Here is a 57,671-nt window from a genome sequence, read left to right as displayed (position 1 = left end):
TCCGGACATTTCCAACAGCTACTTTGCGAGCCTTGCGCGTGGGATCGACGACATTGCAACCATGTACAAATACAATATCGTCATCGCAAACTCTGATGGCGACGATGATAAAGAGATCAATGTGGTCAATACCTTGCTTGCAAAGCAGGTTGATGGCCTTGTTTTTCTGGCGCATGACCTTTCTGATAAGATTCGTGCTGAGTTTTCACGTACCCGTACGCCGATTGTACTTGCGGGTACTGTTGACCACGAAAATCAGATTCCAACAGTCAACATTGACTATGCGCTTGCGGCTAAAGACGCAACACTTGAACTTGCTAAAAATAGCCAAAAAATTGCGCTCGTATCAGGTCCTATGATCAATGCCATCAATGGGAAAGAACGCCTGTCAGGCTACCAAGAAGCGCTCCGTGAAAGTAATCAGACTTTTTCCGAAGGCCTTGTTTTTGAGACAAAATACAGCTATAATGACGGCTTGAAATTGGCAGAACGTGTCAGAGCATCTGGTGCGACAGCAGCCGTTGTAACAGATGACGAAGTAGCAGTTGGCTTATTAAATGGCCTAGTCGGTCTTGGCGTTGATGTACCAAATGACTTTGCCATCATCTCAGCCAACAACTCAGTTATCACGGAGTTCACACGCCCTGCTCTCTCATCTATTGAGCAACCACTTTATGACTTGGGTGCCGTGTCAATGCGACTTCTGACCAAAATGATGAACAAAGAAACAATTGACGAAAAACGTGTGATCTTGCCCCACGGCTTTGTTAAGCGTGGCTCAAGCAAATAAGCCGATTTACTTTGTTGTATTGCCTGCTACGGCAATGCCAATCGGACTAATCGTGGGCGTTTGCTCACGATTTTTTGATAGGAAATAGTGCTAAGCATGTCTAAGAAAACAAAAATAACAGCACTTGTCGTGCTGAACTTTATCATTTACATTTCACTAGGTCTACCCGACTCTATCCTAGGTAGCGCCTGGCCTAGCATGCGTACAAATTATAATATGGGCGCAGAACAAGTCAGTTATCTGACAACTGCCATGCTCTTGTTTTCATTTTTATCCAGCATGGCTTATAGTCAAATCGCACGAAAATGGCAAGATGCGCAGATTATTTTTATCAGCATGTGGCTAGTTATCATCGGTCTTGCGCTTATGATAGTGACAGATAATCCCTATGTCTTGTTCTTATCCACACCATTTATGGGACTAGGGCAGGGCGCGATAGACGTCACGGTCAATCACTTTGCAGCAAAACATCTGCCCAGCTCTCTGATGAGTCTGCTGCACGGTTTTTACGGTGTTGGTGTCAGTCTGAGCGCTGGAATTCTGACCGTCTTTCTGACGATATTTGCAAGCTGGCGTATGGCAATTGGTTTTATCGGTATGATTGAGCTTGCGATTTTAGCCCTAATCTGGTTCAATCGTGGTCATTTTTCTGATGATAAAACCGTGCCAAATACGACTTCTGACGAAGAGAATCAGGCAGAAGAAAAGCCGTCAGAACCCTTTTATCTCAGATATCTGCTCATCCCGACTTTCTATTTTTTCTATGCCATTGAGCCTGTTTTGGGCATTTTCATCGCAAGCTACTATGTCGAGGTTTTCCATGTGAGTGATAGCCTTGCTGCACTTTATACGACGCTATTTTGGCTGGGGCTGACCATTGGTCGTTTTCTGACGGGCGCTCTGACCAGATTTTTCAGAGATAAAGCTTTGATTTTCGGACATTTAGTACTACTTATAGTCTTGTCAGGCACGTTGCTATTGCCGCCAAAATCCTATACTTTGCTGCTGATAGTCGCCGTAGGCTTATCGCTAGCGCCACTCTACCCGCTCATGATGATGCTGCCAAACAGACGCCACTCTAATGGCATCGCAAAACGCATCATCTCCTACAACGTCGCAGCCACGCTACTTGGCATTCTCGTCTTTCCCTTAATCCTCGGCTTTTTATTTAAACAATTTGGTTTTGACTTGTTTCCAATCGTGATCTTGTTCATGGCTGTGATCTTGTGCTGTCTTGCGGGGATTATTTATCAGAAAAAGGCTTAAAAAGTCTTTTATTTCAATCATGCTAGTTGGTATTGTTGGTTTCAGTGTTTTTTAGTGTATAATGGATAAAAAGGAGTCAGCGTGAAAAAGTCAGTCAAAATTGGTGTCGGCGTCGTAGTTGCGGCGATTATCTTAGTGGTCGTTTATCAGCTATCAGTTGATATTTTGCCGATTATCAAGCAAATTATCAAAAATCCAAAGGATATGTCGTCTTTGACTGCTTATTTGCGTGAATTTGGCTTTCGGGCGATTCCGATGATTTTATTTTTGCAAGTGGTGACGCTGTTTATTCCGGGGTTGCCGCCGAGTTCGGTCAGTATTCTGAGTGGTCTCTGCTATGGCTTGATTTTCGGCTCCATGATTAGTATTTTAGGGATTGCCTTGAGTAATAGCCTGCTGTTTATCTTTAGTCGTAAGCTTGAGGGCGTTTTTTTCAAGGATCGCAAAAACAGTGACTGGCTGGATAAATTCATCGACAAGGCAAAAAATCCCGGTCAGGCAATCTTTGTTTTATTTTTGTTGCCAATCGTGCCAAATCTGTTGATTCCGTTTTTATTTGCCAATCGCGGCGTCAGATTTCAGACATTTGTCCTTGCCATGTTGGCAGCAATTGTGCCATCGACTGTGATTTATTGCTTGGTTGGCGCACGAGCGCAGGCTGGAGATTTTACAACGGCTTTGACTTTATTAGGTATTGTGGCTGTGATTTTGCTTGCGACATGGTTTGTTGTGACCATAGTCAAGCGAAAACGCGCGTGATTTTGGAGATTGGGTAGATAAAGTGAAGAAGAATTTATTAGCGAAGTATTTAAGTTTGCGTGTCGCGACAACTGCGGCCAATCAAATGTTGACGGTAGCAGTAGGTTATCAAGTGTATCAGCTAACAGGCAGCAAGTTTTTACTTGGTGTGATAGGCTTGATTCAGTTTTTGCCAAAGATTATCTTTATTTTTAATGCAGGCACGATTAGCGATCGCTATGACCGCAGGCGGATTATTACCGTGACGCAAACGGCTATTTTGCTGATTTCCTTGGTATTGGGATTTGGGTCGTATTTGCAGCTCTTGCATCCCTATATTTTGCTGATAGCCGTCTTTATCTACGGGACTGCCTTTGCGATAGAAGGACCAGCGATTGTGTCACTTTTGCCCAATCTGGTTGAACGTACTGAGTTTCCGCGCGTAAACGCGATTTCGTCAAGTTTTAATCAGGCAGCGTCAATCATTGGACCAGCGCTTGCGGGGCTGCTCTATATCTTGGGAGCGGACTTTGTTTACTGGTCAATCGTTGTTTTCAACGTGATTGCGATTGTTGCGACATTTGCCATTAAGTCAACAGACGTCCGGCATAGCGAGGCCAAAAGGCAGATCCACACGTCAAATGTCAAGGCAACTCTGGAAGGTTTTCGCTATATTTGGCAAAATAAAGGCATCCTTGGTGCGCTGTCGCTGGATATGTTTGCGGTGCTTTTTGGTGGTGTAACGGCACTCTTGCCTGTCTTTGCAACAGATATTCTGCATGTCGGCTCGACCGGTTTTGGCATTTTACGGGCGGCACCAAGTATCGGTGCGGTGCTCATGGCAGTCTATCTGGCGAAAAATCCCTTGCGTCGCAAGGCAGGTAAGAAAATGTTTGCGGCCGTTGCAATTTTCGGGATCATCACGATTTTGTTTGGCCTGTCGCGAGAATTCTATCTCTCACTTGGACTCCTGATTCTTTTGGGTGCGGCAGATCAGATCTCGATGATCGTCCGCTCAACCTTTGTTCAGCTCAAAACGCCTGATGAGATCCGTGGTCGTGTAAGTTCGGTCAATCTGATCTTTATCGGTGCAAGTAATCAGCTGGGTGAGTTTGAAAGTGGGACAACAGCAGCCTTTATGGGCTTGATTCCTGCGACAATCTTTGGTGGTATCATGACACTCGTCGTTGCAAGTCTCTGGTTTGTGAAATTTGACGAATTGCGTGAGCTTGATGAGATTTGATGAGGAAATGGATAAACTATCCAGGGTGAAAAATGTGAAAATAAGTCGTGTACTCGGCATCCTAGCTATTACTTTCGCAGTGATAACCTTATCAGGCTGTCAGACGCAAGACGGATGATGCAAGTAGTGGTCAGAGGCAATTTCACTTAGTTGATAAGACAAAGGCAGTCAAGTCAACGATTGACTTTGAAACGCAAGAAACTGATAAATCACTTGTTCTGACAAAAGTGATGATAAAGAACGTCAGAACAGATGCTGCGTCAAGCATAAAAATCAGATCTGGCAAGTTGATGATTTATGTCAATCATGAGCTGGTCAGAACCATTGACGTGGCATCTGATAAGTCTGCTCAAAAAAGACTCAAAATCACTGAAAATAAAGTCAAAACTGATCAGCTGAGTTTTGTTTACGAGCTTAATCTAGAAAGTCCGACTAAAAAATGGACAGAAAAATTTACCGAAGAAAGTATAAAAATAGCACCTGCCAGTCTAGGCAAGTGCTGTTTTTATACTTATTTTTTACCAGAGATGTCTTTGACGAGTTGGTCAAGTTTTGCTTGGTACTGATCTGCTGGGATTTTACCATTATATGTGTCGCTGATGACAGCTTTTGCTGCCGGCCAGAAGCTGACCATTTCTGGAATTTTTGGCATTATGACTGAATAGTCAGGGGCACTCATTTGAACGACGGCACTTGCAAGGGCATCATTTTTAACGTAATCTTTGTTTTGGATCGCTTTGTTTGCTGGGATGATGTTACGGTTTTGATCTTTAAATTGATTTTCCTGTGACGCGGCGCTTGAGATATAGTCAGCAAGCTTGTAGGCTGCAGCGATTTGAGCTGTGTTGCCGTTTGCTGCTGCTTGGTTGACAGCATAGAGACGCACGCCTAAGAAGGCTTTTTGCTGAACTTCAGTGCCACCGATGTTCATTTTTGGATAAACTGCGATGCCAAGTTTATCTTTGCCGATAGCCTCAGCAGCTTTTGCCTTATCCCAAGGACCAGATTCAAATGCTGTGATTTTACCTTCGCCAAATTTAGAGATCAAATCATCTCCAGCTTGGACAAATCCTGGGTTTGTTTTTTGTGCTGCGACCCATTTGAGGACATTGACGCCGGCTTCATTGTTCCAGTTGGTGCCATTTAGATCTTCACCACTGTCGCCGTAGAGTTTGTCGCCTACTGACATGAAGAGTGAGCCAAATTTGTATGAATCGACATCTTTCAAGTTGGCACCGAATTTACCTTTTTCAGTGATGCTTTCGTAGGTTTTGACATCATCAGCTGTGAGCTTTGTTTTGTTATAGTAGAGGACTTGAGTCTCAATACCATAAGGAAAGGCGTAAGATTTCCCTTTGTATTGCGCACCTGAAACGGCATTTTCAGAGTCGTCAGCTGCGATTTTATCAGCGTATTTTGCTGGGATTTCTTGGATGACACCGGCATCAACTAATTGTCCAAGCTGGTCATGTGGCAGGGCAAAGACGTCAGCTGCTTTTGAGGGGTCTTTTTTGACATTTTCCTGTGCCTTAGCGGCTTCAAGTTCTTTGATTTCTACTTTGACACCTTTGTTTGCCTTTTCAAAATCTTTGACAGTTTGTGTGTAAGATTTCTTAGCGTCTGTATCTACCCAAAGTTTGACTGTCGTTTTAGCAGATGACGAAGCAGATGAGCTATCTTTTTTGTCTGAACCACACGCTGCAAGTGTTAAGGCAGCAGCACCGAGAGTGGCGCTAGTTAGCAATGCTTTTTTCCAAGTTTTCATGAAGTTCCTCCTGCGCTTAGGAAATAATTTAGCTAAAGTGTAAGCGCTTTCTTTTGTTGTAATTATATTATGCAATCGTTTTCCAAAAATGTCAAGACTTTTTGGAAATTTTTTTCTAAAAAAAATAAAGTTCTCTTAAAAACAGTTAAAATCACCATGAAACAGAAAATAATTCACAAAATACAATGCAAACGGTTGCAATATTGAGTCAATATGGTAAAATGACCTTATATCAAAAATGTAAACGATTACATCTGGATGTTTTCTAAAAATAAACAGAGTTTAAATAAGGAGAAATTTATGAATAAAGCAGCCATTTACCACCGTCCGGAATCAGAATATGCCTTTTTATATACTGCAAACGAGTTGCGTGTGCGTGTGCGCACAGCGCTTGATGATATTGCACAGATTATGGTCGTCTCAGGTGATCCTTATGATGCGCCAAATGGCGTCTGGAACAAGCAAGAAGACCTTGTGATGACGCGTGGTCTCACCACAGACACCCATCAATACTGGGAAGCCAGCTTGAATGCACCTTACAACCGTCTAAACTATGGCTTTATCATCACTGGACTTGATGGTGAGGAAACTTTTTATGGAGACCAAGGTTTTGAGGCAGTCCTTGAGGATGACGCCGCAGAATACGACAATCTCATGGGTTCAAATAGTTATTTTAAGATGCCGTATTTCCAAGAAATTGACCGTTTTAAAGCACCAGAATGGGTCAAAGAAACAGTCTGGTACCAAATCTTTCCAGAACGGTTTGCAAACGGCGATCCGTCAAATGATAATGAGGGAACTTTGCCATGGCAACCTGAGGATCATCCGACACGTGATGCCTTTTATGGCGGGGATTTACGCGGTGTGATTGACCATTTGGACCATTTAGTAGATTTGGGTGTCAATGGTATTTATTTTAATCCGATATTTGAGGCACCAACAAATCATAAATATGACACACGTGATTATTTGGCCATTGATCCGCATTTTGGTACCAAAGAAGACTTCAAAGAGTTGGTTGATAAAGCGCATGATCTTGGCATCAAAGTCATGCTTGATGCTGTTTTTAACCATATCGGTGATGAGAGTCCTGAGTGGTTAGATGTTCTTAAAAATGGTGCAGCATCACGTTATGCTGATTGGTTTCACATTCACTCATTTCCAGCGCGCTACACAGCGACTGACGATTTTGAAACGGCGCGAGATGCGACTTATGAAACCTTTGCTTTCACACCTCACATGCCTAAACTCAACACTGCAAACCCTGAGGTTCAGGACTATTTGCTCAATATTGCAACCTACTGGATTCGTGAGTTTAACATTGATGCTTGGCGCATCGACGTGGCAAATGAAGTCGACCACCATTTTTGGAAACGTTTTTACAAGGCGGTGACTGCGCTCAATCCTGACTTTTATGTTTTGGGTGAGATTTGGACGAGCGCCCAATCGTGGCTGCGTGGGGATGAGTTTAACGGCGTCATGAACTATGCTTTTACAGGCTCTATCGTGGACTATTTTGCGAGACGCAAGATTTCTGCTGAAAAAATGGTCAGCAACCTCTCAACACAGCTTATGCTCAACCGGGATCAAACGAATCAGATGATGTATAACCTGCTAGATTCTCACGATGCGCCACGGATCTTGAGCGTTGCACAGGGCAATAAAGACGTGGTCAAGCAGATGTACGCCTTCATGCTTTTGCAGCAGGGGACGCCAGATATTTACTACGGCAGCGAGTACGCCATGGCTGGCGAGCAGGACCCTGACAACCGCAAACCGATGGAGTGGCGCAAGGAAAAGCAGGACCACGACATGTACCAGTTTATGAAGAATCTGATAGCACTGCGTCGTAGTCATGTTGGCCTTTTGGTCAATGGTAATCTGACTTTTGACGTCGAGGTTGAATCCGACATCGTAAGCTTTACACGAGCGCTTGGAGAAGACTATATCACTGCAGTTTTTAACGCGGGAGAGAGAGCGTTTAGTCTGCCAGCTTCGCTTGAACTCACAGAAAATCAGATTCTTTTGAGCAATGGTTATGCAGATCAGAGTATCCGTTCTGACGGATTTGTCGTGTTTGCCTCAAAATGACAGACTAAAAGGAGTAGCTAAATGACATTTGAAAAAAAGTGGTGGCAGACTGCTGTTGTGTATCAAGTCTATCCCAGAAGTTTTATGGATTCTGACGGGGACGGGATTGGTGACATCAAAGGCATCACAAGTAAGCTTGACTATCTGGAAAAGCTTGGTATCACAGCAATCTGGCTGAGTCCGGTCTATGCAAGTCCTATGGCTGATAATGGTTATGATATTTCAGATTATGAGGCGATTGCTGGCATTTTTGGCGATATGGTAGACATGGATGAGCTCTTAAAGTCAGCTGAAAAACGAGGTATCAAGATCATCATGGACCTGGTTGTCAATCATACGTCTGACGAACATGCCTGGTTCATCGAAGCACGCAAGTCGCAGGATAATCCGTATCGGGATTATTATATTTGGCGTGATGAGCCCAATCAACTAACATCAGCCTTTTCTGGCTCTGCTTGGACGCTTGATCCGGCAACAAACCAGTACTATCTGCATCTATTTGCAGATAAGCAGCCTGATCTCAACTGGGAAAACGAAAAAGTCCGCAGGGCAGTCTATGACATGATGAATTTCTGGATTGACAAAGGCGTGGGCGGTTTTCGCATGGACGTGATTGATTTGATTGGTAAGCAACCTGATCAGGAAATTACGGCAAATGGCCCGCAGCTTCATCCTTATCTAAAGGAGATGAACCGCGAGACTTTTGGAGATAAAAACTTGCTGACTGTCGGGGAAACATGGGGTGCGACGCCAGAAATCGCAAAGCTTTACTCAGCGCCAGAACGCAATGAACTGTCAATGGTTTTTCAGTTTGAACATGTCAGCTTGTCACATGCGCCTAATGCACCTAAATGGGACGTCATCGAGCTAGATCGAAAAAGGCTCAAAACGATTCTCTCGAAATGGCAAACTGAATTACCACTAGGCTCCGGCTGGAATTCACTATTTTGGAATAATCATGATCTGCCACGTGCCATCTCGATCTGGGGAAATGACGGTAAATACCGTGTTCAGTCAGCAAAGGCTTTTGCAATCTTACTGCATCTCATGCGAGGTACGCCGTTTATCTATCAGGGCGAAGAAATCGGCATGACGAATTTTGACTTTACTGATATCTCGCAAGTTGCGGACATTGAGTCGCAAAATATGTATGCTGAGCGGCTTGCTGCGGGATATGAGCCAAGTGACATCATGGCGAGTATTCGTGCGGTTGGTCGTGACAATGCGCGCACGCCGATGCAGTGGGAAAATGCTGAAAACGCAGGTTTCACGTCAGGGAAACCTTGGCTTGCACCCAATCCAAACTCTGCTAACATCAATGTCAAAGACACACTTTCTGACAAAGATTCGATTTTTTATACTTATCAAAAATTGATTGCTTTGCGAAAAAGTGCAGAATGGGTGGTTTATGGTGATTATGAATTGCTTGAGACGTCTGACAATGTCTTTGCTTACCTCAGAAAATATGAGGGTAGAAAATACCTTGTCGTTGTCAACTTTTCTGACGAAATTGAAAGGTTCACGAGTCAATTGACACCTGGAAAAGGCGTCATTGCCAACCGTCAAATCCCGTCAGAATTGCGTGATGTCGTGCTCAAACCATGGGATGCGTTTTCAGTCGAAGTCGTGTGACAATGACATATATCAGAACAACTGGTCGTTTGTCAGACCAGTTTTTTTGTATCAAAACTGGGACGTTTTTGTCAGAGCTGTGATGATTGTTGTACCATGGAAATAGAAACAAATCAAGATTGGATTTGATAGCTAAGGAGAGAACTATGGCAATGACACAAGTACGAGAATCAATTCCGCTTGATATGGGAGTTAAGATGACAAAAACAGATAAGATTTTGCTGCAACGTGAGATTGAAAAGCTTATCGTTCTTGTAAACAAGGAACGTGTGAGTTAGCCTTTTAAAACATCCTACACTTTAAATGTGTGGGTATTTTTATTTTCTAGAACCAGCAAGCTATGTTCCCGCTATATCCTTAAAAATAAGACTAAAATTGCCATGATTCGGCAAGAAATAAGCTTTTATGGTATAATATTCCTATGATTATCACGATTTTAATTCTCGCTTTATTAGTCTGGGCTTTTTTGATTGGCTACTCGCGAGGCCTTGCCCTGCAAGGATTTTACACGGTAGGCTCGATTGTTGCCATTATGATTGCAAGTGCCGGCTACCAAGCGCTCGGCAAAAAAATAACGCTCTGGGTGCCATTTTCCTCAGCAACGCCTGATAGTAAGCTTGCTTTTTATCCGGCTAAATTACTTTTTGAGATTGATCACGTCTTTTATGCGGCGCTTGCTTTTTTGATGATTTATGCCCTGACTTACGCTATTGTGCGCGTGATTGGCATCTTTTTGACCACACTTGACAGCATGATTATCCTTGACAAGAAAGGCAATATTATCGCAGGTTTTTTGTCAGTTTGCTCGGTCTATTTTGGTGTGTCGCTCGTCATGATGACGTTGTCTACCATCCCTGTGATCACGGTGCAGGACCATTTATATGCAAGCGGACTCGTCCGCTTTATGATAGGACAAACCCCCATTTTCTCAGGCTGGTTGAAGGATATCTTCATCTCTAAAATCACGCAGATAACAGTTTAACGATATAAAAATGAATAAAAAAATACTGGAAATACTCGAATTTGACAAGGTCAAATCGCAAGTCTCACAAGAGTTGAGTACGTCTCAAGGTTCTGATGAACTTGAAAATCTTACACCAATCACGGACAAAGTCCGCATACAACGATGGTTTGATGAACTCTCAGAGTTCGCCCTAGTTGTCCAAGAAAATGGTGCTGTGCCACTGTCAAATACAGCAGATCTGACGGAAATTCTTCGTCGCATTGAGCTCGACGCAAGTCTTGCCAGTCAAGAATTTGCCAAAATCAAAAAAGTACTGCGTCTGGCAAATGAAACACGACGCTTTTTTGAGCAGGCGGTCAACGTCAGTTTTCCGGTTTTGGCGCAGACTTTGGATAAATTTGTCGATGTGGCCTATCTTTTGGGGCTTCTCCAGGTCATTGACTCAGCGGGAGCGCTTGTTGATACGGCGTCTGACAAGCTTTTTAGCTTACGAGAGTCCATCAAAAAAAGTGATGCAGATGTCAGAAAAATCTTGTCAGAAATCCTGTCCAAATCCCAGTCTAGCTTGACTGAGAGCATTATCACCATGCGCCAAGGTAGACCAGTACTTGCCGTTAGAAGTGACAGCAAAAATAAGATTCCAGGCGTCGTGCATGATATGAGTGCATCAGGTCAAACCTTTTATATCGAGCCAAATCGCGTAGTTGCGCTCAATAATGACGTTGCGCAAAAAAGAATCGAAGAAAAAAATGAAGTGGCACGGATTTTGCGTGAGCTTGCGGAGCGCATCAAGCCACACGTGCCAGATATTCGTCAGAACACTTGGCTGATTGGTCAGATTGATCTGATCAATGCCAAATATCGCTATCAGTTAGCGACAAAGTCAAGTGTGCCAAGCATTTCTGAGCACAAGGCAATCAAACTTTACGCCGCACGTCATCCGCTAATAGATCCCAAAAAGGTCGTTGCAAATGATCTGATTTTTGATCAGAATCTAGACACCATTGTCATCACCGGGCCAAATACGGGTGGTAAGACGATTACACTAAAAACGCTAGGACTAGCTCAGCTTATGGCGCAGTCTGGTCTGCCAATCTTGGCTGAAATCGGCAGCCAAGTCGGCATTTTTAACGAGATTTTTGCAGATATTGGTGATGAGCAGTCGATTGAGCAGAGTCTGTCGACATTTTCTAGTCACATGACGAATATCGTCAAGATTTTGGATGCTGTTGACACGCACAGCCTCGTGCTTTTTGACGAACTTGGCGCGGGGACAGATCCCAAAGAAGGTGCTGCGCTTGCGATTTCAATCCTTGATTATCTCAAGTCAAAACAGGCGAAAACGATGGCCACGACCCACTATCCTGAGCTCAAGGCTTATGGTGTAGAGTCTGAGCGTGTTGAAAATGCTTCTATGGCTTTTGATTTGGCGCATTTTAGACCGACTTATCAGTTGGTTCAAGGTGTGCCAGGACGCTCAAGTGCACTCGAGATTTCACGACGTTTGGGCTTGCAAGCTCAGATCTTGGAGGAAGCGTCAGGCTTTCTGACAGAAGATGAGCATGATGTCAACGTCATGATTGCCTCGCTTGAAGCCAAAAATCGTGACATGACAGCGTCTGTTAATAAGATCAGAACACTCGAAAAAGACAACTATCTACTCTATAAAGAACTTTCAAAGTCCCTCGAAACATTTACCCGCGACCGTGAAAAAGAGCTCAATAAAGCAAGAATTGAAGCACAAGATATTGTCAAGGTCGCAGTTGACGAGGCAGATAGCATTCTTAAAAATCTCAAAGATAAATCTTTGTTAAAACCACATGAAATCATTGATGCCAAGCATCAGTTGGGTGAGCTTGCGCCAAACCTTGTTGACTTATCTCAAAATAAAGTACTGAAAAAAGCCAAGGCAAAACGTGGTCTCAAACCGGGTGCAGAAGTGCTCGTACTGTCTTACAATCAGCGAGGGAACCTGATCAGACTAGCCAAGGACGGTCGCTGGGAGGTGCAAATGGGCTTGATTTCAACCAAACTATCAGAAGATGAATTTGAGCCGATTGAACCCGAAGAAGAAACGAAAAAAACAAAAACAAAAGCCGTGAAAAAGACGGTTTCGACAGGTATTCGTGCGCAGCTTGATTTGCGTGGCACGCGTTATGAAGAAGCTAAAAAAATGCTTGATGACTATATAGACCAAGCTTTGCTAGCCAATCTGCATCAGATTACCATTGTCCATGGCATCGGGACAGGCGTTATTCGTGAAATGGTCCGTGATTATCTGCAACGCTCACGGCACGTTAAATCCTATGAATACGCGCCACAAAACGCCGGTGGTAGCGGTGCAACGATTGCGACCTTGCGGTAAATAATGAGATGGAAAACGCTGACTTGGCGTTTTTTCGTGTCAGAAAAGGCCTGTTATTTTGGTATAATAGAGCTATTATGATGATATATGATGAGATGCAGTTTGAGCAACCTGTTGCGACTTTGATTGCTTTTGACAGCACTGGTGTGATTTCGGCTCTGGCTGAAATGGCAACTTGGCAGAAAACGCATTATTTGCTTGGCTACATGCGCTATGAGGCACGGCACGTTTTTCAGGGTGAAGAGTTTGTGTCAAAGCTGCCCTTGCTCTATTTTCAGGTGTTTGAAAGCTACCGACCTTATGCTCGCAATCCTCACAGCAATCCTTTAACTATTGACTTGCAACCACGGGCTCAGCTGACTTTTTCAGACTATTCGTCGGCTTTTGATGCTATCAAGGCCGAGCAGCGCGGGGGTAATACCTATGAGGTCAACTATAGCTATGACTATGCGGTTGATTATGAGGAGGGCGATGAGCTGGCGCTTTACGAACAGTTGCTGATGCGTCAGAAAACGTCTTATACGGCGTTTATCCAGAACGGCTACGAGACTATGCTGTCTTTTTCGCCTGAGTTATTTTTTGAGATTTCAGATCGGCACATCACGACACGGCCAATGAAGGGGACAGTTAAGCGTGGCAAATCTCTTGAAGAAGATGCGCAGTTGATTGATTTTCTGAAAACAGACGAGAAAAATCGAGCGGAAAATGTCATGATCGTTGATCTCATGCGAAATGATCTAGGTAGAATCGCTGAAACTGGCACGGTTAAAGTTACAAAGCTTTTTGATGTTGAAACACATCCGACGGTGCATCAGATGACCTCACAAATAGAAGCTGATCTAAAAGAGAATACTAGTCTATTTGACATCTGTCAGGCGCTCTTTCCCAATGGCTCTGTGACAGGTGCACCAAAGCTTTCAACCATGGCAATCATTGATAAACTAGAACGTGGGAGTCGCGATATTTACTGTGGTGCGATAGGGTTTCTAAGCCCCGAGCAGACGATTTTTAGTGTGCCAATACGCATTTTGCAGCGGAAAAAGGGACAAAAAAGTTTCAAATATCGAGTTGGTGGTGCGATTGTTTGGGATTCTGAGGTCAAAGATGAATGGCTGGAAACGCAAAATAAAACGGCTTTTTTAGAAAATGACTTGCAGATTATCGAAACGTTCAAACTAGAAAATGGCAAAGCCTTGATGAAAAATGAGCATCTGGCACGTTTGAAAAAATCAGCTGAGTACTATGGTTTTGCCTATCATCCTGAACGAGTTGAGGCAGCTATTACAAAACCAGAGAAAAGCTCTGAAATTATGCGGCTGGCACTGAATCATGACGGGACTTTTGAGCTGACTTATCGTGCGGCAAAATCATTTTCAACTGTCACGATTTCAGAGCATATTGTCGACAGTCAGGCGGACTTTCTCTATCATAAAACAAGTAAGCGCCCATACTTTAAGGCTGGTCAGGATGAGCTTTTTTTCAATGAAAAAGGTGAATTGACTGAGATGTCACGGGCAAATATTGTGCTTGATTTAGCTGGAGAACTTGTCACACCACCGGTTACAAGTGGTTTATTACAAGGACTCTATCGTGAAAAATTACTTGCATCTGGCAAAATCACCGAGCGGATTTTATATCGCGAGGATTTGCTAAAGGCTGATAAAATATACTGTTGTAACAGCATTCAGGGATTACAGGAAGTCATTTTGTTACAGTAAATTTGATATAGTTAAAAGCTATAACGAAGTTATGAAATTAACAAGGGCTCAAGCCTAAGAAAATCTGGTAAAATAGACTTATGAAAATTACGGACATTTATAAAGAAAAAAACAAGGCCAATAAATCAGTTGTCTCACTCGAGATCTTCCCACCGAAAACGGATGCAGGCATCGAAACCATCTATAATACCGTTGCTGGACTGACACGAAAGCCGGATTTTATCAGTGTGACTTATGGTGCCATGGGCAGCTACGGTCGTGAAAATAAAACGCTTGAGATTGCTGAAAAGATCAAAAAAGAGTATGCCATCGAAACCATGCATCATTTGACGTCTATCAATAATAATCCTGAGCAGATCACGGAAATTTTACAAGAAATCAAGTCGAAAAATGTCGAAAATATTCTTGCGCTTCGTGGAGACGTGCCTGTTGGTGCGCATCGTGAGGATTTTCCTGATGCCTATCATTATGCCTATGAGCTGATTTCGGACATCAAAAAAGCCGGCGATTTTGATGTCGCGGCAGCCATTTATCCTGAAGGACACGTGGATAGCCCTCTGGAAGTTGAAAATATTGAGCACGTCAAACGTAAGTATGACGCGGGTGCTAACTTTTTTGTGAGCCAACTTTTCTTTGACAATGACAAATTTTTGAGGCTCAATGATTATGTTAAAAACTCAGGCATCAAAGCACCGATTGCCGCAGGTATCATGCCAGTGCTGCAAAAATCACAGGCTGAGCGGATGATTTTCTTTGGTGCCAGTCTGCCAACTCGCTTGATTAAGATTATCAATAAATACAAAGAATCGCCCGATGATCTGCGTAAAGCAGGCATGGATTACGCATTTGAGCAGATTGATGATTTGCTGTCGCGTGGCGTTGACGGGGTACATATCTATACTATGAACAAGCCTTTTGTCGCCAACCAAATGATGGATAAATATCTGTGAGCTGGCATTTTCAGATTAGTTTAGCATGGAAAAGTCGTCGAAGTCAGAAAAGTTTGCAAGGGTCACATCCAGATAGTCAACACGGCCAAATCGTGTCGGTGACTGACGGATTTGTTTGATGAAAGTTTGCATGGTAAGCGTCTCGTCAGACTGTGCCTGAATGCTGACTGTGCCATCAAGTTCATTTTTGACCGTGCCCTTGATGCCTAGTTTATTTGCCAGCTGAAAAGTCGCATAGCGAAAGCCAACGCCCTGAACCTTACCACTTGCAATCATAGTTACTTTTTTCATGTTTTCTCCCGTTCTTTTTCGTTCTGAGTCAGATTTAGTAGACGTTCCTTGCTTAAATTATACCAAAATTTCTGATTGTCGCAGATTATTATGCTAAAATAAAGCTATGATAACTATTGCCTCAAAAGATAATACGCGGATCAAAAACGCTAAAAAACTTTATAAAAAAAAATATCGCAAGGACTCCTACTTGATTGAGGGCCTGCATTTATACGAGGAAGCAAAGCAGGCAAATGCTCAGTTTCGCCAGATTTTCGTCACCGAAAAATACGCGGCTATATCGAGCCCGATTGCAGTGACCGTGGTTTCTGACGACGTCATGCGCGAGCTTTCTGATGCCGATACGCCGCAAGGCATTGTCGCAGAAGTCCTTTATAAGGCGCCACTAAGCCTGCCTGAAACCCTTGATAAACTGTTGATATTGGAAAATGTTCAAGATCCCGGAAACGTCGGCACCATGATCAGAACGGCTGATGCGGCTGGATTTTCTGGCGTCGTTCTGACGGCAGGAAGCGCTGATAGCTACTCGCCAAAAGTTCTGCGCACTATGCAGGGCTCGCATTTTCATTTGCCGATTTTTCAGGAAAATGATGCTAAAGCTTTCTACGCAAGGCTAAAAACGCAGCATATGACAATCATTGCGACCACATTATCTGATAGATCGGTTGATTATCGGACGATTTCAAAACCTGATAAATTCGCTCTTGTTATGGGCAATGAAGGCGCAGGTATCACTGATGAGACGGCTAGACAAGCAGATATTTTAGCACATATCAACATGCCTGGTGCCGCAGAATCTCTGAATGTTGCAGTTGCTGCAGGAATTATGATTTTTTCCTTGACAGACTAGCAAAATCATGATAAACTTAATAAGTTGAAATAATGCAGCCATGAAATAAGGCGTCGTCAACATTTTAGATAAGATGTTTCAAAATTGGCATCAAGCTCGAGTAACCAAAGCTGTGAGGCGAATCTAAAATGCACGAACCTGAAGTTCATCCAAGTTATTTCTTCAAATCATATTTTGAAGGAGACATATACATGTCACGTTACACAGGTCCATCATGGAAACAATCACGTCGTCTCGGCGTATCACTTACAGGCACTGGTAAAGAAATCGCACGTCGTAACTACGTACCAGGTCAACACGGTCCAAACAACCGCTCAAAACTTTCTGAGTACGGTTTGCAATTGGCTGAAAAACAAAAACTCCGTTTCACTTACGGTATTTCTGAACGTCAATTCCGTAACTTGTTTGTTCAAGCAACAAAAGCTAAAGAAGGTACACTTGGTTTCAACTTTATCCTTTTGCTTGAACGTCGTCTTGACAATGTTGTTTACCGTCTCGGTCTTGCAACAACACGTCGTCAAGCACGTCAATTCGTCAACCACGGTCATATCTTGGTAAACGGATCACGTGTTGACATCCCATCATACCGCGTTAACGTTGGTGATGTGATTTCAGTTCGCGAAAAATCTATCAAAGTACCAGCAATCCTTGAAGCGGTAGAAGCAACACTTGGCCGTCCATCATTCATCACTTTTGATGCTGACAAGCTTGAAGGTACATTCGCACGTCTTCCAGAACGTGACGAAATTAACCCAGAAATCAACGAAGCCCTTGTCGTTGAATACTACAACAAACAAATGTAATCACAAGGAAGCGTCAACCTTTATATCAGGTTTGGCGTTTTTTTATTTTTAAATCTAGTATTGATCGGCTGTAATCTCCAAAATGACACCCGAAATCCCGCAAATTTTGCTATAATAATAGCAGGATATTTCAGGAGGAGCTATGACAAAACAGTACAAGTTTGCAGATGGTGTCAGGTCTGCTATTCCCGTTAGTCTGGGGTATATCAGTATTGGTGCGGCGTTTGGCATTGTTGCTGCTGCACAGTCATTTAGCGTCTGGCAGGTGTTGTGCCTGTCTATTTTTTTGTATGCAGGCTCTGGCCAGTTTATCATTGTTGCCATGATGGCTGTTAAAGCGCCGGTTTCATTGATTGCCATGACCATTTTTTTGGTGAACTTTCGCATGTTTCTGCAAAGTCTGACGGCAACGCAGATTTTCCCACATCAGACGCTTGCCTCTGGCATTGCCATGGGTACGCTAATGACTGATGAATCTTTTGGTGTTTTGAGTATGGCGCACGCACAAAAATTGCCGATTACGGTGCCCTGGATGCAAGGGGTCAATGTGATGAGCTATCTGACGTGGATTTTTGCGACGGTCGCAGGTGCAGCTGTTGGCACGCTTATCCCTGATCCTGAAAAATTTGGGCTCGACTATGCGCTTGTTGCCATGTTTATCGGTCTTTTGGTTCTGACGGTTGACGCCATGCGAAAAACTGAAAAATTGCGGCTTATTTTGGCTGTAGGTCTTGTTTCGATTATCTGCTATCTTCTGACGGCAATTATTGCGTCAAGCTATGTTGCTGTCCTTGTTGCGACGGTAATAGGCGCACTAGTCGGTGCCGTTTTATCAGCACCACAGCATGAAAGGGGAACATGATATGTATTTTTATATCGCCTTAGCCGCTGCGGTAGTGGTCACATGGCTACCACGGATTTTACCATTTCCACTAGCCAAACTCATCGTTTTTCCAGCATTTTTTAAACGATTTCTAAACTATCTGTCCCTATCTATGATGACAAGCCTACTTGTTTCCGAGCTGTTTATCACACACAAAAACAGTCTACCCACGTTAGATTTACTGCGATTTTTGGCAATGATTCCTGCCATTCTTGTAGGCGTCATCCGAAAATCACTCATGTTAGCTGTTCTGACGGGCGTGATTGCCATGGCAATCTTACGACTTCTGACGTAACTCACAAGATTTAGCTGAAAATAGGTCCTAGGACCTATGAAAATTTTCTGAAAAAGTATTATACTTAAACAGAACTTAAATGAAAAAAGAAAGGCTATGCAAAATGGCAATCTTAGAACTCAAAAACATCCGAAAATCTTACTTTCTCGGTAAAGAAGAATTTCCCGTCCTAAAAGGGCTGGACGTCAGTTTTGACAAAGGTGACTTTGTCTCAATCCTTGGCGAATCTGGTGGCGGTAAATCCACTCTGATGAACATCATCGGCGGCCTTGATCGCAAGTATGACGGCGAAGTCATCGTAAACGGTGTCAAGCAAGCAGACAAAAAAGAAAAGTCAATGGACGAATACCGTCGCGACACGGTTGGCTTTATCTTCCAATCTTTCAACCTGGTTAGCTATCTGAGCGTCCTTGACAATGTCCTGATTTCGCTGAAAATGACGGATCTCTCACACAAAGATCAAATCAAAAAAGCAGAAGAGCTCCTCACACAAGTCGGTCTGATTGAACACAAAAAGAAGAGCCCTAACCAGCTATCAGGTGGTCAAAAGCAACGTGTGGCGATTGCGCGTGCGCTTGCAAATGACCCAGATATTATCATTGCTGACGAGCCGACAGGTGCGCTTGATTCGCAAAATACACGTGATGTCTTAGAAATCCTCTCAGATATTGCTAAAAGCGGCAAAACGGTCATCGTGGTTACGCACTCGCAGGAAGTTGCAGTTCACGGGACACGCATCGTGCACTTAGCTGACGGTCAAATCACGTCTGACGAGCGCATCAAAACTGCCTATACGACGACTGAAACACCTCGTGAGTTCAAGACTAAGTCATTGTCGTTTAGCGCTAAATCTCGCATGGCCTCACAACATTTTCTGCATAACTGGAAGCAAAATCTGATGATTATGATTGGGGTTGCGATTGGCCTATTTTCAGTCATGTTCTTTCTTGGCATGGGAAATGGCGCAAAAGGTTACATGAATAAAATGATCACTGACCTCGCCAATCCAAATGTGCCAATGGTTATGAAGCGTGTGAGCGTTGATGAGAAAAAGAAAAACAAGGATGCTCTTGCAGATACGCAACAAGTCCTTGGTACCAACTCTGAAAAAACAGCGATTTCTGATGATCTGATCAAAAAAGTGGAAAAGATTGACCATGTTAAAAAAGTTGAGAAAGTCTTTGACGTGGCACCGATTGACGCATCTGTAACAGTTGGCAAAGTCAAAGAGGCCTTTCCAGAAATCCAAACTTGGTCAAGTGTGAATACTGCAAGTTCGATCAAAGTTGGTCACAAGCCTGGTAAGAATGAAGTTGTTATTCCAGATACTTTGGCTAAAAAATGGAGCAAAACAAACTGGAAAAACATTGTCGGCAAAACGATCCACGTCGACTATAAACTCGTTGACAAAAACGGGAAGCCTGTTAGCATCTCACAAGATTTGAAAGTCTCAGGTATTGTCAAAGGTAGCCCAGCACAAAATCCGCTGACCATGAACTTTGCGTCAACCTCTAAAACCTTTGCAGCTAAAAATGTCGTCAGTGATGCAAACGTTATTGTGCCAACGATTGATGACAGCCACAATGTAGACAAGGTCATCAAGAAAATTCAAGCCCTTAAGACTGATGACAAAAAAGACTTTGTCACATTCTCGTTGTCTACAGTCTTGAAACCAATCAATACGATTACGTCTATTGTGTCTATCGTGCTTGCGCTGATTGCGGGTATCTCGTTATTGGTTAGTCTCATGATGATTATCGCAACGACTTATATGTCAGTGGCGGAACGGACGAAAGAAATCGGTATTCTGCGTGCGCTTGGTGCGCGTAAAGGCGACATTCGCTTGCTCTTTGTTGTCGAAACTGTGCTTTTAGGCCTTGCTTCTGCAGCGCTTGGTATCATCGTTGCCTTTATTGGCGAAGCAGGTGTCAATGCAGCTGTCAGTGGCTTACTTGACAAATATAATATCATCCAAGTATCAGTATCTGCCGTGCTTGGTAGTGTGGTCATTGCGATTGTTATCGCTTTGTTTGCAAGTCTCATGCCAGCAGGTAAAGCAGCCAAACTCAACCCGATTGAAGCCTTATCAAATGATTAAGGCAGGATTAAAAAATTAAAAGGCCTAACCCGCCTTTTTTTGTTATAATAAAAACATGACACGATTTAAGGCAATAATTTCATATGACGGCACGGATTTTGCCGGTTTTCAAATCCAAGATAATGGCCGAACGGTTCAAGAAGAGATAGAAAAAGTATTGGCACGGCTGAACTCAGGGACGCCTGTCAAAGTACACGGCTCAGGGCGGACAGACAGTGGTGTACATGCACTGGGTCAAGTCATTCATTTTGACTTGCCAAGTCTGCGTGATTCTGAAAAACTGCGGTTTGCCCTTGATACGCAAAGCCCCGATGACATCAATGTTTTACAGATTGAACAAGTGTCAGATGACTTTCACTCGCGTTTTAATAAACATAGCAAAACTTACGAGTACAGACTAACAACGACACGCGCAGCCAATCCCTTGACACGGCGTTATAGTTATCATTTTCCAAAATTGACAAAAGTTGACGCCATGCGTGATGCAGCGGCACTTTTGGTGGGAGAGCATGATTTTACAGGCTTTACGGCGGCAGGTGCCACGGTCGAGGACAAGGTGCGCGTGATCACGCAGGCAGATGTCGTTGCGGTCAGCTCAAGCGAGCTCATTCTGCGCTTTTCAGGCAATGGTTTCTTATATAAACAAGTTAGAAATATGGTCGGCACCCTGCTAAAAATCGGCTCAGGCAAGTGGGAAGTTGGTCGGGTTTCTGAGATTATCGCAGCACAAAATCGCGATTTGGCAGGACCAACTGCACCAGCACATGGCTTAAGTTTGGTGGAGGTGCGTTATGAGTCTTGATACGACAGCAGCGCAGCCTAAAAAAATCCTTGCCATTTCGGGTTCTGACGTCCTGTCAGGCGGCGGTTTTCAGGCAGATTTGGCGACTTATTCGCAGTACGGTATCTATGGTTTTGTTGCGATTACAAGCATCGTGACAGCTGAAAATGATGTCTTTGAGATATTTCCGACGGCAAGCTGGTTATTTGAAAAACAGCTCAAATCCTTTGATAAGATTGATTTTGACGCGATCAAAATCGGTCTCCTACCCACGCCTGAAATCGCAGAGCTAGCACTTGATTTCGTCAGAACTAAAAAAAGAAAACAGCCGCTGATATTTGACCCTGTACTTGTTTTCAAGGAAAATAATGACGCAGAAATACATCAGATGTTAGCAGTTCTTGAAAAATTTCTACCATTTGCAACGATTATCACGCCAAATCTTCGTGAGGCGGAGATTTTATCAGGCATGAAAATCATAGACTTGGCTGATATGACAGCAGCAGCACAAGCGATTTATGACAAATACGCTGTGGCAGTTGTCATAAAAGGTGGCAATCGTTTGGGAAACGTATCAGCGGTTGATGTTTACTATGACGGCGTAGCATTTGAAACTTATTCCAAACCGCTTCTTGCCAGTCAAAGCAATAATGGTGCTGGCTGCACCTTTGCCTCAAGCATTGCAAGCGGTATTGTGTTGAACGGTCTAGCTGATCTACCGAAAATCATCAGCGATAGTAAAACATTTGTTTATCAGGCGATTTTAAGCGCCAATGAATATGGAGTATTTCAACATGAAAATTAGTACAAAAAAAATCGCCTTACTTGCGATTATCACAGCGCTAACAGTCGCTATTTCCTTTTTTCTAAAGATTCCGATGCCGCTTACCAAAGGTGTTGTGACAGTACTTGATGCAGGTGTCATCCTAGCTGCACTGCGCTATGGTCGCGTCGAAGGGGCAATCGTTGGTGGTCTATCTGGTCTGTTATTTGACCTTCTATCAGGCTATCCGCATTGGGCGATTTTTAGCTTGATCATCCATGGAGGCCAGGGATTTGTTGCCGGTGCAAAAACAGCGCGCATTTTTTGGCTGATTTTATCATGTGCCATCATGGTCATTGGCTATTTCTTAGTATCTTGGCTATTTTATGGTTTTGGTGCGGCTTTTGCCGATATGCCGGGAAATATTATCCAGTCTATTTTTGGTGTTGTCGTGGGGCTCGCTTTGTCACGTAGCCTTGAAAAAGTAAAATAAGTTGCTGATTATCTCACAATGTGGGATAATTTTTATATAGTTAAAATAGCGAGGTGAAAAATGGACTTATCAGCAATTCAAACAGAAACAGCGCGCCTGATTTCAGACGTGATCACGCAAACGGGACTCAAAAAAGGTCAGATTTTCGTCCTTGGCTTGTCGTCAAGTGAAGTCAATGGTGGTGTGATTGGGCACAATTCGTCAGCTGAGATTGGACAAGTGGTGGTTAAGGCAATCTACGAGGCTATAACAGCGGTTGGCGCACATCTGGCTGTTCAAGGTTGCGAACATCTGAATCGGGCTTTACTTGTTGAGCGTGATTTGGCAGACGCAAAAGACTTAGAAATTGTGTCAGTCATCCCGCAACTCCATGCGGGAGGTAGCGGTCAGGTGGCAGCCTATGCGTTATTTTCTGATCCTGTTGAAGTTGAGCATATCACGGCTCAGGCTGGTCTTGATATTGGAGATACCTCGATTGGTATGCACGTGAAACACGTGCAGATTCCGATTCGGCCAATCATCCGTGAACTTGGTGGCGCACATGTGACAGCGCTCAAAAGCCGTCCTAAGTTGATTGGCGGACCACGGGCGACTTACGAATCTGTGGATACTTTTCGTGAGGCTGGAAAATGATGTCTGATGACTTTTTGGCGCTTGCTACCTATGCTTTTCACAAGGCACCAACAGGCGGCGCTATTGCGTTTAACAAACTTTTAGAGCAGTCGGACGTACATTTTCACACTGAAAAGCATGCGCTGACTAGTATGGTAGTTGACACGCATTTTCAGGTGAATTTTCAAGGGAAGATAGCCAGCATGAGTGGGATTGGCTATGTGGCATCCTATCCTGAGTTTCGGGGAAATGGTGCAGTTGGTGCGCTCATGCAGGAAATTTTGCAGGAGAATTACGCAAAAGAGACCATTTTTTCCTATCTAGCGCCTTTTTCTTATCAGTTTTATGAGAAGTTCGGCTATGCCTATATTTTTGATCAGAAGCAGTATGAGATACCTGCTAGCGATTTTCCGCCTGGTCAGAAGACTGATTTAGTCGCAAAGCGCTTGACGTATGCACTAGCTCTGTCAGATTTGCAACAAGTCTTTGAGCAAAGTGAAAATAATGGTAGTTTACACCGCAGCGACTTTGAGTGGGACTACTATTTTAACGCTAAAAAGCAACCGTATTTTGCTGTTTTTTATGCAGAAAAACAACCACGTGGCTATGTGAGTTACGATTTTTCAGGTATGACGTTTGTCATTCACGAGCTGATTTATCTGGATGATGTCGCTAAAAATGCTGCCTATCGCTTTATTGCAAGTCATGCGGGCGCTTTTGAGACTATCAGCTACACTGCACCGTCAAATGAAAAGCTTGAGACAGATATGCTTGAGCCTAGTCGGGCAAAGATTAGCTTACGTCCTTATATGATGGCACGCATTGTCAATCTGGCAGCGTTTTTAGAAACATTTCAAGTCGCTACAGATAGGCAAATAACGGTAACAGACACGATGATTGCTGAAAATAATCTGACGTTTGGTAATGGCGTGGCTGTTACGATGACGATTGGCGAATTTACAAAGTTTGTGATGACTGATGTGAGTTTGCGGGAATATTTTTGAGTGGCAGCTGAAATTTTCACATTCCCAGACTCAGTTGACAAATTCAGCAAAAATTTGCTATAATAAATATCGGGCACCTCGCTTGAGTTACTTTTTGTGATTCGATGAGGTAAAGTCAGAGCTCCCTAATTGTAGGGAGCTATTTTTATATATTTTCCCAGGTTGTGTTTCAAAATTAAGAGGAGACAAGATGACAAAGTACATTTTCGTAACAGGTGGCGTGGTTTCAGGTATTGGTAAAGGGATTGTGGCGTCAAGCCTTGGTCGTCTTTTGAAAAATCGCGGGCTTAAAGTCACGATTCAAAAGTTTGACCCCTACATTAACATCGACCCAGGTACGATGAGTCCTTATCAGCATGGTGAGGTTTATGTGACGGATGACGGCGCTGAAACTGACCTTGACCTTGGTCACTACGAGCGTTTTATGGATGTCAATCTCAACAAGTATTCAAACGTTACAACGGGGAAAATCTATGATGAAGTCTTGCGCAAGGAGCGTAAAGGCGAGTATCTTGGCGCAACTGTTCAGGTTATTCCGCACATCACAGATGCGCTCAAGGAAAAAATCAAGCGCGCCGCGGCAACAACGGATTCTGATGTGATTATCACTGAGGTTGGGGGAACTGTTGGTGATATTGAGTCGCTGCCATTCTTGGAAGCTTTGCGTCAGATGAAGGCAGATGTTGGCTCTGACAATGTTTTCTATATTCATACGACTTTGTTACCTTATTTGAAGGCGTCAGCTGAGATGAAAACAAAACCTACACAACATTCTGTTAAAGAATTGCGTGGCCTTGGCATCCAGCCAAATATGATTGTCATCCGGACGGAAACGCCAGCTGAGCAGTCTATCAAAAACAAGATTGCCCAGTTTACAGACGTTGCGCCTGAGGCAGTGATTGAGTCGCTTGATGTGGAACATTTGTACCAAATCCCGCTCAATTTGCAAGCGCAAAATATGGATCAAATCGTGGTTGACCACTTGAAACTTGACGTGCCAAAAGCAGATATGACAGAGTGGACTGAGATGGTGCACCATGTTATGAACCTCAAGAAAACAACGAAAATTGCACTTGTCGGAAAATATATCGAGTTGCCAGATGCCTATATTTCAGTCGTTGAAGCCTTGAAACACGCTGGCTATTCGGCTGATAGCGATATTGATCTGACGTGGATTCAGTCAAATGACGTGACATCTGACAATGTTGCATCGCTTTTGCAAGATGCAGATGGGATTATTGTCCCTGGTGGCTTTGGACCTCGTGGGACAGAGGGCAAGATTGCGGCCATTCAGTACGCGCGTGAAAACGATGTGCCAATGCTTGGCGTATGTCTAGGCATGCAGCTGACATGTGTCGAGTTTGGGCGTAATGTCGTGGGTCTTGATGGCGGTAACTCAACTGAGCTCAATCCTGAAACTAAATTCCCAATTATTGATTTGATGCGTGATCAGATTGACGTGGAAGATATGGGCGGAACGCTGCGTCTGGGGCTTTATCCAGCAAAACTCAAGGCAAATACAGTGACAGCAAGAGCCTATGATAATCAAGAAGTCATCCAACGCCGTCATCGTCACCGTTATGAGTTTAACAATGCCTACCGTGAACAGTTTGAAAAAGCTGGCCTTGTTTTCTCAGGCGTCTCACCTGATAATCGTCTGGTTGAAATCGTTGAAATCCCAGAAAATAAATTCTTCGTGGCATGTCAATATCACCCAGAATTATCAAGCCGTCCCAACCGCTCAGAAGGGCTTTACACAGCCTTCGTCAAAGCAGCAGTTGAAAACGCGAAATAAAACTAAAATCCGTCAGAAATTTACATTCTGACGGATTTTTATCGAAAAAAATAACCCTATCAAGAAAGATAGAGTCAAGTTTTATTTGGCTTTTGCAGGGGCAATTAGGCCGACTTTGCTCAAAAGGAAGATGAACACAGCAAAGGCAAGCGAGATGATCGCAATTAAGCCTGTTTGCATGTCAGCATCGTTAAGCTTTGTGATGATAAAGCCTGCAACTTCGCCCAAAATGAGCGACCAAAATAATAATACGATGAATTTCATAGAATCATCTTCTTTCTATATGTTTATACTCTCAAAATAAAGTATAATAGAAATAGAGAAATTTTGCAAGAATAAAGCGATAATTTCAACTATTTTTTTCTGAAAATGATTATGAAAACTCAAAAAAGGAGCCTGTATGCCAGATTATGCCCAAATTAATACCAAAACTGTTTTTTCCTTTATGGATGCGACGGTTAAAATCAGTGACTATGTTGCTGCTGGTAAGCGCATGGGATACAAGACACTTGGCATTTCTGATGTGGAAAATCTACATGCTGTACACCAATTTATCACGGCAAGTCAAGTGGCAGGGATTCAGCCAATTGTTGCTTTTGAGTCAGCCTTTTTAGTTGACAATTTGTTTGTCAAGCTGCATTTTATCGCAAAGTCAACGCTAGGTCTGCAAAATCTATATCGGATTTCTAGCCGAAAAAACTTTGGTGCGGCCTCTGACAGCACTACTAGCCCAACTTTTTCTGATATTGCAAGTCATCTGACGGACGTTGCTATCGTTATCGACAGTAGTCAGGCCATGCCCACGATTTTGGAAAAATTACCGAAAAATGATGTCTATATCGGCTTGAGCGAAATGGGACAGAAAATCAGTAGTAGTAGTAATAGCAGACCTACAATTCCGTTTCTTGCGGTCAGATATTTGAACACTTACGATGCGGAAACTTTGGCAATTTTGCGCCATATCAGACAAGGTACTAAATACGACGAGAGCTTGATGGTATCACATCACGAAATCTTGCGTGCGGCATCTGACGTCACAGCTGTTTTTGATGCACAAAGCCTGAAAAATCTGGATCAGCTGGTTTCAGGTATCAACTATACCTTTGATACCCAGCTGGATTTACCGAGGTTTAACAAAGAAAAACCAGCAGTTGATGAGCTTAGGGAGATAGCTGAGCGGTTTTTGAGGACGAAAAATCTGACGGGTCAGGCCTATCAAAAACGTCTTGCCCATGAGCTTTCGGTCATCCACCAAATGGGATTTGACGACTATTTTTTGATTGTGAGCGATGTTTTGCGTTATGCAAGAAGCGAGCAAATCTACACGGGCATGGGACGTGGCTCGTCTTTGGGGTCACTTGTCGCCTATGCGCTTGAGATTACGGGCGTTGATCCAGTTGAAAATGACCTGCTTTTCGAGCGTTTTTTGAATCCCGAGCGTGCAAGCCTACCCGATATTGATATTGATATGCCTGACAATAAACGAGCTGACATTTTGACCTACGTCAAAAATCGGTATGGTAGCAGCCATGTTGCGCAAATCATGACCTTTTCAACATTTGGCATGAAGCAGAGTTTTCGAGATGTGGCAAAAGTCTTTGGCATGACTGAAATCGAGATTTCACAGGTGTCAGGCACGATTGGGCGTTCTGATAACCTCGCCCAAGAATACGAGAAAAATAATAAATTTCGCGCTGCAATCATCAATGATAAACGCTTGCAACAAGTGTTTTCCTATGCACAAAAAATAGAAGGCATGCCCCGTCAGAAGTCAGTTCATGCCTCAGGTGTCGTCCTTGCGGCAAATGATCTGACGGACTATCTGCCACTTGCACCAGGGGATACTTTACCAATTACGCAGTTTGAGGCGCATGATGTTGAGGCGATTGGCCTGATAAAATTTGACTTTTTGAGTATCAAAAATCTGACTTTCATCAATGACATGCGTGATTTGGTTGAAAAACGCTATGACAAAAAAATTGACATTAGCCAGATTGACTTAAATGATGCGGAGACGCTTGCGATTTTCAGGGCGGGTCGGACGCTTGGCATTTTTCAGTTTGAAAATCCTCAGATGATGAACTTTTTGAGACAGTTGCAGCCGACTGCCTTTACGGATGTTGTTGCTGCGACTTCTATTTTTAGACCGGGTCCATCAGCCTTTATTCCTGAGTTTATCAGACGCCGTCATGGCGAGGAGACGGTGACTTACCCTGATCCGTCGATTGCGGCTATTTTAGCACCGACTTATGGCATCATGATATATCAAGAGCAGATCATGCAAGTGGCGCAGGTATTTGCTGGCTTTTCTCTGGGGCGTGCGGATTTGTTGCGGCGCGCTATTTCCAAAAAGAAAGGTGATGAGTTTGAGCAGCTCAAAGCTGAATTTGTGTCAGGTAGTTTAGCGCAAGGGCATACTGCGCAAAAGGCAATAGAGATTTATGAGCTGATTGAGCGCTTTGCAAACTACGGTTTCAACCGCTCACATGCCTTTGGTTACGGCGCTTTAGCCGTTCAGATGACTTATTTTAAGGCGCATTATCCTGATGCTTTTTATGAGATCATGTTGCGAGATAGCAAGCGTGTCCTTTTGCTCAATGATGCGCAGCAGTCTGGTTTTCGTTTGGCAAAGCTCTCAGTCAATCGCATGCCTTATTTTGATAAGTTAAATGACGGTCAGATTTTCATTGGGATGCGTGCTATCAAGGGTCTGCCACGTGATTTTGTATTTTGGGTAATTGAGCACAGACCGTTTACAAGCCTGCAGGATTTTATTCAAAAACTACCTGAAAATTACCAAAAATCAGCCTTGATACGTCCTTTGATCGAAATAGGTACCTTTGATGAATTTGATCAAAATCGCAGAAAATTAGTTGATAATCTAGCAAAATTACTGGAGTTCACAACTGTTTTTCAGACGGATCTATTTTCAGAAACGGCGCCTGCGCTAACGTTTGCTTATACAGATGCCGAGGATTACAGTCCAGTGCTCAAATATCAGTTGGAATTTGACTTGCTGGGTGTCGCTGTAACGGAACATCCCCTGATGTCCATCGCCAAAAAACGCCAAGGCAACTTTACTGAGATCGCAAATCTAGCCGTCAATCAAAGAGCAACGATATTGGTCGAACTCGGCCATATCAAAACGCACCGGGCGAAAAATGGCGCTAATATGGCTTTTCTGACGGTGACAGACACACACAATCAGCTGGATATAACCTTGTTTCCTGAGACCTATCATCGTTTTTTACCAGATCTGGCTGAAAATGACTTTTATCTCATGACGGGCAAAGTGTCAGAGCGCAATGAGCGCCTGCAAATGGTGGCAGATCAGCTCGTCAAAGTCGAAGAGACGGATAGAAAACTCTGGCTAGCTGTACTGGATACAGCCAAAAATGCTAAAATCGCACAAATTCTCAAGGATTTTCCTGGTAATCAGGCGGTCGTCTTGTACAATGAAGCAACAAAAACCACGCAGCTGACGGGCATCTACGTGGCGGAGTCTGAGTTATTGTTAAAACGCCTAGCAGGCTATGTGGACAAGGCAGTTTTTAGATGAATTTGTAAACTGAAAACCACATGAGGATGGCTGCAGCAATCACAAATAAATGCCAGACCACATGCGCATAAGGAAACTTGAGGGAATAAAAGAAAGCGCCGCAAGTATAAAGTACACCACCTAGAAACAAGAGCAGCACGCCCATGTGCGGAATCGCATCCCAAAGTGGTTTCATGGCAAAAACGATGAGCCAGCCCATGATGACGTAAAGAACGGTCGAGATTTTCGGCACATGATCCCATTTTGGTAGAAAGATCGACTTGATAACGATGCCGATAATGGCACACACCCAGACGATGCTGAACAAGGTCCAGCCCAGCCAGCCGTTTAGCGTGATCAGGCAGTAAGGCGTGTAGGTACCTGCGATTAGCAAGTAGATTGACGAATGGTCAAAGACTTGAAAAACTTGGTTTGCGCGCGTGAAGATTAGGCTATGAAAAAGTGTTGAAAAAAGAAAGAGTAGGATCAAAGTTGTACCATAAATGGCGTAACTAGTGACCTGAATGGCTGAGTGATTGGCGATGCCTTTGAATAAAAGTAGGACCAATCCCCAAACTGCGAGGCCAAAGCCAATGCCGTGTGTCACAGCGTTGAAGACTTCGTTTGTGATGAGATATGCTTTAGAATTTTTCACATGAGACCTGTTTCTAGTTGTTTTGCGTGGTATTTCTTGCTCTAAAAACAAGAAATTTCAAGCAAAATCTGATATAATAAAAGGAAGTTGAGTAGTTATGGTTCACTATCTAGTTTTCAAAACTACTTCATCTCAAGTATAACATAATTTTACGCTTTGCGATGACTATTTAACATTTATTTTGCAAGCGATATGGAAAAGAGTTTGATAATGACGATAAAAATAGTGACAGATTCGACCATCACGGTTGAGCCTGAGCTGATTGAAAAATACGGAATTACGATTGTGCCACTTGCGATTTTGATTGACGGTGTCTTGTATCAGGACACTGACTTATCTGCGGCGCAGTTCATGTCGAAGATGAAGGTCAGTAAGAACCTACCAAAAACTTCACAACCACCAGTTGGTGTGTTTGCTGAAGTCTACGACAAACTTGCCGAAGATGGTAGTCAGATCATCAGTATCCATTTGACCAAAGCACTATCAGGAACGGTTGAAGCTGCACGCCAAGGCGCCATGCTCTCAAACGCTGATGTGACGGTGATTGATAGCGACTTCATCGACCAGGCACTCAAATTCCAAGTCATCGAAGCCGCAAAAATGGCTGAAAATGGTGCAAGTAAGGACGAGATTGTAGCGAGTGTGACTGCAAGTAAGGCAAATACTGAGCTTTACATCGGCATTTCAAACCTGGATAACTTGGTAAAAGGTGGGCGTGTCAATCGCGTGACAGGTGTTTTGAGCGGTCTGTTAAACATCAAAGTCGTTATGGCGCTCGTTGATACCAAGCTAGAGCCATTACTAAAAGGCCGCGGCAATAAGACGTTTCAAAAATGGTTGACAGATTTTTCATCAAAGATAGAAAATCGCAAAATCAAAGAAATTGGCATCTCTCATGCTGAAAATCTCGAGTTTGCCAATCAAATGAAAGATCATTTGCAGCAATTTGTCACAAAAACAATCTCAGTTTTGGACACGAACTCAACAGTTGCCACTCACACAGGTCCTGGTGCTTGGGCAGTCATGATAGAGTTTGAATAAAAAGTTAGAGAGTTAGGCAAAACAAAAAATGAAACAAAATAAATACAAAGGTCAGCTAAGGCGCTGGTTCATCGAAATTGCCATCTTCGTGGTGGCAATTTTTGCCATTTTTCTAGGGATTAACAAGTTTTTACTTCGCCCAGCGGGTTCTGAGCTATCAAATAAAGACTGGCAATCAGCCTTGACACAAAAAAAATTAAACTATGTGGCGATTGGTGATTCCTTGACAGAAGGCGTGGGTGATCAAACGGTGCAGGGTGGATTTGTCCCTTTACTCGCGCGCTCGATTGGCGACAAGTACGATGTCAATGTCATCTCGCAGAACTTCGGCGTGTCTGGTAATACGAGCACGCAGATCTATGCACGTATGACTAAGCAAGCGACCAAGCAAACCGACACGCTCGATGGCGAGTATAGCTTGAAGACAGTCCAAAAAGCTATCAAAAAAGCAGATTTGATCACGCTGACAGTCGGTGGTAATGACGTCATGAAAGTCATCAGAACCAATCTTGATAATCTGTCAGAAAAGTCATTTGTCAAGCCCGCAAAGACTTATCAAAAAGAGATTACAGCGATTTTTGATAAGATCCGTGCGGTCAATCCTGACGTACCAGTCTATGTGATTGGCATCTATAATCCTTTTTATCTGAACTTCCCTGATATTACGCAAATGCAAGACGTGATTAACAATTGGAACGATGCAACAAAAGCAAGCGTTGAAGCGCAAGATAAGATGTATTTTGTCCCTGTCAATGACCTTTTGTATCAAGGCATAAGCGGTAGTCAGGGCATCACGTCAAATGACGGCGATAGCACAACCATCACAAACGATGCCTTGTTTGAAGAAGACCATTTTCATCCCAATAATATCGGCTACCAAATCATAAGCGATGCGGTTTTTGACGCCTACAAGGAGCACACAAATGAAAAATAAATACTGGAAATATCTATTTCTACTCATATTAGCCTTTAATCTCGCAGTAGTCTGTGTAGTCGGGTTTCAAATTACCAAACACCGCGATCAAACGGTTTTGAGCAAGGTCAGCGTCATCAAAGGCGTCAACAAAGTCGCAGACGTCTCAACAAACACTGAGCAGCTCAACAGCTTGATTAACAAATATCTAGCAGATTATCAAAATGATAAGATGACCTATAAGTTTTACCTATCTGATAAAGCCGTTCTTGAAGGGTCATATAAGATTTTTGGGACGAAAATCCCGCTGTACCTCTATTTTGAACCTTATGCCATGAGTGACGGATCAGTTGAGTTAAAGGTCACAAGCATCTCAATTGGCTCGCTAAGTTTGCCAACAAAAACCGTCTTAAGCTATGTCAAAAATGCTTACGACCTGCCCGCTTTTGTCTCAATATCACCTAAAAAACAAGAAGTCTTGATTGATCTTCCCAAGCTTGCAATTGCTAAAGATACCTTTATTCAAGCCGATAAAATTGATCTGAAAAATGGACAATTCGTCTTTAATCTCATGCAAAAGTAGAAATTTAGTGGCTTTTATGTAAAAAATAGCCAAAAATGGCTAAAAACGGCATTTTTACTTGCTTTATGGGTATTTACTTGCTATAATTGTCTTTGCCTAAGGGTAAAAAAAATTAATTGGAGGACATTTTTAAAATGGCTAACAAACAAGAATTGATTTCAAAAGTTGCAGAATCTGCAGAATTGACTAAAAAAGATGCTGAAAAAGCAGTGAACGCTGTCTTTGCTTCAGTTTCTGAATTCCTTGCAAAAGGTGAAAAAGTACAACTTATCGGTTTCGGTACTTTCGAAACTCGCGAACGTGCAGCTCGTGAAGGTCGTAACCCACAAACTGGTAAAGCAATCAAAATCGCAGCTACAACTGTACCTGCATTCAAAGCTGGTAAAGCTTTGAAAGATGCTGTTAAATAATTCAGCGTTTTAAAATAGGACAACCACGGGATTCCGTGGTTGTTTTTTATTATCATAATAGTGTCAATATCTGCTAGATGTGACGCATTGGTTAAAAGTGTATAGATTTACCATAAATGACTGGCTAGCGACTTGCAATTTTTGCCTGAGCATTAAAAGATTCACCCCAGCTTGCAAGTGCCTCGATGACGGGAATTAATGACTGACCAAGTGGGGTCAGGTGGTACTCGATATTTTTTACGGGATAGCTTTGGATGATGTGTTTGTCGATGATGCCATCACGGACGAGATCAGAGAGCTGCAGTGAGAGCATACGTGAGGTGACACCTGGAATCAAGCGTTTCAAATCACCGTAATGTACGAAGTCTTGATGGATGAGGTGGTAGAGAATCACGCTTTTCCACTTGCCAGAAATGAATTGTAGAGTTGACTCAACTGGGCAGCCTTGTGCGCAGTTGTAGGCGTATTTTTCAGTCATAAATTAAGTTAATACCTTTCTTTTTCGTGTTTTAGTCGTAAAATCCTAGCCTAGTTACAAAAATTACCGTTCTTGCATAACGGCAAAATCTTTAGTATCATAAATTTATTATAACAAAAGAGGTGATACGATGTCAGAAACAATGAACGCAATTGGATACTATAAAGGACTGCCGTTAGAAGATGTTGCAGCATTACAGGATGTGTCAATCGCAAAACCTGTCGCAAGTGGACACGATATCTTGGTGGCTGTCAAGGCAACATCGGTAAATCCTGTCGATGTAAAAATCCGAGTATCTGCAAAGGCCAGTCAAACACCGCAAGTCATCGGCTGGGATGCTGTTGGCGTGGTGACAGAGGTTGGTGAAGAGGTCAGAAAATTCAAAGTAGGCGATCGTGTCTATTATTCGGGTGCCTTCAAACGTCAAGGCTCAAATGCTGCTTTTCAGCTTGTTGATGAGCGACTTGTAAGCCTTGCACCAGAAAAGTTGAGTGATGCACAAGCAGCAGCAATGCCGCTTACGGCGCTTACAGCCTATGAATTACTCTTTGAAAAAAAGGGGCTCACACCGCGTGAAAATGCTGAGACAGGTAAGTCTATTTTGATTATCAACGGTGCAGGCGGTGTTGGCTCGATTGCGATTCAGCTTGCCAAATGGCTTGGTATGACTGTCATTGCAACGGCATCACGACCTGAAACCATTGCCCAAAGTCAAAAAATGGGAGCTGACTTTGTTGTCAACCATAGAGAAGACTATGTTGCAGCGGTGCGTGCGCTTGGGTTCAAGTTTGTAGATGATATTGTTATCTTACATTCAACTGAGAAACATTTTCTACCTGCGGCTGACTTGATTGCGCCATTTGGGCATATTGCGTCGATTGTTGAGACTGATGAGTCGTTACCAATGACCGCAATCAAAAATAAAAGTGTCAGCTTTGACTGGGAGTTTATGTTTGCTAAGGCAAACTATGACTATCAGATTGAGACGCAAGGTGAGGCACTGCAAGTGTTAGCGGATCTATTTGATGCTGGTAAACTTGTGAGCACGCTGACTAAGACCTACGATGGCATCAACGCTAAAAATCTGCGCCAAGCACACGCTGACATTGAGGCGGATGCCATGGTGGGCAAGGTTGTGCTGATGGGTGATTTTGATGCTGAGATTTGACGTTGGTAAGGGTTAATCGCCTAATTATCAATATTATAATCAATAGAAAAGCGCAGCCATTTGGCTTTGCGCTTTTTTACTAGTTGCTGAAGTTGTTGTCCACAGTACCCAAAATAAAACCTAAAATAATCTGCAATATCCAACAAAAATCTGTTAAAATAAAGAAAGCAATATAATATTGGAGATAAGATGAGTATATTAACAGTTCAAAATATGAGCCATGGTTTTGGCGATCGTGCAATTTTTGATGATGTCAATTTTCGTTTGCTTAAGGGCGAGCATATCGGCTTTGTCGGGGCAAATGGTGAAGGAAAATCAACTTTCATGAATATCATCACGGGGCATTTACAGCCTGATGAGGGAAAAATTACCTGGTCGACCAAGCATCGTGTGGGTTATATGGATCAGCACGCAGCACTTGGCAAGGGGAAAACGACACGTCAAGCGCTGTCAGAAGCCTTTCAGTATCTGCTGGACGCTGAGACGCAGATGAATGATATCTATGGCCGCATGGGTGAGATGTCTGATGACGAGATGACAGCAGCGCTTGAGAAAGCAGCAGAGTTGCAAGATTTGCTGGATAATTCTGACTTTTACTTGATTGATGCTAAAGTTGATGAGATTGCACGTGGTCTTGGTCTGGGTGATTTGCTGGAAAAAGATGTGGCAGCCTTGTCAGGCGGGCAGCGCACGAAGATCTTACTAGGAAAACTGTTGCTTGAAAAACCGGATATTTTGTTGCTTGATGAGCCCACGAACTATCTGGACGAGGACCATATCGCCTGGCTGAAAAACTATCTGCAGAACTATGAAAATGCCTTTGTGTTGATTTCTCACGATGTGGATTTCATGAACGATGTCATCAACATTGTTTACCATGTCAGCATGCAAAAAATCGACCGGTATGTCGGTGATTATCACAATTTTGAGCGTTTATTTGAGGAAAAGAAGAAGCAGCTGGCATCGCTTGCGAGTGCACAACAAGCTGAAGCAGCTAAGCTCAAGGATTTCATTGCTAAGAAAAAGGCAAATGTCGCAACGTCAGGTCAGGCCAAGGCACGTCAGAAAAAGCTTGATAAGATGGATTTTGTTGAGACTATTCAGGAAAAGGCAAAACCGAGCTTTGAGTTTAAACTGGCTAGAACATCAGGTAAGCTCATAGTTGAGGCAAAAGAGGTGGTACTAGGCTATGAGGCAGATGAACCCTTATCACGTCCCATCAATCTAACGGTTGAGCGTGGTCAGAAGATCGCCTTTACAGGGTCAAATGGGATTGGGAAGTCGACCCTGCTCAAATCTTTGCTAGGTGAGATTCAGCCCTTATCAGGAGAGATTGAGCAGGGTGAGTTTCAGGTTATCGGTTATTTTGCGCAAGAAGATAAAAATCCCAGTCAGAAAACGGTTTTAGAGGACTATTGGGATGAGTTTTCAACGCTCAATCAAGCAGAAGTGCGTGCAGCACTTGCACGCTGCGGGCTTGGCACAAAGCAGATTGAGAGTAGGGTCTATGTGTTATCTGGTGGTGAACAGTCAAAATTAAGGCTCGGAAAAATCATGAATCATGAATCAAATATCCTTGTCATGGATGAACCGACAAATCACTTGGACGTAGATGCCAAAGACGAGCTCAAACGCGCGTTACAGGCTTATAAAGGCACGATTTTAATGGTCAGCCATGAGCCAGAGTTTTATCAGGATATTGTGACTGATGTTGTCGACTGTGAGGCATGGACGACCAAGGTTGTTTAGAGAAATAAAGAAATAAGGCGAAAAGCCTTATTTTTTGGTACAAAAAAAGTCCCGATGACAGGACGACTCTTTCGAGTGGTTACGCATTTAGCTTATTTTAACTCGCTGTGTTGAATTGAATGCCTCCAACAAAATCATTATCTCAAAAATGCTGTCTGGTGTCAAGAATAAGCTCAGCTGATGAGAATACGGACGTGCAATTTGCCAATCACTTTCGAATGATAAAATGATATAATTAAATTAGTAAATACTTGACATGGAGAAATAAAGTGATACAATTCAACAGCCAACAGCCAACAGCCAACAGCCAACAGCCAACAGCGTAAATTTTACGTTTTTTCGTCATATTTTAATAAAAAGTCGTACTCTCAAGAGTGCGACTTTTTTGGTGCTCTCATATGAATGAACGTCTAATTAAAAGTAAGCACCGTGTTCAAAAACATGGAGAAGTTTTCACGCCCAGTTGGATGGTTGAGAAGATGTTGGATACTCAAGGTGTGAAAGAAGACACTTACGATGTGACGAAAACATTTTTAGAGCCAGCAGCAGGAGATGGAAATTTTCTTGTAGCGATTTTAAAGCGAAAATTAGTAGGTGTTAAAGAGACTTTCAGTTCAAAATATTGGCAAACAAAATCACTTTTTGCTTTGTCATCTATTTATGGTATTGAATTTTTGGCAGATAATCTTGAGATTGCTCGTTATCGGTTGTTTCTTTATTATTTAGATTGGTATGAAGAAACATTTGGTCAGAAATTGAGTAGTAGAAAAGACATCTATAAGTCCGCTAATTTTCTTATCCAAAAAAATATTGTTCGTGGTAATACTTTAACAAAGTGTCATCCCGAAACCGGTGCGCCTATCTTATTTAATGAGTGGCGACGAGTCAAGGGAAGTGCAAGCAAAGTGGAAAGAGTTGAATTTTCTTTTGCGGAATTGTTAAATGAGAAAATTACTTTAGAATCAGGCATTCCAGAGGGACAATTAAGTTTATTTGACCTAGAGGGCGACGATACTAAACAAAAGAAAAAAATAGCAACAATCATTGATATACAGAAAGTTTACCAATTGGAGGGAAAGTAAATGACATCAAATTTTGAATTTTTGATGGTTGAGACGGACACAGCTATTCTTTTTGAAACAGCCAATCTTGCTGAACAAAATTATACCCAAAAAGATTATGAGGGCACATTGTTTAGAGTCCGAAAAATGGCTGAAAAAGTTGCATTTTCTACTGCGGAACAGGAAAATATAATTTTGCCTGAACGTTCGACGTTCAGTGTTTGTCTCTCTGAACTCAAACAAACTGATATCGAATCTTATATTTTAGACGGATTTTATAGTATTAAGGGAAAAGGAAATAAAGCAACTCATGTAATTAATTCACAAGAAGCGACAAAGGAAAATGCTTTAAAAGCGCTTAAACAAATCTTTATTATTCTTGTTTGGTATGTTAAGAGATATACAGATACAGATATTCAAACAGCTTATTTGGATTTTTTAGAGCCAGAGGCTGAAAAACGTTATCAAACTGCTGAGAGAAAACTAATTTATATTCAAAGTGGTAACTGGTCGAATTATGATGGCTACGAAAAAATTGGTGATGCCTCAATAGAAGATTTTGAAATTGACCAGTCTCGTAATAGTAAAGATTTGCAAAAAGCCGCAGATAATACAGTTCGTGCTTATATGAATAGGGCGGGAGTACCTTACACCATTCATTGGGCAGAACTTGCGTACTCTAAAATAGAAAAGCGCTTTTTTAGAGATTACGATGTTCATGAAGTATTAAAACGTTCTGGATATAGTCCAAAAGAATTTGGTCAAGGAAATGAGTTTTATCATGTTGATCTTGAAACGGCAAAATCAGCTATAAAAGCTGTTAAAGAGGGAAAATCAGCACTTCAAGGAATTGCTGAGGCAAAATCAGAATATGACATTACACTGCGTCCTGAGCAAGATGCTGCGGTTGCGAAAACTAAAAAATCCTTTAAGAAAAAGGACAAAATGCTTTGGAATGCCAAAATGCGCTTTGGGAAAACGCTGACTGCTTTGCAACTGGTAAAAGAAGAGCAATTTCAAAAAGTACTGATTATGACCCACCGTCCTGTTGTCTCAGATTCATGGTTTGAAGATTTCAACAAGATGAAAATGGCAGATTCGGGATATTTGTTCGGTTCAGATGATAAAGGTGAACGTTTAGAAAAACTCAAAACAGGTAACCAACCCTTTATTTATTTTGCCTCTATCCAGTTACTTAGGCATGACGATGGACAAACCAATCTTGGGCAGTTTTCAGATATTGACTGGGATTTGATTATTGTTGATGAAGCTCATGAAGGCACGCAAACGGCGCTTGCAAAAGAGGTTTTAAAAACACTAAAAAAAGATAAGACAAAAACGCTTGAGCTTTCAGGCACGCCCTTTAACCTCCTTGACCAATACGAAGAGGACCAAGTTTATACATGGGATTATACCATGGAGCAGACGGCGAAACTCAAATGGTCGCTTGAAAGTCCAGATAAACCTAATCCTTACGAAGGCTTGCCCAAGGTCTCGATGTTCACTTTTGATATGAAGGATAAAGAACATTATGCAGATGAATCAAAAGCCTTTAACTTCCGAGAATTTTTTAAGGTAGATGATAATGGTGATTTGGTACATTTTAATGACGTGACGGCTTTTTTGGATAATCTGACTAATCCAGACAAGTTATCAAATTATCCATTTTCAACACCAGAATATCGTGAGGAATTAAGACACACACTTTGGTTATTGCCAGGTATCAAAGAGGCGACAGCGTTTGAAAAATGTTTGAAAGCGCATCGGATTTTTGGGCAGGAGTATGACATTATCAATGTTGTGAAAGACGGCGATGATGAAGTAGCTAGTCAAAACGATTTGGATAAGGTTAGAAATGCGATTACAAAAGACCCTAGCCAAACCAAGACGATTACGTTGACTGTACGTAAATTGACAACAGGCGTGAATATTCCTGAGTGGACAGCAGTATTTTTCTTGTCAAATACGACTAGCGCCATGAATTATCTTCAGGCAGCCTTTCGAGCACAGACACCATTTTCTCATGAAAAATTAGGCATGAAGAAAAATTGTTATATCTTTGATTTTGCACCTGACCGTGCCTTGTCCGTTATGGCTGAAAGTGCGCAAATCAACTCGGGTGTTGGTAAGAAAAACACCCAAGAACAAAAAGATGCCATGACACGTTTTCTGAACTTTATGCCGATTCTGGGTAGTTCTGATACTGGTATGAAAACTTTTAATGTTGATAGTATGCTGACACAGCTTAAAAAGGTCTATGCTGAGAAAGCCGTCCGTTCTGGTTTTGAAGATGATAGTCTCTATAATGATAAATTGCTGACCTTGACAGCAGGCGATGCTGAGATGTTTAAAAATCTGAGTACGATTGTCGGCAAAACGCAAGGACAGAAAAAAGGATCTGACATCGTGATTGCTGACAATGGCTTGACTGATGAAGAATACGATAAGGGAGAAAAAGCTAAGCAAAAAACAGCACGCAAGCGGACTAAAGAAGAAAAGGAACTGATAGAGAAAATCAATGCTGCTAAAAAACAGCGCAAAACCATGATTTCTATCTTACGTGGCGTCTCTATCCGTATTCCGATGATGATTTACGGCATGCAAGTTGAGCTGTCAAAAGATATTACGATAGCAGATTTTACGAAACAAGTGGATGATAAGTCTTGGCAAGAATTTATGCCTAAGGGATTTACTAAAGGCATGTTTAAGGACATTTCCCAGTACTATGATGCGGAAGTCTTTATCGAGGCAGGAAGATTAATTCGTCAACGTGCTAAATCCTATGATAAATTGGACTTTATCGAGCGTGCTGAACGTATCGCTGAACTTTTTTCTAGCTTTAAAAATCCCGATAAAGAAACGGTTTTGACACCATGGCGTGTGGTCAATCTGCAACTTGTTAAAACGATTGGGGGTGTGAATTTCTATGATGATGATTTTAAGTCATCGACTGATGGCGCTGTTTCTAATTTGCATTGGGTAGAGCAAGCTGATACAAAAGCTATCTATCAACCAGAAAGTGAAATACTGGAAATTAATACTAAAACAGGACTCTATCCACTTCATGTCGCAATAAGTCTATATTACAATCAAGTTAATGCCAATAATGACAGTCATTTTGAGGCAGATAAAGTTTATCGAAAAATTCTCAAAGAAAATATCTATGCGATTGCCAAAACGCCAATGGCGAAAACGATTACCGAACGGACACTTGCGGGCTATCGAGATTTTGAGATGAATGTTGCCTATATTGATGATTTTGTTGAAACGATTAAAAAAAGTCCAGAAAAAGGCAAGGAAAAAGTTGAAGAGGTGTTTGATAATATGAAATTTGATGTTGTGATTGGCAATCCGCCTTATCAGGAAAATCAGGCAAATAATAATAAAGGGGAAGCTCTCTATCATTATTTTTATGATGTAGCAGAAAAGATTGCAGATAAATATTGTTTGATTACACCAGCGAGATTCTTGTTTAATGGAGGTTTGACTCCGAAACCTTGGAATCAAAAAATGCTCAATGATAAACATCTAAAAGTTGAATATTTTGCTCAAAATTCTAGTGAAATTTTTTCAAATACAGATATAAAAGGTGGGGTTGCTGTTTTATATAGAGACTCTAAAAAAGATTTTGGAGCAATTAAGACTTTTGTTCCAGACCCAATTTTAAATGGTTTATCTAGAAAATTTGAAGATAATCTAGACAAAAATTTACCTTCGATTATTTTTGGCGGGCGTTCGGATTTGAAATTTAACGATGAATTTTTAAAAGATTATCCAGAGACAGTCCGAATGAGGCTTGCACAGATACAGATAAAGTATCCAGATGTTACAACTTTGAGTGCAAATGAAGAATATGAATTAAAATCATCTACTTTTGAATCATTGGATGCTGTTTTCTTGAAGGAAGAACCTGCAGATAAAGATAATTATTATAAAATACTCGGACTTTATCAATCTAAACGAGTTTATCGCTGGATTCAAAAGAAATATATGGCACCTCGCTATGAAAAATCAAATAATATTGAAAAATACAAAGTATTTGTTCCTGAATCAAATGGTAGTGGAGCAATTGGAGAAGTTCTCAGTACGCCGCTCATCGGTACGCCGCTCATCGGTACGCCACTCACTTCTGCAACGCCAACCTTTATTTCTATTGGCGCTTTTGATACAGAATTAGAAGCAGAAAATTTATTGAGTTATGTCAAAACAAAGTTTGCAAGGAGTCTACTTGGAATTTTGAAAATTACTCAGCATAATCCCCAAAATACATGGCAAAAAGTCCCTCTCCAAGACTTCACAGCAAACTCAGACATCCCATGGGAAAAATCAATTCCAGAAATTGACCAATTTCTCTATCAAAAATACGGACTTGATGATCATGAAATTACCTTTATTGAAACAAAAGTGAAAGAGATGCTGTGAGATGGATAATACGGTAGTTTATGACGGAAAATGTTTAATAATTGTAAAAAATACGAACGTTTGAAGACTTTTTTGTAAATTTTTGGTAAATTCAATAAATACTGTTAAAAAAGGTGTATAATGAACAAGTAACAAAAATTCTAATACATTAAGGGGTATTAAACTTTCATGAAAAAAGGACTTAAACGTGTTCTCGCAACGACTGGTGTCGCTTTATTTGGTGTTGCAGCACTTGCTGCATGTGGCAACAAATCAGACGCATCAAAATCTGACAGCAAAACAATTGATGATTTGAAAATCTCATTTGTACCGTCAAAAAATCCTGATGACATCACAACAGCTACGAAGCCATTGGAATCAGTTCTCAAAACAGAGCTGAAAAAACAAGGCTACACAGTTAAAAAAGTTGATGTGACAATTGGGACTAACTTTGAAGCTGTCGGTGAAGCATTGGCTTCAGGATCTGCTGATGTCGGCTACGGCGTACCAGGCTCAACTTATGCGATGTACAAAGATGACACAGATGTCATCTTGACTGCGACACGTGCTGGTCTTAACAAAGATAGCAGCAATGCAAAAGATTGGAACGATGGCAAACCCACTGAACCAACGACTAAACAAGTGACAAGCTACCGCTCAATCCTCGTAACAGGTCCTTCTGCCAAAGGTCAAGCACTTGCTAAGAAGATCAATGCGGGTGAAAAATTGACTTGGGATGATCTCAAAGATGCTAACTGGGGACTTTCTTCAACAACATCTGCAGCAGGTTATGTCTATCCATCACTTTGGTTGAACAAAAACTTCAAGCACAATGTGACTGATTTGACGCACACTGTCACAATCGACTCTTACGGATCTGGTCTAGCTCGTCTTGCTTCAGGTCAAATCGATGTTTTGCCAATGTATGCAGATGCACGTCGTGACTTTGCAGATGCTTGGACAACAACATACGGTCAAAAAGAATCTATCTGGGCAGAAACAAACGTTATTGGTGTTACACCAGCCATTTACAATGATGCCATCTTGGTTTCAAAAGAATCAAAAATCATGACAAGTGACTTCAAAAAAGCGCTTGCAACATCGATCAAAAACCTTGCAAAAACAGATGAAGGTAAAAAAATCATCGCTGTTTACTCACACGAAGGCTACAAAGATGCTAAAGAATCTGACTATAAAGCAGAATTCGCAGCTGAAAAATTGATGCAAGACAATAAATAATACTTGTCTAATCAACGCAAACAGACAGTCGATCTTGTTGACTGTTTGTTTTCTTGTATTAACACAAGTACAACTAAAGGAATATGAACGAAATGATTAAATTTGAAAATGTGTCAAAAGTTTATCCCAATGGGGTACGTGGGCTAGATCAGGTCAATCTTGAAATTGAACAAGGCGAGTTTATCGGCATTATCGGGACGTCGGGTGCTGGTAAATCAACCTTGATTCGGACGATAAATGGTCTAAATACTGTCACAGAAGGCACTTTAATTGTCAACGAGACAAATGTTGCTAAACTAAAAGGCAAGGATCTGCGGACTTTTCGTAAAAATGTTGGCATGATTTTCCAATCTTATAACCTTGTGCCACGGGTGTCAGTGATTCGAAACGTGCTGAGCTCTCGTGTGCCTGAACTGCCATTTATCAAGGTGCTTTTTGGCATTTTTTCTAAAGAAGATAAACTAAAAGCTTTGGATGCACTTAATCGTGTTGGCATTTTGGATAAAGCTTATATCCGTGCAGATCAGCTTTCTGGCGGTCAACAGCAGCGTGTGTCGCTTGCGCGTGCATTGGCGCAAGATGCTGAGATTCTCCTTGCGGATGAACCTGTTGCAGCACTTGACCCTGTTACTGCGCGTGAGGTCATGGATGACTTCAAACGGATTAATAAAGAGCTCAATAAAACGGTGCTAATCAACATTCACCATGTGGAGCTTGCGCTTGAGTATACAGATCGGATTATCGCGGTTAAAAAGGGTAGAATCGTGTTTGATGGTCCCTCTAGCAGTGTGACGCAAGACATTCTTGACGAAGTATATAAGAAAGAAACGAAAGAGGCTTAGTCATGTATGATAAAATTTTTAAGCCTAAAAAACTTGAGCTGAGTTCGGGTGAAGTGGTTTATGAAAAGGCGAGTCGTCTGCCAGTTGTTTGGCTGGTAATTGTGCTTTTGTTAGTTTTTTCAGTGAAGTTGACGGATTTTCAATTTTCAGCGATTATTGAACGTGGCGCTAACTTTTTTGACATGCTAAAACGCATGGTGCCACCCGACACGAGCTATCTGCCAAAGGTCATGAAACCGCTGCTTGATACGATAAAAATGAGTTTTATTGGCTCCATTTTGGGATCTCTTGTGGCCATTCCATTTGCCATTTTGGCGTCTAGCAATATCGTGCACAGTCAGGTGATCAATAAAGTCGTACGGATTATTTTTACGTTTTTACGGACTTTGCCAACGCTTGTTACGGCCCTGATTGCAACCTATGTCTTTGGTTTGGGGACATTTGCTGGAACACTTGCGATTTTCATTTTCTCATTTTCATACATGGGTAAACAGATGTTTGAAGTGATCGAAACTGTTGATATGGGGGCGTTTGAAGCCATGGAGTCAATGGGTGCAACGAAAATTAAAGCCTTTACGGTTGCGATTGTACCACAAGTGCTACCGATTTATCTGTCAACGACGCTCTTTAACTTTGAGGGAAATGTCCGCTATGCTGCGATTTTGGGATATGTTGGTGCGGGAGGTATCGGGATTATCTTAAATGATCGTGTCAATAACCGAGACTATACAAGTGTTGGGATGATCTTGCTTGCGCTGCTTGTGACAGTAATCATAATCGAGCTGACTAGCCAAGTCATCCGTAAAAAATTAACCTAGAAAGGGGCTGTTAATTAGATGAATGTAACAATAAACGCAGCAATAAAAGAACAATACGGCAAACAACCTCGCAAATGGCATTACTATCTGCTGATTTTTATCATCATTGCAGCGATTTTTATCTGGTCAATGACGGTCATGAATATGTCAGGTATGTCTAAAAATGGTGTGAAGATTGCAGGCAAGATATTTTCTGGTATTTTTCATCCAGATTTGAAATTTCTTTTTGCTCTTGATACGACAGGTGTCGGTTATCTGCTTCTGCAAACGATTGCGATTGCGATTTTGGGGACTTTAGTGGGTGCTATTATCGCGGTTCCTTTGTCATTTTTATCGGCAACAAGTATCATGCCCGCCTGGATTGCCTATATCGTGCGCTTATTTATCATGGCTGTGCGCACTGTGCCACCCTTTGTTTATGGGCTGATGTTCATTCGCGTGACGGGTCCTGGTGCATCTGCTGGCGCACTAACCTTGGGTTTGATTTCGATTGGGATGATTTCAAAGCTCTTTATCGAAACAATTGAAGATTTGGACACAGGAATCATCGAGAGCATGGACGCGGCTGGGGCGACGACTTTCCAAAAGATTCGCTTTGGCATCATCCCACAACTCATGCCAGACTTCTTGTCAATCTTACTTTATCGCCTTGATATGAACCTGCGCGACGCCTCTATTTTGGGGCTTGTTGGTGCAGGTGGGATCGGCGCACCGATGATTTTTGCCATGAATGCTTATAAATGGCCACAAGTTGGTTCAATTCTGATTGGCTTATTTGTCTTGATTTTGGTGATTGAGCTGATTTCTGACAGGATTCGCAGTTATTTGCTGAAAGGATAAGGTTAAGCAGGATATGCGGCAATTAAAGATTTATTACACGAGTGATGTGCATGGTTATTTGTTTCCAACTGACTATATCTCTGACGATACGAAGCCGATGGGGCTTTTGCAAGCGATTCAGGACTATGATAAGGATGGTAATACCCTTGTCATCGACGGTGGCGATATTTTCCAAGGCTCGCCGTTTATCAACTATTATCAGAACCGGCATGATGCTGACAATGGCATTGCTGCGGTCATGAATGCGGGTGGCTATGACTATATTACGCTTGGCAATCATGACTTTAACTATGGTTTTGACTTTCTGACGGGAAACTTGTCACATCTGACGGCGCAAGTCACAGCGGTCAATGTTTTAGATAAAAAAACAGGGGAACAGCTATTTCCAGCGCAGATCAAAACACTTGAAAATGGTATAAAAGTCGGTCTGATAGGTGCTGTGACGGATTATGTCAATGTCTGGGAGAAGCCAGAACATATTGCAACTATTGATATTGTGCCAGTATTTCCAGCTATGCAAGCTGAGATTGATAAATTGCGTGGTCAGGTTGATGTGCTGATTGGTATTTATCACGGTGGCTTTGAGCGCAATCTTGAAACTGGTGAATTATTGAGCGAAACGGGTGAAAATGTCGGCTACCAGCTGTTAGAAATGCTAGATTTTGATCTGCTTTTGACTGGGCATCAGCATGCGACGATTGAAGGGCGCTATGTTCACGGAACTTATACGCTGCAGCCACCAAATATGGCGCAGAAATATTTTGAAATCAAGATTGACCTTGCTGACAGTGGCGATGTTACGATAACAAGCGAGATGCGTACGCCGAAACTTTTGAACGAGCCTGAGCTTCTTGCGAAAATCCAACCTTTGCAAAATGAGATCATGGCTTATCTTGACGCCCCAATCGTGACTCTGGAGAATCCTGTTGCACCGCAAAGTCATCTGGACTTGGCACAGACTAGTAACGCAATTTTGGCGCTGACAGCGCATGTGCAAAAAAATGCCACTGGTGCAGACATTTCAATCGTGAGTATGAATAACAATACCTTAGAGCTGCCCAAAAATGTCAAAGTGCGTGATGTCATGCGAAACTATCCATTTGACAATACTTTATTTGTCATGCGCTTGACAGGCGTACAGCTCAAGCACGTCATTGAAAAAACAGCGGAGTATTTTGCGCTTGAAAATGATCAGATGGTGATCAATGAAAACTGGCTGGTACCCAAAAAAGAGCACTATAACTATGACTTTTACTATGGTCTGGACTATGAGATAAAGGTGTCAAACCCTGTTGGGGAGCGCCTTGTCAGTCTGAACTACCAAGGTCAGGCAGTCACAGATGACCAAACATTTACTGTTGCGCTCAATAACTACCGTGCAGTTGGTGGTGGCGAGTATAATGACTACAAGATAGCAGAAGTTGTCAAGGACACGGGTCTCACGATTCAGGACTTGCTGATTGACTACCTGCAAGAAAATCCGTCACTTGAGTTTGATGAAGAATTGCATGTCAAAATCAGCAAATAAACCGTGATTTACAGGCATTTTCACGGATAATCCAACTTTCGTGCAAAATAGGCGACAAATGACAAAAAATTAGGTAAAATAGAGTTATTAAAACTAATAGAGGTGATTACAATGGCAGTTGAAGTAACTGATACTACTTTCCAAGAAGAAACAAAAGATGGTGTTGTCTTGGTAGATTTCTGGGCAACATGGTGTGGTCCTTGCCGCATGCAAGCGCCAATTCTTGACCAACTTTCTGAAGAATTAGACGAAAGCGAACTCAAAATTGTTAAGATGGATGTAGATGAAAATCCAGCAACACCACAATCTTTTGGCATCATGAGTATCCCAACATTGCTCTTCAAAAAAGATGGCGAAGTAGTCAAACAAGTCGCAGGTGTTCATACAAAAGACCAAATTAAAGGTATTTTGGCAGAATTGAATGCTTAATTAAATATAAAAATGTGCTAAGTTAGTTGTATCTTTTAGGTATCTGACTTGGTGTATTTTTTTGACTCAAAGAAGGCTATAAAGTTGCGATTAGTTCGATAAAATACTTGACAAAGATGTAAAAATCTGATAATCTATAAACTATAAGATATTTGTTTCAATCAAACCTGTTATGATTAAAGCAAATCTCGTCTACCGACTAGGGCGCTCGCTGAGATAAACTCCGAGTGCCCTAGTTTTTTTTTGCTTAATTTCTGCGTTGTTCGTTCGGTCGCCGCCGGAAGGCGTGCTTCCTCGCTCTCGCCTTGAACTTAAACAAAAAAAGTTTTGTTCAATCTCTGCGTTGTTCGTTCGGTCTCCGCCGCAAGGCGTGCTTCCTTGCTCTCGCCTTGAACTTGATCCAAAACCTGTCATCCGATTTCTGAAAAATAGCTAGAAATTTGGTATAATTGAGCTACTATGACAAACCACATTGCACTTTTTGAACCACGGATACATTTTAATACAGGCAACATTGCGCGGACTTGTGCGGCGACAAATACGCAGCTGCATCTCATTCGGCCGTTTGGCTTTGAGATTACTGACAAGCATCTCAAGCGGGCTGGGCTTGATTATTGGGATAAGGTGGAGATTACGTATCACGATGATTTGCCGGCTTTTTTGGCTTTTGTCAATGCTGATCAGCACGCAAAATTGCATCTCATTACCAAATTCGCAGAACATGATTACTCAGAAGATGGCCTCTACACTGCTGATGCTGAGAATCATTACTTTCTTTTCGGGCGTGAGGATACGGGTCTGCCTGAGGTGTTTATGCGTGACAATGCAGAAAAAGCGCTTAGAATTCCGATGAATGATGAACACGTCAGAAGCTTAAATCTGTCAAATACGGCTGCCATTATTATCTACGAATGCTTGAGGCAGCAGCATTACCAAGGTTTAGAGCTGGTTCATGCCTATGAGAAAGACAAATTAAAATGAAAATTTATTTTGTGCGCCATGGCAAGACGCAGTGGAACCAAGAACGTCGGTTGCAAGGGATGACGGGAGATTCGCCGTTATTAGCTGAGGCGCTGGTTGAGATTGCGCAGCTCGGGGACTATCTTTCTGAAATGTCCTTTGATGCGATTTTTTCTAGTCCGTCAAAACGTGCGGTTGATACAGCAAAAATCCTGTCAGAACACAATCATAAGCCGCAGGAAATCATCAAAAAAACAGAGCTTTTTGAGTGGAATTTAGGTGATTTTGAAGGCATGTTGATCGATGATGCTATCAAAAAAGATCCTGAAAACATGCTGGCGTTCAGACATCACCCAGAACAGTTCTGGGGGAACCCGCATGGCGCTGAAAATCTCGCTGACGTCTACCGCAGATTTAGCCACTTTATCACATTTTTGAGCACACAACATTATGACAAGGTGCTTGTTGTGAGTCACGGTGCTTTTTTATCTAGCACAATCAAGATGCTGACTGGGGCACCATTTGAAGAATTGCGCCCTGGTGGTGTTGGCCTTGATAACAATACCCTGTCAGTCGTTGACTATGACGGTGAAAAATATGTCTTAACACATTGGAATGAAAAACATGGCGGATAAACTTTATTTTACAGGGACGATTGAGGCGATTTTTTTCAGTAATCCGACAAATTTTTATAAGGTGATTTTGCTTGATATCACAGATACCAATGCTGATTTTTCTGAGTCAGAAATTGTTGTAAATGGTGTGGTGGGTGACGTCGTTGAGGGTGATAGTTATAAGTTTTATGGTGAGTTGACCAACCATCCAAAATACGGCGAGCAGCTGAAAATTTCAACCTACGAAAAAGACGTTCCGACGTCTGGCGCTGGACTTGTTAAGTATTTATCAAGCGATCATTTTCCAGGTATTGGCAAGAAAACGGCGGAAAAAATCGTTGCGATTTTTCCAGAGGACACGATTGACCATATCTTAGATGAGTCTGACAAGCTTTCTGGCGTTCTGTCTGCTGATAAGCTGCAGGCATTTGTTAAGCGGCTTGCTGACAATCACGGCATGGAAAAAATTCTCTCAAAACTTGCCAAATACGAGCTACCGAGCAAGATAAATTTTCAGATTTATGATCTTTATAAAGAAACAACGCTTGATGTTATCAAGGAAAATCCCTATCAGCTGGTCTTTGACATCAAGGGTATCGGATTCAAAAAAGCGGACAAGATTGCCGAAGAAGAGGGTATTTCTGCGCGCAGTGATGCGAGGGTGCAGGCGGGGCTGATTCACACCGTTCTGACGCAGGCACTTGAGACAGGCGACACCTATATCGAAGCGCGTGATTTGCTTGAAAAAACGACGGAATTGCTCGAGTCATCGCGCAATGTCGAGATTTTGGCCGACCATGTGGTAGAAAACCTGAACGTGCTGTTGTCAGAGGGAAAGGTCCAAGCAGATGAGACCAAGATTTTTGAAAATTCGCTTTATTTTGCTGAAGACGGGATTTATCAAAGTCTGCGAAAACTAGACAAGCGTGTTTCTGATAAGCTTGACGCATCGCAGTTTGATGAGATTATTCAGCAAGTCGAAACAGAGCTTGACATCAGCTATGACACGCTACAAAAGCAGGCGATTGAAACGGCTCTGACGCATCAGTTTTTCATTCTGACGGGCGGTCCAGGGACTGGTAAAACGACTGTTATCAAAGGGATCATCAGAGCCTATGCGGCGTTACATAAGCTAGATTTGAATCCTGACAACTACACAGATGACATCTTTCCAATCGTCCAAGTCGCACCGACAGGGCGTGCCGCAAGGCGAATGAATGAATTAACAGGCCTACCTGCCGCAACGATTCACAGACAACTCGGCATCAATTCTGACGACTTAGATGATGATCTGACAAATGAACTTTCTGGAACGCTTTTGATCGTAGATGAGTTTTCTATGGTTGACACCTGGCTTGCCAATAAATTGTTTGCGGCAATTCCGCCGTCGATGAAGGTGATTTTAGTAGGAGATGCTGATCAGCTACCGTCTGTGGGGCCTGGGCAAGTTTTCGCTGACTTGCTGAAAATTCCTGATTTTTCAGGGTCAACAATCAAGCTAGATAAGATTTTTCGTCAGGGCACCGGGTCAACGATTACCAATCTCGCACACGCCATCAAAAATGGTCAGCTGCCGCAAGACTTCACAGCTAAGATGCCTGATCGTTCTTATATCGAAAGTAATGCGTCAAATATTTCAAACTACATTAACCAAATCGCTAGTGCCTGGCTGAAACGTGGCAATGATCCTTTTGACTTGCAGGTGCTGATTCCCATGTATAAAGGTGCTGCAGGCATCAATCAGATCAATAAAATCCTGCAAAATCTTTTTAATCCGCTTGAGGCTCGGGCTGAGTTTCTCTATCAGGACACGATTTTTCGCCAGAACGACAAGGTGCTGCATCTGGTCAATGAAGCGTCGCTTGACGTTTTTAATGGCGATATTGGTGTGGTTACGGATTTGGTGCCCGGCAAATACACCGAGTCCAAGCAAGACGAGATTGTCATGAGTTTTGATGGTAATGAGGTTATCTATCCGCGCGGCGAGTGGTACAAGATCACGCTCGCCTATGCTATGAGTATCCACAAGGCGCAAGGGAGCGAGTTTCCGAGCGTCATCGTGCCGCTTGTGGCAAGCTACCATCGCATGCTTGAGCGCAATCTGCTTTATACGGCGATTACGCGCGCAAAGTCATCCTTGATTTTGCTTGGCGAGCTTGATAGTTTTCAGACGGCAGTTGCCAGACTTGGCGCTAATCGCAAGACCTTTCTTGTCGAGCGTTTTGGCGTGATAGCAGATGCTGATGTTGAAGCTGAAACAGCTGACACGATTATTTCGGAACATGGTAGCAAGCAGGCCGAAGACGTTGTCATTACAGCTGACGAAAGACCACTAGAACCTGAAAATTATATCCTGACTGCTGAAAATAGCTCAGCCATTGATCCTATGATCGGCCTGACCGAAAAAGATGTCGCGATTTTCCAGAGTGTGTCTGCCGAAAAATAGTGATTTTCCGAACATTAAACGTATATCTCGTGTAGATATACGTTTTTTTCTATTAAAACCAAGCAAAAAGCCGTAAAATAGAGCTATAAAGAATTTTTTACAGAAAATAGGAGACTAAAGTGACAAGACGAGCTTTGATTAGTGTGAGTGACAAAACGGGCATTGTAGCATTTGCAGAGACATTGCGTGAGCTGGGCTGGGAAATCATCTCAACTGGCGGGACAAAAACAGCGCTTGATGCGGCTGGCGTTGCAACGATTGCAATCGATGATGTGACGGGTTTTCCTGAGATGATGGACGGTCGTGTGAAGACGCTGCATCCAAAGATTCACGGTGGTCTTCTGGCACGTCGGGACCTTGATACGCACGTATCTGCCATGGCTGAACATGATATTTTTCCGATTGATTTAGTGGTTGTCAACCTCTATCCATTTAAAGAAACGATTTTAAAACCTGATGTGACTTATGCTGATGCGGTTGAAAATATTGACATCGGTGGGCCGTCAATGTTGCGTTCTGCTGCGAAAAATCACGCTAGTGTGACAGTTGTTGTGGATCCGTCCGACTATGAAGGCGTTTTGAGCGAGCTTGCTGAAACTGGTGATACGACTTATGAAAGCCGTCAGAAACTCGCAGCCAAGGTTTTCCGCCACACGGCAGCTTACGACGCTTTGATTGCAGACTATTTCACGGCGCAAGTTGGCGTACAAAAGCCAGAAAAACTCACGCTGACTTATGACCTCAAACAGCCCATGCGTTATGGTGAAAATCCGCAACAAGATGCTGACTTTTATGAAGCTATCATTCCGACAGATTACTCGATTGCACAGGCTAAACAGCTCAATGGTAAAGAACTGTCATTTAACAATATCCGTGATGCAGATGCGGCGATCCGCATTATCCGTGACTTTTCAGCGCCGACTGTTGTTGCTTTGAAACATATGAATCCTTGTGGTATCGGGAGCGCTGAAACAATTGAGCAAGCCTGGGACTATGCTTATGCGTCAGATCCTGTCTCTATTTTCGGTGGCATTATCGTGCTCAATCGTGAGGTGGATGCGGCGACTGCTGAAAAAATGCACGCCATTTTCCTTGAGATTATCATTGCGCCAAGCTATTCTGACGAGGCGCTTAAGATTCTGACGACGAAAAAGAAAAATTTGCGTATTTTACAGCTTGATTTTGACCAACAAAAAGCGTCAGAACTGCAAAAAGAATTTACGGGTGTTTTGGGTGGCCTTCTTGTCCAAAATCAAGACACAAGTTTGGAACTTGTATCTGATTGGGAGATTGTGACAAAACGTCAGCCGACAGAAACTGAGATTAAAGCGCTCGATTTTGCATGGCGTTCGGTCAAGTATGTTAAGTCAAACGGGATTATCATCACAAATGACCATCAGACACTTGGTGTAGGCCCTGGTCAGACCAACCGTGTTGGTTCCGTTAAGATTGCAATTGAGCAGGCTGCTGATCGCCTTGACGGAGCGGTTCTTGCGTCTGACGCCTTTTTCCCATTTGCTGATAATGTCGAAGAAATCGCAAAAGCAGGCATTAAAGCCATCATCCAACCTGGCGGCTCAGTGCGCGACCAAGACGCCATTGATGAGGCTAATAAAAACGGTATCGCCATGGTCTTTACAGGTGCACGTCATTTTCGTCATTAATTTTTCCGAGTTTTTATGGTATAATATAGACAAATAATTATTAGGAGTGTAAAATGACAGTTTTAATCTTAGGCGGTGCGGGCTATGTGGGGAGTCACGCAGTTGATGAATTTTTAGCGCGTGGCTATGATGTGGCAGTTGTTGATAATTTATCAACTGGGCACCGCGCAGCAGTTGCTGACAAGGCGCGTTTTTATGAAGGTGATATTCGCGATAAAGCCTTTTTGAGTGATGTTTTCACGCAGGAAAAAAACATCGAAGGCGTCATGCACTTTTGTGCCTATTCTTTGGTCGGCGAATCGATGGAAAAACCACTCATGTACTTTGAAAACAATGTCGGTGGTGCGATTACATTGCTCGAAGTCATGAACGATTTTGACGTTAAACACATTGTCTTTTCATCAACGGCTGCGACTTTTGGGATTCCAGAAGAAAGCCCAATCACTGAAACAACGCCACAAAATCCGATCAATCCTTATGGTGAAAGTAAGCTCATCATGGAAAAAATGATGAAATGGCAGTCAAGTGCGACTGATATGACTTATGTGGCGCTGCGTTATTTTAACGTTGCAGGTGCGAAACACGATGGTTCTATCGGTGAAGCACATAAAAATGAAACACATTTGATTCCGATCATTTTACAAGTGGCGCTTGGTCAACGTGAAAAAATCATGATTTACGGCGATGACTATCGGACTGCTGATGGCACTTGTGTGCGTGATTACATTGGCATGACGGACTTGATCGATGCCCATATCAAGGCGCTCGAGTACTTGAAGGCTGGCGGTCAATCTGACGCTTTCAACCTTGGAACGAAAACCGGTTATTCTAACTTGCAAGTGCTTGAAACAGCGCGTCAAGTAACAGGTCATGCGATTCCGTCAGAGATTGGTCCACGCCGTCTGGGTGATCCGGATGCGCTTGTTGCTGATAGTAGCAAAGCACAAAGCGTTTTAAAATGGTCACCAACTGAAAAGCTTGCTGACATTATCCAAAATGCTTGGACATGGCACCAAAACCATCCGAATGGGTATAACGACTGAACTCACAAATAAAAAACGAAGGCTCACATACTTAGGTGAGCTTTTTTTGTTGCAAAAATAAAAGTTTTCTCTTGACAAACTAATCAGGTGCCTGTATAATCATTTTTATAAGGTACCTGTTCAAATGAAGCAGGAATAAAAATGAAAAGAGATTTCAAATGACAACAACAAACGTAGATATTGCAATCCACGTCAAAGGGCTGACCAAGATTTTTAAAGGGAAAACAGCTGTTGACAAGGTCGATCTGACCATTAAAAAAGGAGAGGTTTTCGCAATCCTAGGGCCAAATGGTGCGGGTAAAACAACGACAGTTCGCATGATGGCGACGCTACTAAAAGCTGACGGTGGCACAATCGAGATTTTCGGTCACGATGCCATCAAAGATGCAGCAGAAGTCCGCCGCCATATTGGCTTGACTGGTCAATACGCATCAGTTGATGAGGATCTGACAGCCTGGGAAAATCTCATGATTTTCACCAGCCTAAATGGTCTCAGCAAAAAACAAGGCGTTGAAAAAGCCACACAGTTGCTGAAAGATTTTACGCTTTACGAAGCGCGTTATAAGCAGCTCAAAAACTTCTCAGGTGGTATGCGTCGCAGGCTTGACCTTGCAGTCAGTCTGATTTCAAATCCTGATCTGGTCTTTCTTGATGAACCAACGACTGGTCTTGATCCGCGCACACGCGAGCAGATGTGGGACGTTATCCGCAACATGATTGCAGAAGGCACGACGGTCTTATTGACCACGCAGTATTTGGAAGAAGCTGACCAGCTAGCTGATCATATCGCTTTGATTGACAATGGTAAGCTTGTAATCGAGGGCACGCCTGACGAGCTCAAACGTGAAGTTGGTGATCTGAAATTCGTGATTTCATTTGCTGATCGTGCGGTAAGCCAACGTGCGCAGGTGCTGATGGCGGAAATTTTTGATCAGATTGACGAGGCAGTCATTGATAGTGATGACAAGCACGAGATTCAAGTTCCTGTCAAAGATACCAAGCAAATCTCAGATTTTTTCGTCAGAGCAGGTCAAGAAAAGCTCGCCATCAAAGAGTTTTCAATGCAAAAACCAACACTTGACGATGTGTTCTTTGCACTGACAGAAGATACTAGTAAATAAGGAGCCAAAAATCATGGATACCATCAACACACAAATTACACCACAAAATAGCGTTGTCAAAGCGCTTAAAGATACCTTTACTTTTGCTAAACGCAGCCTACTCAAAATCTACCACAATCCTGAAAAGTTGTTCGACGTGACGTTCACGCCCGTGTTATTCACGCTCATGTTTGCCTTTTTGTTTGGCGGAGCTATCGCAGGTGATATGAAAGCTTATCTACCGACTTTGATTCCAGGGGTTTTAGTGCAAACACTTTTGACAGCTACCTCGGCGACCGGTGTATCCATGCGTGAAGATATCGAAAAGGGCGTTTTCGATCGATTCAAATCCCTGCCCATCGCTCGCATTGCACCCCTTGCTGGCCCCTTGGTTGCTGATATCGTCCGTTATTTCATCGCGACAGTCATTGTCATGGTGACAGGCCTCATTTTAGGCTGGAAGATTGGTGGTAGCCCAATTTACGTGGCGCTTGCCATTCTCCTTGCAGTCCTCTTTAGCTGGTCACTGAGCTGGATTTTCGCCTATGTCGGTCAAGTCGTCAAAAGTTCAGGTGCGATTACAGGGATTTCCATGACTATTACCATGCTCCTGAGTTTCCTGTCAAACGCCTTCATACCTGTTAAAACCTTGCCAAAATTCCTGCAAAGTTTTGTCAATGTGAACCCCGTTTCTCACTTTATTACAGCGCTTCGCGATCTGCTAAATAACGGCACAATCAACTCAAATTTCTGGTCATTTCTCCTGTTTAGCGTGATTATCGTAGCGATTTTCGCGCCACTCACAACACTCAAATACAGCAAAACCATCTGATTTTGATATAATAAAATGAGAGATTGAAACCATATGCCTGTTGCCAATGGAGGAGCAAACATGATTGCAAAAGAATTGTACGAAAATCTGGGAAAACTGCTTAGATTTATCCGTCAAGCACCACCAGGTGGAGCAGGAGGCAAACGTGGTGCACAAAATAATGCGCAAGTTCGTGTCCTGCAATTTCTATATGAAAGCAATATGCCAAAAACAACAGGTGAAATCGCTGAAAAACTAGAAATTCGTCAGCAATCTGCGTCAGAACTTGTGAGTAAACTAGAAAAAAAATTGCTCATTAGTAAAACGAAAGACGCCGCAGATAAACGGATTACGCTAGTGAGCCTGACAGAATCCGGTCGTGATTTTGCAAGTCAACTCACACAGCACGACGAAGAGTTTTATGGTCAATTTTTCGACAGCTTAACCCCTGACGAACAGGTAGAACTCAATCGCCTTGTAAAAAAACTATTTGACAGCAAATCAGAAGCCTATAAACGTGAAAGTGGTGGCGGTCTATTTGGTGCCATGCGAAAACGTGAGATTGCTAAGAAGGATTTGATGGGTAAGGAAATTTGAGTTGATAGCAATATCAAATTCATTGACACAGGCAGTCATTCTGATTTATTTGGAGGATAAAAATCCCTTGCTAGTCCAAACACTAGCAAGGGGTTTTTATCGTTATTTCACAAATTTCAACAGTTTTCCCAGACTTTTCTCACGTTTGATATCGCTCGCATCGCCGTTAATGACATGCCATTTGAGTTTGCCTCTGAATCCCATTTTTCTAAAGGTGCCTTTAAACAGGGCGTTTGTTATAGCATTTTTATAAAGAAGGCGATAGGCGAATTTTGGTGTGCCTTGGACAGTGACAAGGTGGACGGTTTGTAGTTTTTTGAGTTGGACTTGGCGTTTGCCGTCTTGTGACTGGTCGCCAAGTAAAAATTGTTTGGTAAAGACGCGGTCAATGAAGCCTTTGGTCATGGCAGGCATGAGTTCCCACCACATGGGCATGATAAACCAGATTTCGTCTGCGTTTTTGATCCGATTTTGGTAGTCTTTGACCTGCGCATCACCCTCACCGCGCACGCGCCAAGTTTGTAGCTCAGCTTTGCTCATGACGGGGTTAAAG

The 57,671-nt window shown here is 42.6% G+C and carries 53 protein-coding genes (2 of these 53 cut by a window edge); 46 read left to right on the top strand and 7 right to left on the bottom strand.

Translation table 11 applies throughout. The annotated features are described in order from the left end of the window. The 4 genes from ccpA to Hs20B_RS02765 all read left to right on the top strand — a co-directional run. On the top strand, nucleotides 1-790 hold the 3' portion of the coding sequence (gene ccpA / locus Hs20B_RS02780; protein ID WP_172355410.1) for a catabolite control protein A. Its footprint begins 209 nt before the window's first position; 790 of the gene's 999 nt are visible here — the last part of the coding sequence; its start codon lies beyond the left edge, outside the window; the stop codon is at nucleotides 788-790. 96 nt (nucleotides 791-886) lie between these two features. Further along, complete coding sequence (locus tag Hs20B_RS02775; protein ID WP_172355408.1) at nucleotides 887-2,056, top strand: MFS transporter; 1,170 nt, start codon at nucleotides 887-889, stop codon at nucleotides 2,054-2,056. Nucleotides 2,057-2,137: 81 nt separating this feature from the next. Next, nucleotides 2,138-2,815 carry a TVP38/TMEM64 family protein gene (locus tag Hs20B_RS02770; protein WP_172355406.1) on the top strand — a complete coding sequence of 226 codons (678 nt, stop codon included), beginning with the start codon at nucleotides 2,138-2,140 and terminating at the stop codon, nucleotides 2,813-2,815. 22 nt (nucleotides 2,816-2,837) lie between these two features. After that, nucleotides 2,838-4,037 (top strand): MFS transporter, encoded by a 1,200-nt coding sequence (locus Hs20B_RS02765; protein ID WP_228407444.1) that lies wholly within the window; start codon nucleotides 2,838-2,840, stop codon nucleotides 4,035-4,037. Nucleotides 4,038-4,179: 142 nt separating this feature from the next. On the opposite strand, the gene Hs20B_RS02760 is transcribed toward Hs20B_RS02765, so the two are convergent. Continuing rightward, nucleotides 4,180-4,323, bottom strand: a complete 144-nt coding sequence (locus Hs20B_RS02760; protein ID WP_172355404.1) for a hypothetical protein — start codon at nucleotides 4,321-4,323, stop codon at nucleotides 4,180-4,182. A 4-nt stretch (nucleotides 4,324-4,327) separates the two neighbouring features. Between Hs20B_RS02760 and Hs20B_RS02755 the strand changes: the two genes are divergently transcribed. After that, entirely contained in the window at nucleotides 4,328-4,603 is a 276-nt protein-coding gene (locus tag Hs20B_RS02755; RefSeq protein ID WP_172355402.1) for a hypothetical protein, read from the top strand. Here the strand turns inward: Hs20B_RS02755 and Hs20B_RS02750 are convergent. Continuing rightward, a complete protein-coding gene (locus Hs20B_RS02750) occupies nucleotides 4,549-5,802 on the bottom strand; it encodes an extracellular solute-binding protein (protein WP_172355400.1) in 1,254 nt (417 codons plus the stop codon). The genes Hs20B_RS02755 and Hs20B_RS02750 overlap by 55 nt on opposite strands. A gap of 300 nt (nucleotides 5,803-6,102) precedes the next feature. Between Hs20B_RS02750 and Hs20B_RS02745 the strand changes: the two genes are divergently transcribed. The 7 genes from Hs20B_RS02745 to Hs20B_RS02720 all read left to right on the top strand — a co-directional run bounded on the left by Hs20B_RS02745 (nucleotide 6,103) and on the right by Hs20B_RS02720 (nucleotide 15,522). Next, nucleotides 6,103-7,893, top strand: a complete 1,791-nt coding sequence (locus Hs20B_RS02745; protein ID WP_172355398.1) for a glycoside hydrolase family 13 protein — start codon at nucleotides 6,103-6,105, stop codon at nucleotides 7,891-7,893. Nucleotides 7,894-7,914: 21 nt separating this feature from the next. Further along, on the top strand, nucleotides 7,915-9,525 hold the full coding sequence (locus Hs20B_RS02740; RefSeq protein WP_172355396.1) for a glycoside hydrolase family 13 protein: 1,611 nt from the start codon (nucleotides 7,915-7,917) through the stop codon (nucleotides 9,523-9,525). A 146-nt stretch (nucleotides 9,526-9,671) separates the two neighbouring features. Beyond that, complete coding sequence (locus Hs20B_RS09790; protein WP_267130152.1) at nucleotides 9,672-9,803, top strand: hypothetical protein; 132 nt, start codon at nucleotides 9,672-9,674, stop codon at nucleotides 9,801-9,803. A gap of 143 nt (nucleotides 9,804-9,946) precedes the next feature. Next, nucleotides 9,947-10,507: a CvpA family protein gene (locus Hs20B_RS02735; RefSeq protein WP_172355394.1), complete on the top strand. Its 561-nt coding sequence runs from the start codon at nucleotides 9,947-9,949 to the stop codon at nucleotides 10,505-10,507. A 10-nt stretch (nucleotides 10,508-10,517) separates the two neighbouring features. Then, on the top strand, nucleotides 10,518-12,854 hold the full coding sequence (locus Hs20B_RS02730) for an endonuclease MutS2 (protein ID WP_172355392.1): 2,337 nt from the start codon (nucleotides 10,518-10,520) through the stop codon (nucleotides 12,852-12,854). Between the two features lie 77 nt (nucleotides 12,855-12,931). Beyond that, nucleotides 12,932-14,572 carry an aminodeoxychorismate synthase component I gene (gene pabB, locus Hs20B_RS02725; RefSeq protein ID WP_172355390.1) on the top strand — a complete coding sequence of 547 codons (1,641 nt, stop codon included), beginning with the start codon at nucleotides 12,932-12,934 and terminating at the stop codon, nucleotides 14,570-14,572. 80 nt (nucleotides 14,573-14,652) lie between these two features. Further along, nucleotides 14,653-15,522 (top strand): methylenetetrahydrofolate reductase, encoded by an 870-nt coding sequence (locus Hs20B_RS02720; protein WP_172355388.1) that lies wholly within the window; start codon nucleotides 14,653-14,655, stop codon nucleotides 15,520-15,522. Nucleotides 15,523-15,537: 15 nt separating this feature from the next. Here the strand turns inward: Hs20B_RS02720 and Hs20B_RS02715 are convergent, their stop codons facing one another. Further along, nucleotides 15,538-15,813, bottom strand: coding sequence for an acylphosphatase (locus Hs20B_RS02715; protein WP_172355386.1), 276 nt, complete (start codon nucleotides 15,811-15,813; stop codon nucleotides 15,538-15,540). A 106-nt stretch (nucleotides 15,814-15,919) separates the two neighbouring features. On the opposite strand from Hs20B_RS02715, the gene Hs20B_RS02710 reads away from it, so the two are divergent. The 11 genes from Hs20B_RS02710 (at nucleotide 15,920) to pyrG (ending at nucleotide 26,190) form a co-directional block, all read left to right on the top strand. Next, a complete protein-coding gene (locus Hs20B_RS02710; RefSeq protein ID WP_172355384.1) occupies nucleotides 15,920-16,663 on the top strand; it encodes a TrmH family RNA methyltransferase in 744 nt (247 codons plus the stop codon). 191 nt (nucleotides 16,664-16,854) lie between these two features. After that, nucleotides 16,855-17,466, top strand: coding sequence for a 30S ribosomal protein S4 (gene rpsD, locus Hs20B_RS02705; RefSeq protein ID WP_172355382.1), 612 nt, complete (start codon nucleotides 16,855-16,857; stop codon nucleotides 17,464-17,466). Nucleotides 17,467-17,608: 142 nt separating this feature from the next. Continuing rightward, a complete protein-coding gene (locus tag Hs20B_RS02700; protein ID WP_172355380.1) occupies nucleotides 17,609-18,328 on the top strand; it encodes an AzlC family ABC transporter permease in 720 nt (239 codons plus the stop codon). Nucleotide 18,329: 1 nt separating this feature from the next. Next, complete coding sequence (locus tag Hs20B_RS02695; RefSeq protein ID WP_172355378.1) at nucleotides 18,330-18,644, top strand: AzlD domain-containing protein; 315 nt, start codon at nucleotides 18,330-18,332, stop codon at nucleotides 18,642-18,644. A 103-nt stretch (nucleotides 18,645-18,747) separates the two neighbouring features. Further along, entirely contained in the window at nucleotides 18,748-20,742 is a 1,995-nt protein-coding gene (locus tag Hs20B_RS02690; protein ID WP_172355376.1) for an ABC transporter ATP-binding protein/permease, read from the top strand. A 55-nt stretch (nucleotides 20,743-20,797) separates the two neighbouring features. Then, nucleotides 20,798-21,544, top strand: coding sequence for a tRNA pseudouridine(38-40) synthase TruA (truA, locus tag Hs20B_RS02685; RefSeq protein ID WP_172355374.1), 747 nt, complete (start codon nucleotides 20,798-20,800; stop codon nucleotides 21,542-21,544). Further along, nucleotides 21,534-22,328, top strand: coding sequence for a bifunctional hydroxymethylpyrimidine kinase/phosphomethylpyrimidine kinase (locus Hs20B_RS02680; RefSeq protein WP_172355372.1), 795 nt, complete (start codon nucleotides 21,534-21,536; stop codon nucleotides 22,326-22,328). The genes truA and Hs20B_RS02680 overlap by 11 nt, the downstream gene beginning before the upstream one ends. After that, nucleotides 22,318-22,779 (top strand): ECF transporter S component, encoded by a 462-nt coding sequence (locus Hs20B_RS02675; RefSeq protein ID WP_172355370.1) that lies wholly within the window; start codon nucleotides 22,318-22,320, stop codon nucleotides 22,777-22,779. The genes Hs20B_RS02680 and Hs20B_RS02675 overlap by 11 nt, the downstream gene beginning before the upstream one ends. Before the next feature lie 60 nt (nucleotides 22,780-22,839). Then, on the top strand, nucleotides 22,840-23,412 hold the full coding sequence (locus tag Hs20B_RS02670; RefSeq protein WP_172355368.1) for a TIGR01440 family protein: 573 nt from the start codon (nucleotides 22,840-22,842) through the stop codon (nucleotides 23,410-23,412). After that, nucleotides 23,409-24,395, top strand: a complete 987-nt coding sequence (locus tag Hs20B_RS02665; protein ID WP_172355366.1) for a GNAT family N-acetyltransferase — start codon at nucleotides 23,409-23,411, stop codon at nucleotides 24,393-24,395. The genes Hs20B_RS02670 and Hs20B_RS02665 overlap by 4 nt, the downstream gene beginning before the upstream one ends. 190 nt (nucleotides 24,396-24,585) lie before the next feature. Further along, nucleotides 24,586-26,190, top strand: a complete 1,605-nt coding sequence (pyrG, locus tag Hs20B_RS02660) for a CTP synthase (RefSeq protein WP_172355364.1) — start codon at nucleotides 24,586-24,588, stop codon at nucleotides 26,188-26,190. Between the two features lie 81 nt (nucleotides 26,191-26,271). Here pyrG and Hs20B_RS02655 read toward each other — a convergent pair whose 3' ends face one another. Beyond that, on the bottom strand, nucleotides 26,272-26,454 hold the full coding sequence (locus tag Hs20B_RS02655) for a DUF2929 family protein (protein WP_172355362.1): 183 nt from the start codon (nucleotides 26,452-26,454) through the stop codon (nucleotides 26,272-26,274). Between the two features lie 136 nt (nucleotides 26,455-26,590). On the opposite strand from Hs20B_RS02655, the gene Hs20B_RS02650 reads away from it, so the two are divergent. Beyond that, the gene (locus Hs20B_RS02650; protein ID WP_172355360.1) at nucleotides 26,591-29,749 is read left to right on the top strand and encodes a DNA polymerase III subunit alpha; all 3,159 of its coding nucleotides are present in this window, start codon (nucleotides 26,591-26,593) and stop codon (nucleotides 29,747-29,749) included. On the opposite strand, the gene trhA is transcribed toward Hs20B_RS02650, so the two are convergent. Beyond that, on the bottom strand, nucleotides 29,742-30,383 hold the full coding sequence (gene trhA / locus Hs20B_RS02645) for a PAQR family membrane homeostasis protein TrhA (RefSeq protein WP_172355358.1): 642 nt from the start codon (nucleotides 30,381-30,383) through the stop codon (nucleotides 29,742-29,744). The two genes, Hs20B_RS02650 and trhA, sit on opposite strands and share 8 nt — an antisense overlap. A 210-nt stretch (nucleotides 30,384-30,593) precedes the next feature. Between trhA and Hs20B_RS02640 the strand changes: the two genes are divergently transcribed. From Hs20B_RS02640 to Hs20B_RS02625, 4 genes are all read left to right on the top strand, one after another. After that, on the top strand, nucleotides 30,594-31,424 hold the full coding sequence (locus tag Hs20B_RS02640) for a DegV family protein (protein WP_172355349.1): 831 nt from the start codon (nucleotides 30,594-30,596) through the stop codon (nucleotides 31,422-31,424). A 28-nt stretch (nucleotides 31,425-31,452) separates the two neighbouring features. Then, complete coding sequence (locus Hs20B_RS02635; RefSeq protein WP_172355347.1) at nucleotides 31,453-32,358, top strand: SGNH/GDSL hydrolase family protein; 906 nt, start codon at nucleotides 31,453-31,455, stop codon at nucleotides 32,356-32,358. Further along, complete coding sequence (locus Hs20B_RS02630; protein WP_172355345.1) at nucleotides 32,348-32,920, top strand: YpmS family protein; 573 nt, start codon at nucleotides 32,348-32,350, stop codon at nucleotides 32,918-32,920. The genes Hs20B_RS02635 and Hs20B_RS02630 overlap by 11 nt, the downstream gene beginning before the upstream one ends. Before the next feature lie 134 nt (nucleotides 32,921-33,054). Then, entirely contained in the window at nucleotides 33,055-33,330 is a 276-nt protein-coding gene (locus tag Hs20B_RS02625) for an HU family DNA-binding protein (RefSeq protein WP_172355343.1), read from the top strand. 124 nt (nucleotides 33,331-33,454) lie between these two features. Here the strand turns inward: Hs20B_RS02625 and Hs20B_RS02620 are convergent, their stop codons facing one another. After that, on the bottom strand, nucleotides 33,455-33,808 hold the full coding sequence (locus tag Hs20B_RS02620) for a winged helix-turn-helix transcriptional regulator (RefSeq protein WP_172355341.1): 354 nt from the start codon (nucleotides 33,806-33,808) through the stop codon (nucleotides 33,455-33,457). Nucleotides 33,809-33,938: 130 nt separating this feature from the next. On the opposite strand from Hs20B_RS02620, the gene Hs20B_RS02615 reads away from it, so the two are divergent. The 18 genes from Hs20B_RS02615 to Hs20B_RS02530 all read left to right on the top strand — a co-directional run bounded on the left by Hs20B_RS02615 (nucleotide 33,939) and on the right by Hs20B_RS02530 (nucleotide 57,118). Then, nucleotides 33,939-34,976, top strand: coding sequence for a zinc-binding alcohol dehydrogenase family protein (locus Hs20B_RS02615; RefSeq protein WP_172355339.1), 1,038 nt, complete (start codon nucleotides 33,939-33,941; stop codon nucleotides 34,974-34,976). A gap of 189 nt (nucleotides 34,977-35,165) precedes the next feature. Further along, a complete protein-coding gene (locus Hs20B_RS02610; protein WP_172355337.1) occupies nucleotides 35,166-36,725 on the top strand; it encodes an ABC-F family ATP-binding cassette domain-containing protein in 1,560 nt (519 codons plus the stop codon). A gap of 398 nt (nucleotides 36,726-37,123) precedes the next feature. Then, complete coding sequence (locus tag Hs20B_RS02605; RefSeq protein WP_172355335.1) at nucleotides 37,124-37,807, top strand: DNA methyltransferase family protein; 684 nt, start codon at nucleotides 37,124-37,126, stop codon at nucleotides 37,805-37,807. Beyond that, nucleotides 37,808-42,208 carry an Eco57I restriction-modification methylase domain-containing protein gene (locus tag Hs20B_RS02600; RefSeq protein ID WP_172355333.1) on the top strand — a complete coding sequence of 1,467 codons (4,401 nt, stop codon included), beginning with the start codon at nucleotides 37,808-37,810 and terminating at the stop codon, nucleotides 42,206-42,208. Between the two features lie 168 nt (nucleotides 42,209-42,376). Further along, complete coding sequence (locus Hs20B_RS02595; RefSeq protein ID WP_172355331.1) at nucleotides 42,377-43,426, top strand: phosphate/phosphite/phosphonate ABC transporter substrate-binding protein; 1,050 nt, start codon at nucleotides 42,377-42,379, stop codon at nucleotides 43,424-43,426. A 92-nt stretch (nucleotides 43,427-43,518) separates the two neighbouring features. Next, complete coding sequence (gene phnC / locus Hs20B_RS02590; RefSeq protein ID WP_172355329.1) at nucleotides 43,519-44,268, top strand: phosphonate ABC transporter ATP-binding protein; 750 nt, start codon at nucleotides 43,519-43,521, stop codon at nucleotides 44,266-44,268. A 2-nt stretch (nucleotides 44,269-44,270) separates the two neighbouring features. Then, nucleotides 44,271-45,086 carry a phosphonate ABC transporter, permease protein PhnE gene (phnE, locus tag Hs20B_RS02585; protein WP_172355327.1) on the top strand — a complete coding sequence of 272 codons (816 nt, stop codon included), beginning with the start codon at nucleotides 44,271-44,273 and terminating at the stop codon, nucleotides 45,084-45,086. A 30-nt stretch (nucleotides 45,087-45,116) separates the two neighbouring features. Further along, nucleotides 45,117-45,926 carry a phosphonate ABC transporter, permease protein PhnE gene (gene phnE, locus Hs20B_RS02580; protein ID WP_172355799.1) on the top strand — a complete coding sequence of 270 codons (810 nt, stop codon included), beginning with the start codon at nucleotides 45,117-45,119 and terminating at the stop codon, nucleotides 45,924-45,926. A 13-nt stretch (nucleotides 45,927-45,939) separates the two neighbouring features. Beyond that, nucleotides 45,940-47,454: a bifunctional metallophosphatase/5'-nucleotidase gene (locus Hs20B_RS02575; protein WP_172355325.1), complete on the top strand. Its 1,515-nt coding sequence runs from the start codon at nucleotides 45,940-45,942 to the stop codon at nucleotides 47,452-47,454. 111 nt (nucleotides 47,455-47,565) lie between these two features. Next, a complete protein-coding gene (trxA, locus tag Hs20B_RS02570; RefSeq protein WP_172355323.1) occupies nucleotides 47,566-47,883 on the top strand; it encodes a thioredoxin in 318 nt (105 codons plus the stop codon). A 459-nt stretch (nucleotides 47,884-48,342) separates the two neighbouring features. Continuing rightward, the gene (locus Hs20B_RS02565; RefSeq protein WP_172355321.1) at nucleotides 48,343-48,864 is read left to right on the top strand and encodes a tRNA (cytidine(34)-2'-O)-methyltransferase; all 522 of its coding nucleotides are present in this window, start codon (nucleotides 48,343-48,345) and stop codon (nucleotides 48,862-48,864) included. Beyond that, on the top strand, nucleotides 48,861-49,478 hold the full coding sequence (locus Hs20B_RS02560; RefSeq protein WP_172355319.1) for a histidine phosphatase family protein: 618 nt from the start codon (nucleotides 48,861-48,863) through the stop codon (nucleotides 49,476-49,478). The genes Hs20B_RS02565 and Hs20B_RS02560 overlap by 4 nt, the downstream gene beginning before the upstream one ends. Then, entirely contained in the window at nucleotides 49,468-51,903 is a 2,436-nt protein-coding gene (gene recD2, locus Hs20B_RS02555; RefSeq protein ID WP_172355317.1) for an SF1B family DNA helicase RecD2, read from the top strand. The genes Hs20B_RS02560 and recD2 overlap by 11 nt, the downstream gene beginning before the upstream one ends. Nucleotides 51,904-52,022: 119 nt before the next feature. Then, complete coding sequence (gene purH / locus Hs20B_RS02550) at nucleotides 52,023-53,567, top strand: bifunctional phosphoribosylaminoimidazolecarboxamide formyltransferase/IMP cyclohydrolase (protein WP_172355315.1); 1,545 nt, start codon at nucleotides 52,023-52,025, stop codon at nucleotides 53,565-53,567. A gap of 53 nt (nucleotides 53,568-53,620) precedes the next feature. Next, on the top strand, nucleotides 53,621-54,610 hold the full coding sequence (gene galE / locus Hs20B_RS02545) for a UDP-glucose 4-epimerase GalE (RefSeq protein WP_172355313.1): 990 nt from the start codon (nucleotides 53,621-53,623) through the stop codon (nucleotides 54,608-54,610). 158 nt (nucleotides 54,611-54,768) lie between these two features. Then, nucleotides 54,769-55,731, top strand: coding sequence for an ATP-binding cassette domain-containing protein (locus Hs20B_RS02540; protein WP_172355311.1), 963 nt, complete (start codon nucleotides 54,769-54,771; stop codon nucleotides 55,729-55,731). Nucleotides 55,732-55,744: 13 nt separating this feature from the next. Further along, on the top strand, nucleotides 55,745-56,542 hold the full coding sequence (locus Hs20B_RS02535; protein WP_172355309.1) for an ABC transporter permease: 798 nt from the start codon (nucleotides 55,745-55,747) through the stop codon (nucleotides 56,540-56,542). Between the two features lie 60 nt (nucleotides 56,543-56,602). Beyond that, entirely contained in the window at nucleotides 56,603-57,118 is a 516-nt protein-coding gene (locus Hs20B_RS02530; RefSeq protein WP_172355307.1) for a MarR family winged helix-turn-helix transcriptional regulator, read from the top strand. A gap of 102 nt (nucleotides 57,119-57,220) precedes the next feature. Here Hs20B_RS02530 and Hs20B_RS02525 read toward each other — a convergent pair whose 3' ends face one another. Continuing rightward, a protein-coding gene (locus Hs20B_RS02525) for an NAD(P)H-dependent oxidoreductase (protein ID WP_172355305.1) crosses the window boundary here: on the bottom strand, nucleotides 57,221-57,671 show its 3' portion. 161 nt of this gene lie beyond the right edge of the window; only the last 451 of its 612 coding nucleotides appear in the window; its start codon lies off the right edge, out of view — the gene reads right to left on this strand; its stop codon occupies nucleotides 57,221-57,223.

It is taken from the genome of Pseudolactococcus insecticola (assembly GCF_011170065.1).
GTDB classification, from domain to species: Bacteria; Bacillota; Bacilli; order Lactobacillales; family Streptococcaceae; genus Pseudolactococcus; species Pseudolactococcus insecticola.
The sequence above is the reverse complement of the archived record's forward strand: the minus strand, read 5'-3'. Positions and strand labels throughout refer to the sequence as shown.

Excerpts from the sequence above, each read along its gene's own strand:
- Hs20B_RS02775 (WP_172355408.1), top strand. The coding sequence starts at position 887 with ATGTCTAAGAAAACAAAAATAACAGCACTTGTCGTGCTGAACTTTATC.
- Hs20B_RS02755 (WP_172355402.1), top strand. The coding sequence starts at position 4,328 with ATGATTTATGTCAATCATGAGCTGGTCAGAACCATTGACGTGGCATCT.
- Hs20B_RS02750 (WP_172355400.1), bottom strand. The coding sequence starts at position 5,802 with ATGAAAACTTGGAAAAAAGCATTGCTAACTAGCGCCACTCTCGGTGCT.
- Hs20B_RS02745 (WP_172355398.1), top strand. The coding sequence starts at position 6,103 with ATGAATAAAGCAGCCATTTACCACCGTCCGGAATCAGAATATGCCTTT.
- Hs20B_RS02740 (WP_172355396.1), top strand. The coding sequence starts at position 7,915 with ATGACATTTGAAAAAAAGTGGTGGCAGACTGCTGTTGTGTATCAAGTC.
- Hs20B_RS09790 (WP_267130152.1), top strand. The coding sequence starts at position 9,672 with ATGGCAATGACACAAGTACGAGAATCAATTCCGCTTGATATGGGAGTT.
- Hs20B_RS02735 (WP_172355394.1), top strand. The coding sequence starts at position 9,947 with ATGATTATCACGATTTTAATTCTCGCTTTATTAGTCTGGGCTTTTTTG.
- Hs20B_RS02730 (WP_172355392.1), top strand. The coding sequence starts at position 10,518 with ATGAATAAAAAAATACTGGAAATACTCGAATTTGACAAGGTCAAATCG.
- pabB (WP_172355390.1), top strand. The coding sequence starts at position 12,932 with ATGATGATATATGATGAGATGCAGTTTGAGCAACCTGTTGCGACTTTG.
- Hs20B_RS02720 (WP_172355388.1), top strand. The coding sequence starts at position 14,653 with ATGAAAATTACGGACATTTATAAAGAAAAAAACAAGGCCAATAAATCA.
- Hs20B_RS02715 (WP_172355386.1), bottom strand. The coding sequence starts at position 15,813 with ATGAAAAAAGTAACTATGATTGCAAGTGGTAAGGTTCAGGGCGTTGGC.
- Hs20B_RS02710 (WP_172355384.1), top strand. The coding sequence starts at position 15,920 with ATGATAACTATTGCCTCAAAAGATAATACGCGGATCAAAAACGCTAAA.
- rpsD (WP_172355382.1), top strand. The coding sequence starts at position 16,855 with ATGTCACGTTACACAGGTCCATCATGGAAACAATCACGTCGTCTCGGC.
- Hs20B_RS02700 (WP_172355380.1), top strand. The coding sequence starts at position 17,609 with ATGACAAAACAGTACAAGTTTGCAGATGGTGTCAGGTCTGCTATTCCC.
- Hs20B_RS02695 (WP_172355378.1), top strand. The coding sequence starts at position 18,330 with ATGTATTTTTATATCGCCTTAGCCGCTGCGGTAGTGGTCACATGGCTA.
- Hs20B_RS02690 (WP_172355376.1), top strand. The coding sequence starts at position 18,748 with ATGGCAATCTTAGAACTCAAAAACATCCGAAAATCTTACTTTCTCGGT.
- truA (WP_172355374.1), top strand. The coding sequence starts at position 20,798 with ATGACACGATTTAAGGCAATAATTTCATATGACGGCACGGATTTTGCC.
- Hs20B_RS02680 (WP_172355372.1), top strand. The coding sequence starts at position 21,534 with ATGAGTCTTGATACGACAGCAGCGCAGCCTAAAAAAATCCTTGCCATT.
- Hs20B_RS02675 (WP_172355370.1), top strand. The coding sequence starts at position 22,318 with ATGAAAATTAGTACAAAAAAAATCGCCTTACTTGCGATTATCACAGCG.
- Hs20B_RS02670 (WP_172355368.1), top strand. The coding sequence starts at position 22,840 with ATGGACTTATCAGCAATTCAAACAGAAACAGCGCGCCTGATTTCAGAC.
- Hs20B_RS02665 (WP_172355366.1), top strand. The coding sequence starts at position 23,409 with ATGATGTCTGATGACTTTTTGGCGCTTGCTACCTATGCTTTTCACAAG.
- pyrG (WP_172355364.1), top strand. The coding sequence starts at position 24,586 with ATGACAAAGTACATTTTCGTAACAGGTGGCGTGGTTTCAGGTATTGGT.
- Hs20B_RS02655 (WP_172355362.1), bottom strand. The coding sequence starts at position 26,454 with ATGAAATTCATCGTATTATTATTTTGGTCGCTCATTTTGGGCGAAGTT.
- Hs20B_RS02650 (WP_172355360.1), top strand. The coding sequence starts at position 26,591 with ATGCCAGATTATGCCCAAATTAATACCAAAACTGTTTTTTCCTTTATG.
- Hs20B_RS02640 (WP_172355349.1), top strand. The coding sequence starts at position 30,594 with ATGACGATAAAAATAGTGACAGATTCGACCATCACGGTTGAGCCTGAG.
- Hs20B_RS02635 (WP_172355347.1), top strand. The coding sequence starts at position 31,453 with ATGAAACAAAATAAATACAAAGGTCAGCTAAGGCGCTGGTTCATCGAA.
- Hs20B_RS02630 (WP_172355345.1), top strand. The coding sequence starts at position 32,348 with ATGAAAAATAAATACTGGAAATATCTATTTCTACTCATATTAGCCTTT.
- Hs20B_RS02625 (WP_172355343.1), top strand. The coding sequence starts at position 33,055 with ATGGCTAACAAACAAGAATTGATTTCAAAAGTTGCAGAATCTGCAGAA.
- Hs20B_RS02620 (WP_172355341.1), bottom strand. The coding sequence starts at position 33,808 with ATGACTGAAAAATACGCCTACAACTGCGCACAAGGCTGCCCAGTTGAG.
- Hs20B_RS02615 (WP_172355339.1), top strand. The coding sequence starts at position 33,939 with ATGTCAGAAACAATGAACGCAATTGGATACTATAAAGGACTGCCGTTA.
- Hs20B_RS02610 (WP_172355337.1), top strand. The coding sequence starts at position 35,166 with ATGAGTATATTAACAGTTCAAAATATGAGCCATGGTTTTGGCGATCGT.
- Hs20B_RS02605 (WP_172355335.1), top strand. The coding sequence starts at position 37,124 with ATGAATGAACGTCTAATTAAAAGTAAGCACCGTGTTCAAAAACATGGA.
- Hs20B_RS02600 (WP_172355333.1), top strand. The coding sequence starts at position 37,808 with ATGACATCAAATTTTGAATTTTTGATGGTTGAGACGGACACAGCTATT.
- Hs20B_RS02595 (WP_172355331.1), top strand. The coding sequence starts at position 42,377 with ATGAAAAAAGGACTTAAACGTGTTCTCGCAACGACTGGTGTCGCTTTA.
- phnC (WP_172355329.1), top strand. The coding sequence starts at position 43,519 with ATGATTAAATTTGAAAATGTGTCAAAAGTTTATCCCAATGGGGTACGT.
- phnE (WP_172355327.1), top strand. The coding sequence starts at position 44,271 with ATGTATGATAAAATTTTTAAGCCTAAAAAACTTGAGCTGAGTTCGGGT.
- Hs20B_RS02575 (WP_172355325.1), top strand. The coding sequence starts at position 45,940 with ATGCGGCAATTAAAGATTTATTACACGAGTGATGTGCATGGTTATTTG.
- trxA (WP_172355323.1), top strand. The coding sequence starts at position 47,566 with ATGGCAGTTGAAGTAACTGATACTACTTTCCAAGAAGAAACAAAAGAT.
- Hs20B_RS02565 (WP_172355321.1), top strand. The coding sequence starts at position 48,343 with ATGACAAACCACATTGCACTTTTTGAACCACGGATACATTTTAATACA.
- Hs20B_RS02560 (WP_172355319.1), top strand. The coding sequence starts at position 48,861 with ATGAAAATTTATTTTGTGCGCCATGGCAAGACGCAGTGGAACCAAGAA.
- recD2 (WP_172355317.1), top strand. The coding sequence starts at position 49,468 with ATGGCGGATAAACTTTATTTTACAGGGACGATTGAGGCGATTTTTTTC.
- galE (WP_172355313.1), top strand. The coding sequence starts at position 53,621 with ATGACAGTTTTAATCTTAGGCGGTGCGGGCTATGTGGGGAGTCACGCA.
- Hs20B_RS02540 (WP_172355311.1), top strand. The coding sequence starts at position 54,769 with ATGACAACAACAAACGTAGATATTGCAATCCACGTCAAAGGGCTGACC.
- Hs20B_RS02535 (WP_172355309.1), top strand. The coding sequence starts at position 55,745 with ATGGATACCATCAACACACAAATTACACCACAAAATAGCGTTGTCAAA.
- Hs20B_RS02530 (WP_172355307.1), top strand. The coding sequence starts at position 56,603 with ATGATTGCAAAAGAATTGTACGAAAATCTGGGAAAACTGCTTAGATTT.